This window comes from Rhizobium sp. ARZ01 (assembly GCF_014851675.1).
Taxonomy (GTDB): Bacteria; Pseudomonadota; Alphaproteobacteria; order Rhizobiales; family Rhizobiaceae; genus Mycoplana.
Window position 1 is genome coordinate 167,870 of record NZ_JACVAE010000005.1, and the last position, 56,665, is coordinate 224,534.

At 59.6% G+C, this 56,665-nt stretch carries 51 protein-coding genes and 5 pseudogenes (2 of these 56 cut by a window edge); 34 read left to right on the plus strand and 22 right to left on the minus strand.

From position 1 onward, the window contains the following. Positions 1 to 19 carry the end of a DUF982 domain-containing protein gene (locus IB238_RS23305; protein WP_060585965.1) on the plus strand. It extends 284 nt beyond the left edge of the window, so the window shows 19 of its 303 coding nt (coding positions 285-303); its start codon lies off the left edge, out of view; it ends in the stop codon at positions 17 to 19. Between the two features lie 127 nt (positions 20 to 146). Here IB238_RS23305 and IB238_RS23310 read toward each other — a convergent pair. Together IB238_RS23310 and IB238_RS23315 are read right to left on the minus strand one after the other, a co-directional pair. After that, positions 147 to 347: pseudogene (locus IB238_RS23310) on the minus strand (LysR substrate-binding domain-containing protein); the annotation flags it as partial. Positions 348 to 626: 279 nt separating this feature from the next. Further along, entirely contained in the window at positions 627 to 929 is a 303-nt protein-coding gene (locus IB238_RS23315) for a DUF982 domain-containing protein (protein WP_246723806.1), read from the minus strand. A gap of 254 nt (positions 930 to 1,183) precedes the next feature. On the opposite strand from IB238_RS23315, the pseudogene IB238_RS24790 reads away from it, so the two are divergent. The 5 genes and pseudogenes from IB238_RS24790 to IB238_RS23335 all read left to right on the plus strand — a co-directional run. Next, positions 1,184 to 1,296, plus strand: a pseudogene (locus IB238_RS24790) (response regulator); the annotation flags it as partial. A gap of 32 nt (positions 1,297 to 1,328) precedes the next feature. Further along, a pseudogene (locus IB238_RS24795) lies at positions 1,329 to 1,615 on the plus strand (sensor histidine kinase); the annotation flags it as partial. A gap of 1,091 nt (positions 1,616 to 2,706) precedes the next feature. Further along, the gene (locus IB238_RS23325) at positions 2,707 to 3,084 is read left to right on the plus strand and encodes an Hsp20/alpha crystallin family protein (protein ID WP_246723807.1); all 378 of its coding nucleotides are present in this window, start codon (positions 2,707 to 2,709) and stop codon (positions 3,082 to 3,084) included. 10 nt (positions 3,085 to 3,094) lie between these two features. Then, positions 3,095 to 3,499, plus strand: a complete 405-nt coding sequence (locus IB238_RS23330) for an Hsp20/alpha crystallin family protein (protein ID WP_192252968.1) — start codon at positions 3,095 to 3,097, stop codon at positions 3,497 to 3,499. A 25-nt stretch (positions 3,500 to 3,524) separates the two neighbouring features. Continuing rightward, complete coding sequence (locus IB238_RS23335) at positions 3,525 to 4,025, plus strand: Hsp20/alpha crystallin family protein (RefSeq protein ID WP_192252971.1); 501 nt, start codon at positions 3,525 to 3,527, stop codon at positions 4,023 to 4,025. Between the two features lie 55 nt (positions 4,026 to 4,080). Here IB238_RS23335 and IB238_RS23340 read toward each other — a convergent pair whose 3' ends face one another. The 3 genes and pseudogenes from IB238_RS23340 to IB238_RS24800 form a co-directional block, all read right to left on the minus strand. Then, positions 4,081 to 4,344 (minus strand): hypothetical protein, encoded by a 264-nt coding sequence (locus tag IB238_RS23340; RefSeq protein WP_192252974.1) that lies wholly within the window; start codon positions 4,342 to 4,344, stop codon positions 4,081 to 4,083. Positions 4,345 to 4,578: 234 nt separating this feature from the next. Next, a complete protein-coding gene (locus IB238_RS23345; RefSeq protein WP_192252977.1) occupies positions 4,579 to 4,728 on the minus strand; it encodes a hypothetical protein in 150 nt (49 codons plus the stop codon). Between the two features lie 325 nt (positions 4,729 to 5,053). Then, positions 5,054 to 5,269 (minus strand): annotated as a pseudogene (locus IB238_RS24800) (recombinase family protein); the annotation flags it as partial. A 137-nt stretch (positions 5,270 to 5,406) separates the two neighbouring features. Here IB238_RS24800 and IB238_RS23350 point away from each other — a divergent pair. From IB238_RS23350 to IB238_RS23380, 7 genes are all read left to right on the plus strand, one after another. Then, complete coding sequence (locus tag IB238_RS23350; protein ID WP_192252979.1) at positions 5,407 to 6,069, plus strand: hypothetical protein; 663 nt, start codon at positions 5,407 to 5,409, stop codon at positions 6,067 to 6,069. A gap of 1,090 nt (positions 6,070 to 7,159) precedes the next feature. Continuing rightward, positions 7,160 to 7,951 (plus strand): hypothetical protein, encoded by a 792-nt coding sequence (locus tag IB238_RS23355; RefSeq protein WP_192252982.1) that lies wholly within the window; start codon positions 7,160 to 7,162, stop codon positions 7,949 to 7,951. Between the two features lie 113 nt (positions 7,952 to 8,064). Then, positions 8,065 to 9,327 (plus strand): NHLP bacteriocin system secretion protein, encoded by a 1,263-nt coding sequence (locus tag IB238_RS23360; protein WP_192252985.1) that lies wholly within the window; start codon positions 8,065 to 8,067, stop codon positions 9,325 to 9,327. A 1-nt stretch (position 9,328) separates the two neighbouring features. Continuing rightward, complete coding sequence (locus tag IB238_RS23365) at positions 9,329 to 11,476, plus strand: NHLP family bacteriocin export ABC transporter peptidase/permease/ATPase subunit (RefSeq protein ID WP_192252988.1); 2,148 nt, start codon at positions 9,329 to 9,331, stop codon at positions 11,474 to 11,476. Further along, positions 11,473 to 13,713, plus strand: a complete 2,241-nt coding sequence (locus IB238_RS23370; RefSeq protein WP_192252991.1) for an ATP-binding cassette domain-containing protein — start codon at positions 11,473 to 11,475, stop codon at positions 13,711 to 13,713. The genes IB238_RS23365 and IB238_RS23370 overlap by 4 nt, the downstream gene beginning before the upstream one ends. Before the next feature lie 269 nt (positions 13,714 to 13,982). Then, positions 13,983 to 14,129 carry a hypothetical protein gene (locus IB238_RS23375; protein ID WP_192252994.1) on the plus strand — a complete coding sequence of 49 codons (147 nt, stop codon included), beginning with the start codon at positions 13,983 to 13,985 and terminating at the stop codon, positions 14,127 to 14,129. A gap of 169 nt (positions 14,130 to 14,298) precedes the next feature. Next, complete coding sequence (locus tag IB238_RS23380; RefSeq protein ID WP_192252997.1) at positions 14,299 to 15,150, plus strand: GNAT family N-acetyltransferase; 852 nt, start codon at positions 14,299 to 14,301, stop codon at positions 15,148 to 15,150. Here the strand turns inward: IB238_RS23380 and IB238_RS23385 are convergent. Both IB238_RS23385 and IB238_RS23390 read right to left on the minus strand, forming a co-directional pair. Next, complete coding sequence (locus tag IB238_RS23385; protein ID WP_192253000.1) at positions 15,105 to 16,799, minus strand: ATP-binding cassette domain-containing protein; 1,695 nt, start codon at positions 16,797 to 16,799, stop codon at positions 15,105 to 15,107. The genes IB238_RS23380 and IB238_RS23385 overlap by 46 nt on opposite strands. After that, positions 16,796 to 18,784, minus strand: a complete 1,989-nt coding sequence (locus tag IB238_RS23390) for a cysteine peptidase family C39 domain-containing protein (protein ID WP_192253003.1) — start codon at positions 18,782 to 18,784, stop codon at positions 16,796 to 16,798. Before IB238_RS23390 ends, IB238_RS23385 begins: the two co-directional genes overlap by 4 nt. 101 nt (positions 18,785 to 18,885) lie before the next feature. Between IB238_RS23390 and IB238_RS23395 the strand changes: the two genes are divergently transcribed. Continuing rightward, positions 18,886 to 19,062 carry a hypothetical protein gene (locus tag IB238_RS23395; protein ID WP_192253006.1) on the plus strand — a complete coding sequence of 59 codons (177 nt, stop codon included), beginning with the start codon at positions 18,886 to 18,888 and terminating at the stop codon, positions 19,060 to 19,062. Beyond that, complete coding sequence (locus IB238_RS23400; protein ID WP_348648292.1) at positions 19,059 to 19,328, plus strand: autotransporter domain-containing protein; 270 nt, start codon at positions 19,059 to 19,061, stop codon at positions 19,326 to 19,328. Before IB238_RS23395 ends, IB238_RS23400 begins: the two co-directional genes overlap by 4 nt. Positions 19,329 to 20,433: 1,105 nt before the next feature. Here IB238_RS23400 and IB238_RS23410 read toward each other — a convergent pair. Next, the gene (locus IB238_RS23410) at positions 20,434 to 20,844 is read right to left on the minus strand and encodes a GNAT family N-acetyltransferase (protein ID WP_210333695.1); all 411 of its coding nucleotides are present in this window, start codon (positions 20,842 to 20,844) and stop codon (positions 20,434 to 20,436) included. 253 nt (positions 20,845 to 21,097) lie between these two features. Then, on the minus strand, positions 21,098 to 21,328 hold the full coding sequence (locus IB238_RS23415) for a MucR family transcriptional regulator (protein ID WP_348648293.1): 231 nt from the start codon (positions 21,326 to 21,328) through the stop codon (positions 21,098 to 21,100). 850 nt (positions 21,329 to 22,178) lie between these two features. On the opposite strand from IB238_RS23415, the gene IB238_RS23420 reads away from it, so the two are divergent. Further along, positions 22,179 to 22,874: a hypothetical protein gene (locus tag IB238_RS23420; RefSeq protein WP_192253015.1), complete on the plus strand. Its 696-nt coding sequence runs from the start codon at positions 22,179 to 22,181 to the stop codon at positions 22,872 to 22,874. Positions 22,875 to 23,390: 516 nt separating this feature from the next. On the opposite strand, the gene IB238_RS23425 is transcribed toward IB238_RS23420, so the two are convergent. Next, positions 23,391 to 24,992, minus strand: a complete 1,602-nt coding sequence (locus tag IB238_RS23425; RefSeq protein ID WP_192253018.1) for an ABC-F family ATP-binding cassette domain-containing protein — start codon at positions 24,990 to 24,992, stop codon at positions 23,391 to 23,393. A 425-nt stretch (positions 24,993 to 25,417) separates the two neighbouring features. On the opposite strand from IB238_RS23425, the gene IB238_RS23430 reads away from it, so the two are divergent. After that, complete coding sequence (locus IB238_RS23430; protein WP_192253020.1) at positions 25,418 to 25,663, plus strand: DUF982 domain-containing protein; 246 nt, start codon at positions 25,418 to 25,420, stop codon at positions 25,661 to 25,663. A gap of 44 nt (positions 25,664 to 25,707) precedes the next feature. After that, a complete protein-coding gene (locus tag IB238_RS23435) occupies positions 25,708 to 26,556 on the plus strand; it encodes a PhzF family phenazine biosynthesis protein (protein WP_192253023.1) in 849 nt (282 codons plus the stop codon). A 15-nt stretch (positions 26,557 to 26,571) separates the two neighbouring features. On the opposite strand, the gene IB238_RS23440 is transcribed toward IB238_RS23435, so the two are convergent. Further along, the gene (locus tag IB238_RS23440) at positions 26,572 to 26,934 is read right to left on the minus strand and encodes an isochorismatase family protein (RefSeq protein WP_192253477.1); all 363 of its coding nucleotides are present in this window, start codon (positions 26,932 to 26,934) and stop codon (positions 26,572 to 26,574) included. Positions 26,935 to 26,958: 24 nt separating this feature from the next. On the opposite strand from IB238_RS23440, the gene IB238_RS23445 reads away from it, so the two are divergent. Together IB238_RS23445 and IB238_RS23450 are read left to right on the plus strand one after the other, a co-directional pair. Then, on the plus strand, positions 26,959 to 27,387 hold the full coding sequence (locus IB238_RS23445; protein WP_192253415.1) for an FAD-binding oxidoreductase: 429 nt from the start codon (positions 26,959 to 26,961) through the stop codon (positions 27,385 to 27,387). Between the two features lie 116 nt (positions 27,388 to 27,503). Then, positions 27,504 to 27,918: pseudogene (locus tag IB238_RS23450) on the plus strand (tyrosine-type recombinase/integrase); the annotation flags it as partial. A gap of 429 nt (positions 27,919 to 28,347) precedes the next feature. Here IB238_RS23450 and IB238_RS23455 read toward each other — a convergent pair. Continuing rightward, positions 28,348 to 28,809: a hypothetical protein gene (locus IB238_RS23455; RefSeq protein WP_192253026.1), complete on the minus strand. Its 462-nt coding sequence runs from the start codon at positions 28,807 to 28,809 to the stop codon at positions 28,348 to 28,350. Between the two features lie 98 nt (positions 28,810 to 28,907). Beyond that, entirely contained in the window at positions 28,908 to 29,594 is a 687-nt protein-coding gene (locus tag IB238_RS23460; protein ID WP_192253029.1) for a TetR/AcrR family transcriptional regulator, read from the minus strand. Between the two features lie 179 nt (positions 29,595 to 29,773). Between IB238_RS23460 and IB238_RS23465 the strand changes: the two genes are divergently transcribed. The 6 genes from IB238_RS23465 to IB238_RS23490 all read left to right on the plus strand — a co-directional run bounded on the left by IB238_RS23465 (position 29,774) and on the right by IB238_RS23490 (position 38,739). Continuing rightward, positions 29,774 to 30,838 (plus strand): efflux RND transporter periplasmic adaptor subunit, encoded by a 1,065-nt coding sequence (locus tag IB238_RS23465; RefSeq protein WP_192253418.1) that lies wholly within the window; start codon positions 29,774 to 29,776, stop codon positions 30,836 to 30,838. Between the two features lies 1 nt (position 30,839). Further along, positions 30,840 to 31,937: an efflux RND transporter periplasmic adaptor subunit gene (locus IB238_RS23470; protein WP_192253032.1), complete on the plus strand. Its 1,098-nt coding sequence runs from the start codon at positions 30,840 to 30,842 to the stop codon at positions 31,935 to 31,937. Continuing rightward, entirely contained in the window at positions 31,934 to 34,984 is a 3,051-nt protein-coding gene (locus IB238_RS23475) for an efflux RND transporter permease subunit (protein WP_192253035.1), read from the plus strand. The genes IB238_RS23470 and IB238_RS23475 overlap by 4 nt, the downstream gene beginning before the upstream one ends. 1 nt (position 34,985) lies before the next feature. Further along, a complete protein-coding gene (locus IB238_RS23480; RefSeq protein ID WP_192253038.1) occupies positions 34,986 to 36,272 on the plus strand; it encodes an alpha/beta hydrolase in 1,287 nt (428 codons plus the stop codon). Between the two features lie 62 nt (positions 36,273 to 36,334). After that, positions 36,335 to 36,589, plus strand: coding sequence for a hypothetical protein (locus IB238_RS23485; RefSeq protein WP_192253041.1), 255 nt, complete (start codon positions 36,335 to 36,337; stop codon positions 36,587 to 36,589). A gap of 377 nt (positions 36,590 to 36,966) precedes the next feature. Continuing rightward, positions 36,967 to 38,739: an adenylate/guanylate cyclase domain-containing protein gene (locus tag IB238_RS23490; RefSeq protein WP_192253043.1), complete on the plus strand. Its 1,773-nt coding sequence runs from the start codon at positions 36,967 to 36,969 to the stop codon at positions 38,737 to 38,739. A 402-nt stretch (positions 38,740 to 39,141) separates the two neighbouring features. Here IB238_RS23490 and IB238_RS23495 read toward each other — a convergent pair whose 3' ends face one another. After that, positions 39,142 to 39,381, minus strand: a complete 240-nt coding sequence (locus IB238_RS23495) for a hypothetical protein (RefSeq protein ID WP_192253046.1) — start codon at positions 39,379 to 39,381, stop codon at positions 39,142 to 39,144. A gap of 202 nt (positions 39,382 to 39,583) precedes the next feature. On the opposite strand from IB238_RS23495, the gene IB238_RS23500 reads away from it, so the two are divergent. Continuing rightward, positions 39,584 to 39,910 (plus strand): GYD domain-containing protein, encoded by a 327-nt coding sequence (locus IB238_RS23500; RefSeq protein ID WP_192253049.1) that lies wholly within the window; start codon positions 39,584 to 39,586, stop codon positions 39,908 to 39,910. 240 nt (positions 39,911 to 40,150) lie between these two features. Here IB238_RS23500 and IB238_RS23505 read toward each other — a convergent pair whose 3' ends face one another. The 4 genes from IB238_RS23505 to IB238_RS23520 all read right to left on the minus strand — a co-directional run bounded on the left by IB238_RS23505 (position 40,151) and on the right by IB238_RS23520 (position 42,798). After that, the gene (locus IB238_RS23505) at positions 40,151 to 40,351 is read right to left on the minus strand and encodes a hypothetical protein (protein WP_246723808.1); all 201 of its coding nucleotides are present in this window, start codon (positions 40,349 to 40,351) and stop codon (positions 40,151 to 40,153) included. 314 nt (positions 40,352 to 40,665) lie between these two features. Then, positions 40,666 to 40,860: a hypothetical protein gene (locus IB238_RS23510; protein WP_192253053.1), complete on the minus strand. Its 195-nt coding sequence runs from the start codon at positions 40,858 to 40,860 to the stop codon at positions 40,666 to 40,668. A gap of 491 nt (positions 40,861 to 41,351) precedes the next feature. Continuing rightward, positions 41,352 to 41,843: a DUF892 family protein gene (locus IB238_RS23515; RefSeq protein WP_192253056.1), complete on the minus strand. Its 492-nt coding sequence runs from the start codon at positions 41,841 to 41,843 to the stop codon at positions 41,352 to 41,354. A gap of 22 nt (positions 41,844 to 41,865) precedes the next feature. Next, positions 41,866 to 42,798, minus strand: a complete 933-nt coding sequence (locus tag IB238_RS23520) for a PhnA-like protein (protein ID WP_192253421.1) — start codon at positions 42,796 to 42,798, stop codon at positions 41,866 to 41,868. A gap of 241 nt (positions 42,799 to 43,039) precedes the next feature. On the opposite strand from IB238_RS23520, the gene IB238_RS23525 reads away from it, so the two are divergent. Then, entirely contained in the window at positions 43,040 to 43,345 is a 306-nt protein-coding gene (locus IB238_RS23525; protein WP_192253059.1) for a hypothetical protein, read from the plus strand. A gap of 700 nt (positions 43,346 to 44,045) precedes the next feature. On the opposite strand, the gene IB238_RS23530 is transcribed toward IB238_RS23525, so the two are convergent. The 3 genes from IB238_RS23530 to IB238_RS23540 form a co-directional block, all read right to left on the minus strand. Then, a complete protein-coding gene (locus tag IB238_RS23530; protein ID WP_192253424.1) occupies positions 44,046 to 45,212 on the minus strand; it encodes a PHB depolymerase family esterase in 1,167 nt (388 codons plus the stop codon). A gap of 275 nt (positions 45,213 to 45,487) precedes the next feature. Next, positions 45,488 to 45,856 (minus strand): response regulator, encoded by a 369-nt coding sequence (locus IB238_RS23535; RefSeq protein ID WP_348648294.1) that lies wholly within the window; start codon positions 45,854 to 45,856, stop codon positions 45,488 to 45,490. Next, complete coding sequence (locus IB238_RS23540; RefSeq protein WP_192253062.1) at positions 45,819 to 50,207, minus strand: PAS domain S-box protein; 4,389 nt, start codon at positions 50,205 to 50,207, stop codon at positions 45,819 to 45,821. The genes IB238_RS23535 and IB238_RS23540 overlap by 38 nt, the downstream gene beginning before the upstream one ends. Positions 50,208 to 50,418: 211 nt before the next feature. On the opposite strand from IB238_RS23540, the gene IB238_RS23545 reads away from it, so the two are divergent. The 5 genes from IB238_RS23545 to IB238_RS23565 all read left to right on the plus strand — a co-directional run bounded on the left by IB238_RS23545 (position 50,419) and on the right by IB238_RS23565 (position 53,752). Continuing rightward, positions 50,419 to 50,580: a hypothetical protein gene (locus tag IB238_RS23545; RefSeq protein WP_192253480.1), complete on the plus strand. Its 162-nt coding sequence runs from the start codon at positions 50,419 to 50,421 to the stop codon at positions 50,578 to 50,580. A gap of 210 nt (positions 50,581 to 50,790) precedes the next feature. Continuing rightward, entirely contained in the window at positions 50,791 to 51,114 is a 324-nt protein-coding gene (locus IB238_RS23550) for a PepSY domain-containing protein (RefSeq protein WP_192253065.1), read from the plus strand. Between the two features lie 12 nt (positions 51,115 to 51,126). Beyond that, entirely contained in the window at positions 51,127 to 51,720 is a 594-nt protein-coding gene (locus tag IB238_RS24805; protein ID WP_246723809.1) for a general stress protein, read from the plus strand. Between the two features lie 344 nt (positions 51,721 to 52,064). After that, entirely contained in the window at positions 52,065 to 52,934 is an 870-nt protein-coding gene (locus IB238_RS23560) for a Ku protein (protein ID WP_192253071.1), read from the plus strand. A gap of 5 nt (positions 52,935 to 52,939) precedes the next feature. Next, positions 52,940 to 53,752, plus strand: coding sequence for a Ku protein (locus IB238_RS23565; RefSeq protein WP_192253074.1), 813 nt, complete (start codon positions 52,940 to 52,942; stop codon positions 53,750 to 53,752). A 194-nt stretch (positions 53,753 to 53,946) separates the two neighbouring features. Here IB238_RS23565 and IB238_RS23570 read toward each other — a convergent pair whose 3' ends face one another. Next, positions 53,947 to 56,055 carry a catalase gene (locus tag IB238_RS23570; RefSeq protein ID WP_192253076.1) on the minus strand — a complete coding sequence of 703 codons (2,109 nt, stop codon included), beginning with the start codon at positions 56,053 to 56,055 and terminating at the stop codon, positions 53,947 to 53,949. A 274-nt stretch (positions 56,056 to 56,329) separates the two neighbouring features. Between IB238_RS23570 and IB238_RS23575 the strand changes: the two genes are divergently transcribed. Then, positions 56,330 to 56,665: the 5' portion of a hypothetical protein gene (locus tag IB238_RS23575; protein ID WP_192253079.1), read on the plus strand. It continues 30 nt past the right edge of the window; only the first 336 of its 366 coding nucleotides appear in the window; it begins with the start codon at positions 56,330 to 56,332; its stop codon lies beyond the right edge, outside the window.

A 56,665-nucleotide genomic window follows, 5' to 3' on the forward strand; every position in this document is an offset into this window, starting at 1 on the left:
CGGTCGAGTACACCCGTAAACCGGCTTTCTGGAGTGGGGGGCCGCATTCGCGGCCTCTCTAGCTAGCGCGGTAAGCAGCGCTTGTTGCGTGGTTTTCAAGGTAGGCTGGCGAGCCTGCCTCCGAAGCCGCTTTCCTCCCATGGAAGTCATCGATAGCGCAGAGCTTCAACCAATAGCAGCAGCGCGAAGGCAGGCGATGCCAAGCGGCGGCTCGGATAGTAGAGGTGATATCCAGGAAACGAGGGACACCAGTCCGCTAGTACCTGGATCAACCGTCCTTTCTTCACGAGCGGACCCAGGTGGTCGCACGGCAGGCAGGTAAGGCCGTGCCCGTCGAGGGCGGCGTCGAAACGACGTCATTTTGCGGAAACTGATCTTCAAGAGCCCGATTGTCTCCGTGATGGGGCAGCCAGCCATGAATGACGAGATCTACGTCCCGCACCCTCCGCCGACCCGGTGGCCCAGGGGCCGTAAAGGCGAACATGGGCCTGACATGGTCAACCGAAATGCCCGGACATCGCGTCTGGCGGCTCTATCAGAACGCTTTAAAGGGGGATGGCGAATTGCTCCGGTGCGCGGGAGCGAATGCTCGAAAGGCTGGGGCACTAAGAAGTGCCCCAGCCTTTCTAGGCAAGCGAGCGTTGACCGCCGGTACCTGTCTTCGCCCCGGGCGGTCCATCCGCGCCTGTCGACATGCCCGCGTCTCGGCAGGCGTCAATAAACGCTTCGCGCGCGATGGCGACTGGAGTCACTCGGTTTAGAGCACGGCGGCACGTTTGAACCGCCCGATTGTATTTTCTGCCGCGATAGATGGGCCAATCCCTTTCGAGGAAATCGAGCACGTCGTTGACAGAAGCGAAGACCTGGGGCGCCCCGTCCTTCATGTGAACGGTGACGGGAGTCATCCAAACCAATTCCGGGTTGAGCATGATGTCCTCCTTTCGCATTCAAGCCGGATGAAAAAGAAGTGAAGAAAATATCGGCGCGGACAGAGCGGATTTCAAGACTTCCAAACACCTACCGCACGATCGACGTCGACTGACCATCCGAAAGCAGATCGACGCCTGCCTCAACACACTGGGTTCACGGCGTAGGCGCGGGGTATCCTTTCCACCGCCTTGACAGTCGACGATCTTCGCACAGAAGAACCGGTCGGGAGGAACCCTGACGAAGGAAGCCCACCATGGCCACCACGGACGATCAGCGCGAAATCCAACGTTTCTATGATCTTGGCGCAAACGTCTACATCACCAAGCCCGTCGATACTACGACGGTTTCGCCCATGCGATCCGCTAGCTCGGCTTGTTCTTTTCGGTGATGCAGATTCCAAGGCCGTCTCGCTTGGTGTTGTTGTGACCGAACTTGTGACCAACGCATTCAAGTATGCCTACGAATCGCGAGCCGTTGGCGAAATTGGGTTCGCCTCGTTCGAAGGGAGGACAACGCCGTGCTGGTCGTCGAGGACGACGGGATAGGCTGGAATGGCGGAGGAGATGCGAAGGGGACCGGCCTGGGCAGCAAGATCGTTCGCGCGATGGCGACGAATCTTGGAAGCATCGTGCGCTACGAGCCCTTATCCGCTGGCACGCGCGCAAGCCTTGACTTTTCCCCGTGATTGATCTCGTTCCGGGGTAGGCTCGGCCCCGGCATTCGTCTCGCTGACACGTCTTCACACGGCATGACGGCCATATTTGTTAGAGGCTGGCATCACGACAGGGAACCGGTCTTCAAGTGGACCGTCTGCTCTTCCAAGCCCCTCGCGGCTCCTGTGACTTTCGATGCCGTCATGGATGCGCTTCGCCGGCTCGATGAATTCTGCGCCCCAAGGCCTCGACCGGCCTCTTTCAAACGAGAAGGGTCGATAACGGAGCTGCTGACACAAAACGAGGAGACGAACCTTAGGCCGATTGAATTGCTGGCTGGCTGCGAACGCCAACCTTCCGATGAGGTTTCCCGTCAATCGGGCATCGCTGAGCGGGCGAATTTCGGCACGAATTTTCCGGCTTGGCGCTCCGTCATGACTTCGGCACGCGTCGGCAACCGAGGGTTGGTGTTTGAACGCACCCTTCATTGGTGGGCTACACAGGAGGGGATCATCATACGCCCAGGTCGAGCTTAAATTTCCCTGACGGGAGGCGCCCATGGCCTTCGCCGAGAGGCAAGAGCCCGAACTGCGCATTCACCAGAACTGCCTTGCCCGAGCGCTCGAACACGTCTCCGCGAGCCACGGAGAAGCTGGTCCAGGCACCGGCCAGGAAGCGATCAAAGCGCAAAAAGCCAGGCCGCTCGTTTCAGTGAGATCAGAGGCCGACCGAGCAAAGATTGATCCACTCTCAAGCAACGTCGGCCCTTGAAACGCGCGTTTTGCTCACCTACCTCATTCTTGCCGGATGCCCCTCTCGGATCCTGGCACGGGAACGATGGTCCACTCATGCGTTGGACCGGGTTCGGTTCATATCGCTTCGCAAGGAGGATATGGTCCGGCGTCTGCCCGACCCCCCACCTACTTGCGTAGCGCGCTGTGCGATCGACCGTCTCGGTCTTCTCATCGTCTCGTCCCGACAGCCTCCGATCCATTCGGCCCCCGGCCTGCACGTGCTTGGCACGTCGCAAGCAACATCGCTGATTAGGAAACGAAGGAGGAAGCACATGCTGGTATCGGATTTTGGCCGCATCGGGTTCGACCCGTTTCTGGAAATGCGGCGCATGCAGCAGGAAATGAATCAGCGCTTGTCCGACATGACAGCCAAAGCCGCCCAGGAGTTTCCACCCGTCAACCTCTGGATGGGTGAGGACAGCGTGGCGGTGACTGCTGAATTGCCTGGGATCGCGCCTGACGATGTCGATCTCACGGTTCGCGAGAACACCTTGACATTGACGGGCGAACGCGGATCGCCGGCAGAGGACGAGAAATCCGTTTGGCACCGGCGCGAGCGAGTATACGGAAACTTCTCTCGAACGGTGCAATTGCCTTTCCGCGTCGATCCGGAACAGGTCGAGGCGCGTTTCGCCAACGGGCTACTCGAAGTTGAACTGCACCGGCCTGAGACGGATCGGCCGAAGAAGATCCAGATCAAAGGATAAGGAGGCAAACATGGCTCAGGAACTGAAAACGACCGAGCGCCGGGTCCCAAGCAAGCTTGACGGTGGCGAACCGACCCGTTCGCGCCCGGTGTTTGTCCCGCGCACCGATATCTATGAGACAGAGGACAATGTCGTTGTTCTCGTCGACATGCCCGGCGTCGCCTCGGAGGGTGTCGACATCACCCTCGAGAAGCGGACGCTGGCGATTCGCGGCTACGCGACGGACCAGCAGCATGACAACTATCGCCAAATTTACGCCGAATATGGCGCGGGCAATTATGAGCGCATCTTCACGCTGTCCGAGGATATCGATCGGGACAGTATCGAGGCATCGCAGAAGAACGGCGTCCTGCGGCTGGTCCTCCCGAAGGCCGCGCCGGCCAAGGCGAGAAAGATCCAGTTGAAGATGGCGTAGTTCGTCCGGAGAAAGGAGGTTGACCATGCAGATTAGAGATCTGATCCCCTGGGGCAACAACAAGGGAACCGAAATTGCGAAGTCAGACGATGGAAACCCCGTCTTTTCTTTGCAGCGCGATGTGAACCGTATCTTCGAGGACTTCTGGAAGCGGTTCGATCAACCGTTCGGCGCTTTCGGGCGCTGGGATACCGGTGGGCCGCGAACGGACATCGCCGAAACCGAGAGTGCGCTCGAGGTTTCGGTGGAACTTCCTGGAATCGATCAGAAGGACGTCGATGTCTCCCTGACGGACAGCGCGCTCACGATCAAGGGAGAAAAAAAGAGTGAGCAGGAAGAGAGCAAGAAGGGGTATCACTTGTTGGAACGCTCATACGGGTCGTTCTACCGCTCGATCCCGCTCCCGTCGGGCGTCGATACGGACAAGGCCGCCGCGCAATTCAAGAATGGTGTCCTGACTGTGACGCTCCCAAAAACGGAGGAAGCGCTGTCGCGCGTGAGGAAGATCGAGGTGAAGGCGACCTGACATCGACTTCACGGTCGTGAGATGCGGCGGACGAAATCCGTCGCATCTCTTACGATTACTGGATGCGTCTCGTCCGGGGATACGCCATGAGCGAAGCGCGGGCGCGGGCGAGATCTTCGCGGGCGACGGTCAACATCGCGTCTGCCGTATCCAGAGCCGCGAAAGCAGCCGCAGTCGGATTGGGCCGTTCCGCAGTGATGCGAACCCAGGTGCGATCGATTTCAGCAAGAGCCGCGCGAACATTCGCGATCGCTCGTTCAATGGCATCGTAGAGAGCAATCTCCTCTTCGGAGACTCTTCGCGATTTGTCACCGGTCATCGATCTTTTTCCGGCCACACCGGTCCATTGTGCATGCTCGAATGGCAAAACTACCACCAAGAGCGCTCATTTTAAACAGTCAGCGTGGCAACGATAGGATCGAAAATGGGTGAGAAACGCCGAACCGGTGGGCGCCGATGCACGTGTGCTAGAGGCATCAAGGGTGATAGTCGCGGCCATGGAAACGGCTCATGAACGGTGGTTCACTGCCAATTCTCCCCTCTGCCTTCAACGTCAGTTTTCCTGAACGGACACGCCATTCTGGTCAAGCGGGACGTCAACGCCGGCCGGCTTCGTTTCCTCGCGATAGAGGTAGACGCCGAGGACTATGGCGGCGACAACCAGGCCGCCGATGATCAGGTCGAGGGTGTTGTTTTGCTGCATGAGAGCAATTTTGCCTCTAATAGGTGAAGGGAGGAGCGGTTAGCCGCCTGTGAGAACGGCCGAGTTTCGCAGTTCATAATTGCAGCTAACGGAATAATACTCGAAAAAACCAGCATGCCGCGGGCATGAGACGCCTTAGCGGTAAGCCTACGCTGCGGCGTAAGTTCGGAGGTGCCGTCTCAGGGGATCCGCAAAAATAGCGCGATCGTTCTTCCGGCCCGGATCAGGCGACAGTCCGCTCCGGGTCATGCCCGGCAAATGGAGGCGGCAACATCGTCCGTTTTCCACCCTTCTGCGACGCTGCGCTCGCCGTGCTTGCCGAGGCTCACTCCACTTCTCTTCTGCTCGCTCCACTTGTCTTCTGAATTTCACATAGTTTCTCGGCTTTGAGCGCTTCGTAGAGCGCTGTCTTGCCGATCTTTACGCGAGCGGCAGCTTCGCGAACATTGAGACCGGCCGCCAGATGCTGTTGGGCCTTTGCGAGTTTTTCCGGCGTTACCACCGCTTGTCGGCCGCCGCGCCGGCCCCGCTCCTCTGCGGCTTACGGCACTCGAAGCCATCACGCATGTGGCGATAAGGCGCGGTGTTCGCATCGCTCACCGGGCCCTGGCTGGCGGACTGTCAGAGGTCCAGAAGGTCGAACTGGATAAACTTCTCGACCCGCGTGAGGGGACGGGTGTGACAGTTCTTGCTTGGGCGAGGTCACCAGCATTGTCGCCAGCCGCCGTCAACCTCGACAGGATCGCCGAGCGCATTCGCCTTCTTCGGTCGTTGGCCCTGCCGGTGACGTTGATGGAGCGCATTCCGGTCACGGTCTTCAATGAATTCGCCGCAGAGGGGATGCGGATGAGCGCGCAGCATCTGCGCGACCTCAACACCGAACGCCGGCATGCCGTCCTGGCCGCGACGGTGTTGCACCTTTCCCGCCATCTGACCGACTGCGCCATCGACATGTTCAAAAAACTCATAGGCATCCTGACTCGGCGAGCCGACAACCAGGCAGCCGCTCGCGTCACCCGATCTGTCCGGGAGGTGCAGAAGCCGCTGAAGGACGTCTCGAAAGCTTGCCATGCGATCATCGAGGCCAGGGAGAAAGGCGAAGATATCGCCAAAGCGCTTGAACAGGTCATTCGATGGCCGGTCTTCGCGACCAGTGTCCGGGCGGTCGATACGCTGATCGCGCCGGATGTCATCGACGGTAGAATCGAAATGCTCCAGCGCTATCCGACGATCCGGAAAATGGCGCCGGAATTTCTCTCGACCCTCGTGTTCCGCGGTCACGCTCGCTTTCTGGAGCGTTGGAGCAGTCGCCTGAACGATGCCGTCGATCACGTCACCTAGAAGGTCTTCGGCGCGTACGTTGCCAACACCGCAAAACAACCCGACCAACGCGAGTGCCGTCAAAGCGCTGCAGATGATTCCACTGCGAGACATTGGCCGCTTCCGACGCTGCCATAGCTAGTCCGGTGAAAGATAGGTAGTTTCGACGACATTTGAAGAAGTCGGCACCGGCCATCCATAGGGGTTCTGCCGCACGAAATTCCGGCAAAAGGAAGCCCGCCGGAGTGGGCTAGTTGCCTTGGGAGGAAGCGCGAACGCATTACTCGTCGCGCTTTCATCCACGGTGCTCCTGAAGCGTATACATCCGGTAAAGGGGAAGCCCTCCCTCAGGCCACGACATTATGAGGGGGTGCCGGCGCCCGACGCCGGAGGGTATTCAGCGTCGGGCGACCCGGTGTGGGGCCGGGCATGGGAGCCGGGGAAACCTACCCAAACCGCAAACAGCGAAAATCGTCAGTAAAAGGGTGGGATTTTTATGGTGTTTTTGGTGAGCGCGCAGGGATTCGAAGCCTGGACCTACCGATCGAAAGTCAGTCGCTTGATTGACGGCGGGACGTCCACTTTCTCTAACGCGCAACCGAAAGCAGTCAGTCCGCTGCCGGCCCCAAACCGGCGCAAATCCGTGTTCTCTCGCATGGATGTTCTGGTTTTGGTCTTCGAAAGTCGCATAATGGATCGAGGGGAACTGCCGGTGCAGGCGAGCAACGAAAATAGAAACTGGTAGGGACACAGCTATTCACCGCGGTGGTCTGCGGTTCGAATCCCTTCAACAGCACGACTCTGCGTAGCCGCGGAGCGAAAAATCTCATTCTCCAACTGCGGAGAATAATTAATTAACATATAAACTCTATCGTGGAAACGGCATCATATTTTGATATTATAATCCATTACCTTAGATGTTCCTATGGCTGAGTTGTTAGACAAGGATGCACTGTCCATCGCGTCCAGTTCCGGTTGGATGACCGCGGAAGCAGTTTTCCACCATCCGGATTTCCCCGCCGTCGACAGACAACTTGCCGCCCACCTCATCAAAATTCATCGGGAAACGCCCCGGTTGGCGCGCCTTAAGGCTTCTCACCGAAAGTGGTTCATGACGCAAGCCATGTACGCCCTGTGCATGCGGCGGGCGACAGGCAATGATGCCGTCGGGCTTCATGCGAGCCGCTTTATCGAGGCCGTCACCTCGATCGGAGTTGCGAGCCGGAACACGGCGGATGCCTTTCTCAAGGAGTTGCTCGCCTACAAGTTCCTGCAGGAAATTCCTTCGCGACATGACAGGCGGATACGAAGCCTTGGGACAACACCGGCAAGCGACGCGGCCATGCGGGGCTGGTTCATGGGGCACATGAGTGGGCTGGACCGTATGGATGGCGGCAACCGAGTCGCTGCCTGCGGGGAAAATCCGCTGATCTTCCGCACTGCGCAGCCACGCGCGGCCGCAGCGCTGATCGCCAATCCCATTTGGCGTTATCCGCCTGACAGTATCGGCCATTTCCTTGCTTCGGAATTCGGCGGGATGATTATTCACGAGTTCATGTTCGAGATCGCGGACTTTACGGCCGTAGACGGCAGAGTGGTCGTCGGTCCCGTCAATGTCCATTCGCTTGCGATGCAGTATGGGATTTCCGCCACCAACATCAAACGGATGTTCAAGCGGGCGCAGGAGGAATCGTGCCTCGGCTGGGAAGGGCGCCGCGGGCACAAGGTCCTTTGGCTCTCCCGACACTTCCTCGACGACTATCTGTGGTGGCAGGCGCAAAAGTTCTCGGCCCTCGACGAGGCGTTTTATTTCTCTTTCGCAACGGTGCCGTCTGCAGGTTCGGGCGGGCGATCTCAGGGAGGCTGTGCAAGAGAGCGGAGGCCGCAGCCGACCGGCCCGTAACGGAAGAGAGGATGAATGCTCCCAGATTTGGTCCTTGAATGTGACGGGTGCATCTTCGCCCGCGCACTCGACTGCTTTAATCGCGTGGGGAACATTGTCTCGGAGCAGGGTGGATGAGTGCACTGGATGAGGGGCTTTTCCGCAAGGAAGCGCTGGAGCAGAATTTTTCGCCTGAGCGGTTGGAAGAGGCGGTGCGTATCAACACCGCGGCCAGTCGGGTCGGACTTTTTGCCATGCTTCTGCTTTGCCTCCTGTTCGCAGTGTGGGGCTTTGTCGGGCGTATTCCCGCTCGCGTCGAGGGTCAGGGCATCCTGCTGTTGGCGGGTGGACAGGTCATCGACGCTGCGGCGCTGGTGTCCGGGACGCTTGTGACGACTGTAAGCCGCGTCGGCGAAGCCGTTGCAGCCGACGCGGTGCTCGCTCGTATTGACCAGCCGGATGTGCGCCTGAGTTTTGAGGCAGCGACGCAGCGGGTGGAGCGTTTGCGGGAGAACCTGAAAGCGGTGGAGGAGAATGAGGATCGGGTACTTGCCGCGCGAAAGGCGAACGCTGAAGCTCTCCGTGCCGCCTATCGGGAGAAGATGGCGGATTCTGTCCGGCGGCGCGATACCTACCTCGCCCAACTTGCCCGGCAGGAGAAGCTGGCGAGTGCGGGGGCCGTCACGACCACGAACCTGCAGCAGACCCGCGAAGAGGTGGAAGAAGCCAATCAAGCCTTGTCCTCGACGCGCGCTGCCCTTCTTGAACTCGACGCCACGTTGATCACGGCAGGTGCCGAAAGGTTGCGGCGATTGCAGGATCTGCGGCAGGACTTGTTGCGCGAGACGGCCGACCGCGACCAGCTACGCCAGAAGCTGGATGTTTTCGGTAAGGTGGTCTCTCCCTCCGCAGGCCGGCTGATCGAATGGAAGGCCCCTTCGGGAACGCTGGTGGCGGCCGGGACGCCTGTTGCGAGCGTCGCCACGGGCAAGGGCTCTCTTCAGATGCAACTCTACCTGCCGCCCGCCAGCGGTAAGCGCGTGCGGCAGGGAATGCCGGTCAATATCGAGATCGCCGGTCTGCCACGCGAGCAATGGGGCACGCTTGAGGGCACTGTCGTTTCCGTTTCGGACTTTCCGGCAACCCGCGAGGGCATGTTTGCAACGTTGCGCAACGACGGATTGGTTTCGCGCTTTTCGGCAAAGGGAATGCCCTTCGTTGCGGTTGTCGAACTGACGGCAGATCCAGACACGCCCGGAGGCTACCTCTGGCGCGGCGGCCATGGCCCGGACGAGCCGCCGGGGCAGGGGGCAATCGGCACGGGCAAGGTGACGATCGAGGAACGCGCGCCCATCGATTTTCTCCTGCCGTTCCTGCGCACGTTGACGGGGACCTGATATGGGTCGCTTGCTCCCGGCGTCGAGACGACCGGTCCCGACGATTTTGCAGATCGAGCACGCCGAATGCGGCGTCGCTTGCCTCGCCATGGTGCTGGCCTGGCACGGCCGGCATATAGGCCTCGACGAATTGCGCATTCGGGCGGGCGTTTCACGCGACGGCACCAAGGCCAGCAACCTGTTGCGTGCCGCACGCTGGGCCGGGCTGGAAGCGCGGGGTCTGCGCGCTGAGCCCGAGGAGCTACGCGATATCGAGGGACCAGCCATCCTGCACTGGGAGTTCAATCATTTTGTCGTTCTGGAGCGCATTGCAGGTGGGGTCGCCACGATCGTCGATCCGGCCGAGGGGCGGCGGACGATATCGATGCGGGAACTTGCTGGAAGCTTTACCGGCGTCGCGCTGACATTCCGGAAGGGCGAGCGGTTTTGCCCCGGTGGAAAGAGGATGTCGCCGCTGTCGTCGCTCGGTGAGCGGTTGAGAGGAACGCGACCGGCCCTGTTCTCCATTCTGGCGGCCTCACTTTTTCTCGTCGTGCCGGGCGTCGTGTTGCCGGTTCTTTCCCGAAGCTTCATCGACGACATTCTGATCGGCGCACAAAAGGACTGGTTCTTGCCGTTCTGCCTGCTGCTCTTCAGCGTTATCCTGTTCCAGGCCGCTGTCACTCTGTTCCAGCAATTCCTTCTGATGAAGCTGGAAACGCGGCTCGCCTTCCTGCCGACGACCCGGCAGCTTTGGCACATGCTGCGCTTGCCGATCAGCTTCTACACGCAGCGTCATGCGGGGGAGCTTGCCAGCCGGCTCGACGCCAACGAGCGGCTCGCGAACCTGCTTTCCGGGGAACTGGCGACGCATGTCTTCAACCTCGCAAGCATTGTGGCCTACGCGGCGATCATGCTCGCCCTCGATCCGGTGTTGGCGGCACTGCTCATCGCCATTCAGAGCGTCTATGCGCTGGTGCTGCGTGAAGCCATCCGGCGGCAGGGAATCAATGCCCGTCAGCAGGTGGCAGCAGCCGGTAAGCTGGTGGCGGCCACCATCGGTCCTATTCGCAGCTTGGAAACGGTGAAGGCTTCCGGTCTCGAAAGCGAAGCCTTCCGACGCTGGGCCGGACATCAGGCGCGGCTCCTCGGCCTGCGCAGCGATCAGGGTCATATCGACGCCGTGCTGGCGGCCGTTCCCGCGCTGATGCAGGCGCTGGCCGGTGCTCTTGTCCTCGGCGTGGGCGGACTCCGCGTCATGGACGGGGCAGCGACGCCCGGCACGCTGATTGCGTTCCAGGCCCTGGCCATGAGCTTTTCTGCTCCGATCGCCGGCTTGCTGGCGCTAGCAGGACAGATCCAGCAGGTCCGTGCGGATCTGGAGCGAGCTGACGACGTAATGCGGGCCCCGGCGCTTGCGGTAGCAGCCGACGCGCGCGTTCCGAAGGATTGCGTGATTGAAGCAGAAGACCTGAGCTTCGGCTACAGCCCGCTGGATCCACCACTGATAGAAGGTCTCTCGCTGGTACTGAGGCCGGGGGCGCGGATCGCGATTGTTGGCGGCTCTGGCAGCGGCAAGACCACCGCGGGCCGTCTGCTTGCCGGGCTTCTGGAGCCGTGGGGCGGTTCGCTCACGCTTGGTGGCGTCGATCTCCTGGCCATTCCCGCCGCACGGCGCGCGGCGCTGTGCGGCTATGTTGATCAGGACATCTTCCTGTTTGAAGGAACGGTTCACGACAATCTAACCCTCTGGAACGGCGGGGTATCCGACGGAACGATCACGCAGGCGCTGGCCGATGCGGCGGTGCTGGACGACATCCTTTCGCGCAAAGGGCGGCTGTTTGCGGCGGTCGACGAGAACGGCGGCAACTTCAGCGGCGGGCAACGGCAGCGCCTCGAAATTGCCCGGGCTCTTGCGGGCAATCCGCAGATACTCATCCTCGACGAGGCGACCTCGGCGTTGGATACGGCCACGGAGAAGAAGATCGGCGAGAGCCTGCGCCAGCGGGGATGTTCCTGTATCGTCATCGCCCATCGCATCGCGACTGTTCGTGATTGCGACGAAATCATCGTCATGAAGGCCGGGCGGGTCGTCGAGCGCGGCAACCATGCGGAGCTCCTTGCGCTCGAGGGTGAATATGCCACCCTGTTGCGGGAGAATGCGCCATGACGCTGCGGCCGTCGCCAACCACGCAGCACGAAAATCTTGCCGATGCCGGCCTGAAGCTGGCGCTGTCCGAGCTTTTCGCTGGCGAAGGCAGCGGTAGCGGAGCGGCGAGCACGCCTCTGGTCGCGGCGATAGCTACGGCCATGAAGGCGGCCGGGCATCCGATGTCTGCGGACACGTTGCGGGATCTGGCGGTCCAGGATCCCGCGGGTGATGTGCCGGCTTTGCTGCGGCGGGCGGGCATCGCCTTTCGCCCGGTGGAGCTTGCGGTGGATTGGTGGCGCCATGACGGATTGCCAATGCTGGCCGAACTGGAGGATGGCACGCCGGCCGCGCTGGTTCCCGCCGCGCAGGGTGGCTGGAGAATTGTTGCCGGCGGCACATCCTCTCGGGCGAAGGAGCGCATCGCAGCGCGGGTCCGTTCCGCCGCGATCCAGATCTACCCCGTGCTGCCCGATGCGCCCGCAACGCTTGGCGGCCTTCTGCGCTTCGGTCTTCGCGGCGCGAGCATGGACTTGCTGCGGATGGTGGCGATGGCTGTTCTGGCGAGCCTTGCGGTGTTGGGGCTGCCTGTCGCGGCGACCCTGCTGTTCGAGCACGTGATCCCGTCGGGCGACCGGGCCAATCTCTGGCAGATCCTGATCGGCCTCGTGGCGATCGCATTCGGGCAAACGGCCTTCGATCTGGTTCGAACCTTCGCGGTGGCGCGCATCGAGTCCCGCCTGGACGCGACCCTGCAGGCCGCCGTTTTCCACCGGCTTCTGCGCCTTCCCGTCGGGTTCTTCAAACGGTTCACCACCGGCGACCTCGCCGAGCGCGTGCTGAGCCTGCAGGAGGCGCGGCAGATGGTTACTGCCAGCATGCTTTCCGGCCTATTCGGCGTGCTCGGCATCCTGGTCAGCGCCTTGGTTCTGTTCCTTATCGACTGGCGTCTGGCGCTGATCGGCGTTTCGGCTGCAAGCCTGCTTGCGCTGGTCTCGATGGTACTCTCCTGGCAGCAGCTTCTGGAGGAGCGTCGACAGGTCGCGGCGCGTGGCGTGGTGCAGGGTTTCGTTCTGCAATTGCTGTTCGGCATTGTGCGACTGCGTGGGGCCGATGCCGAAAAACGCGCGCTCACCCAATGGGCATGGAAGAGCGCCCGGCAGCGGCGGGCCTTCATGCGTGCAAGGCTCTACCGGGCGTGGCAGAGCGTGTTGCAGGTTTCGATGCCCTGGCTTTGCTTGCTATTGATCTACGCTGGGGTGATATGGCTGGCCGATGCCGATGAAAAGCAAGCGGTGCTGGACGCGCTTGCGACCCCGGCGGACAGCGACGATGCGGCGACGGCGTTGACAGTCGCGGCCTTCGCGGGCTTCGCGACGGCGTTCGGCCAGTTGACTGCTGCCCTGCGTGCCGCCATCGGCGCTATCTCCGGCCTTATGGCGGTCGCGCCCTTGGTCGAACGCACCCGGCCGGTGCTCGAGGCGAAGCCGGAGGAAGGCATACGTCCCGCCCAGCACAGCCTTGGTCTTGAAGGCGATATCGCCTTCCGCAATGTCAGCTTCCGCTATAATGCGGATGGCCCGCCGATCTTGCAGGACGTGAGCTTCAAAGCGGGCCGCGGGCAGTTCGTGGCGATCGTCGGCTCATCCGGCAGTGGAAAGTCGACGCTGCTGCGGCTGTTGCTTGGTTTCGAGGCGTTGGAAAGCGGCGAAATCCTCTTCGACGGCATTCCCGCCCATGGCTTGGAGCCCGGCTTCATCCGCCGCCAGACGGGCGTAGTACTGCAGAACGGCATGCTGTCGGCAGGTTCGATCTACGACAATATTGTCGGTGCCTCCGGCTGTGGACCGCAAGAGGCTTTGGGCGCTGCCCGACTTGCCGGCTTGGAGGAGGATCTGGCTGCCATGCCGATGGGCCTGCATACCATTCTGGCCGATGGCGGCAGCACGCTTTCCGGCGGTCAGCGCCAGCGTATCCTCATTGCTCGAGCCTTGATAAATAGGCCGAAAATCCTCCTGCTCGACGAAGCAACCAGTGCGCTCGACAATTGCACGCAGGCCAGGCTGGCCGAAACGCTGGCCAGTTTGAACGCGACACGCATTGTCATCGCCCATCGCCTGTCCACCATTCGCCAGGCCGACTGCATCATCGTGCTCGATCGGGGCAGGGTGGTCGAGATCGGGACCTTCAACGAACTCGCCCGCGCCGGTAGCTGCTTCCAGGACCTTGCCGGCGTAGAGGTATTGGCCGCTCCGTGACAGGCCAAATCTGGGAGCTTCAACGAATATTCTTGAACAGGGGCCGGGAGAATTTTACCTCCTCTGTCCAGAGGAAAAGCAGACACCGCAGGTTTTGAACCGCAATTTTACGGCGATCGCTGGCGAGAATGAGTCTCGTTTGATCGACGGAGGGATAACTGCGCGCTTTTTTCTCTGGCATTGGCGCCGAATGAAAAAGGACCGGCCGGTCCCGGAACCGACGGTTCGCAACCAACCGCCCTGCACGATCAGGGCCGAAAGGAACAGACATGAGCGACAAGAAGATCAAGAGCCAGGACGTCAAGACCGTCGTCAACGACGAGCTTCCCGATGCCGCACTCGATATGGTTTCGGGCGGTTATCCGGCGCGTCCGAACATCAAGGAAATCGTCAAGGGTTCGGGCTTCGGCCGTTAAAAAATCATCCGGCCTCTTCTAAAGGCCGGATGGTGAACCTGCGGGTATCCGCGACAAAGGTTGCGGATACCGGTCCAAGAAAATGGGGAAAACGGGAATGCTTGCCCCGAATACTCATTCATTTACCGTCGAGAGACGAAATTCTATCGCCGGCGCTGAGGCGCAGCGAATGACATTCCCGGCCTACCGGTCGTTGCTGGACGGTGCGCCGGGCCACGACATTTTTGTCGCGTCTCAGGGAACGGAACTGTGCGGACTGGCGCTGTGGCGTGAGAGTGAAGAGGGCGGCAGGCGGCTCCTGTCGATCTTTACTGCTTCGGTGTGGCGCAGAAGAGGCGTGGCGCGCGCACTCCTGCGACAGGCGCAGGAAACCTATCGCTTTGCCGGAGCTGGCAAACTGGCGGCTTTCTGGTCGGACAGCCTGCCGGGTGCGGAACCCTTTTCCAGGCTCCTCGCGTCGCTTGGCTGGAGCATACCGGCACTTGATTGCGTCCGCATTTCCGCCAATGCCCAGCAGACGAAAATCTGGTCCGACAGCCGCCGCATGGAGCGCATGACCATCCGTCCGGGCATTGAGTTTCGCGAATTCGGCGCCGTGAGCGCTGCCGAGCGGACCGAGATCGACAGGCTTCTCGAAGCCGAGGGCGTCCCGGCCCGCTGGCGTCCCTTCGACCCGCTCGAAAACGTCAATCAGCAACTCTCGCTGCTCATGTACCGCAACACGCACCTTGACGGCTGGATTGTGGTACAAGACAGCGCGCCGAGCGAGGTTTGGTTCTACAGCCTATACAACAGGGGCCTCTCAGCCAGCGCGGGGGCATTGATGCCCCTTCTTGTGGAGGTTTGCCGCCGGCACCATGCCGCCTTTGGCCCGACTGGGCGCTGGCGCTACAATACAGGGCCGGATCATCCCGGTATGGCTGCCTTCCTGGATCGGTATGCTGAGGAGTTCGCCGATTTTCACGATCGCCACCTCTACTCCACCTTCACTCCCACTGGGGCGCCGAGCGCGACGGTATGATCGGCCAGCGCCAGAACGTCCGGCCGATGTGAAACGATGACGACGGCGACATCTTGGGCGCGCGCATTGGCGAGAATCCGCGCGGCCGTGTCGGTGTCGAGGCAGGATAGCGTTTCGTCCAAGAAAAGGATCCTGGGGCGGGCAGCGAAGCAGCGCGCGATGGCGATGCGAGCGCTGAGTGCGCGCGGCATCGCGCCTTCGATCATCAAGGTAAGATAGCCCATCGGCAGGGCCGAGATCTCCTCATGCACGCAGGCGACCTGTGTCGCTGCCTCGATGGCGTTCGACGACATGTCGGCAAGTCCTGCGCCGATCACAGCGGAAATCGTGCCGGGCTCATCGCGCTCGTCTTGCATGACGCAGGCGGCGGATGCGCGCCAAGCTTTCGCGTGCGTGCCGTCGAGAGGCGTGCCGTTCAGTAGCAGGTGGCCCGCTCGCGGCTGCTCCAGCCCCATCAAAAGGCGCATCAGTGTGGATTTGCCGATCCCCGACGGACCCGTGAGCGCCAGAACCTCTCCAGGCCTCAGCCAAAAGGAGACGGGTTGAAACAGGGGCGCGCCGGTGCCGTGGGCGTGGCCGACGGCTCTTGCCTCCAGGCTGACGAAGGGCGAAGGTTCAGCCGCAGCGCCGGTGCTGGTTTGGCGCGCAAGCGGCGGCTTGACCCTTCGCAAGCGCAGGGCCGCCCTTGCCCCAGATATCGCAGCCTTGCCGAGGGCAAGGGCGAACAGTGCCGCCACAGGGGAGGCGTTCGCCGATGTTGCGGCATAGGCGGCAAGCGGTGTCAGGGTCAGTCCCGCAAGGTCGATGCTGCGGGCAAAATCGTCGAATGCGGATTGCCGGTGCAGGCGGCGTATCCGGTCCGCCAGAAAATTTCGCGCCTCTTGCAGCCGCTCGCTAAGTTGGCCGTATCCGATGGACCATGGGGCATATTTGAGCGAGCCGGTCCGTCGCAACGCCGCTTCCGCCCGCTCATGCATTCGCAGGCCATGCGCCATGCCGAGCCCGTCGCAAATCGCGGCGGCGACAGCGAAAACCGCTGCGGCGAGCAACGGCGCAACCGTGCCGGCCGCCCCGGCTGTGAGGGAAAGCGCAAGGAGTGCGGACAGGCCCGTCGGAAGCCAAGCCTGCAATTCCATCCGTGCACAGAAACGTGCCATTTTTGCGTGAATGGCACGGCTTTCCCGCCTATCCGCATGGGCGCGACGGTCTCCCGGCGAAGAAAGAAGCCTGTCCCATGACCGGTGGCGTACCGCCATGCGGGCATCGCGCAGGCCGCGCAGGGCAGCCGTTTGACCGGCATAGGCGAGAAATAAAAGTCCAACGGCGAAGAGAACGGGTCGAAGCAAGTCGACCCAGTTTGAGGCTTCCGCCTGCCAAAGCCAAAGGGCACCGCCCGGTGCCAGCCAACCGGCCTGCATGAGCATGGCCAGCCACGGCGGGGAAACCCGCAAAGCCTGTCCCCGTTCGGCAAAGGCATAAAGTTTGAGGTCCCCGCTCGCTGTTTCCGCCAGCCGGCGATACGCCGCCGTTCCGGGTCGGACGATACGCTCGTCTTCCTCGGTCTCGCCGGTCAGAACTGGGCCAATGTCCTCGCCGCGCCAATGTCCTGCCAGCGGTCGGATGCGTCGTCGCCAATAGCGCCTGCTCATGGCAAGTCTTCCGCTGAACCAAGCGCCAAACGATGGCTGGCCAGCTCAACTGACAGGTGGCGCAAAGACGAGACCACCAATGTCAGGCCGGATTTGCGCAAGCGCACAAGAATGCGCTCGGCAAGCTCCGCCTCGACCGAATCGAGCATCCTGTCGATGACGAGAAGACGGGGCTGGGCAAGGAGGGCGCGCGCGAGATGCAGCCGTGCCCTCTGGCCGCCGCTGAGCTCCGGCGCACCGGCGGCAAGATAGAGGTCAAGCCCCCCGCGCGGCCCAAGCGCTCCAGCCAGTTCCACCAGGTCGAGTATTTTGTTCTTCTCCGCGTCGCTTCCGGCGGCCAGGAAACGTCGCACGCTGCCCCGCGGCATCGGTTCCTCGCCGTCGAGAAGAACGATTCCCGCTTGCGGCCCGCAACATTGGTGACCGTTCACCAAAACCTGACCTTCGGATGGCGTGAGGAGCCCGGTGCTCAAGCGGCACAGCAGGCTGTGGCCGCTGCCGGAGCGGCCTTCCACCGCAAGCAATCCGCCAGCGGGCAATAGGAAGCTGACAGGCCCAAGTACATTCTCGGACCGCTCGAACGGCCGCCAGCTTACGCCGCGAAATTCGAGGGCGTGGAGCCCGTCCGCCGTCCGCTCAACGGCCGACTCAACAAGCAAACCATCCGCAGGAGTGTCGGAAAGACGAGCGTAGCTGGTCTCGGCCGCGCGCTTGCTTGCCAACCCATCAACGAGGCGGAAGCATAGGAAGACGGCCATGAGCCCGCACCACAGCATGGCCAGAGTCCTGTCGCCGCTCGCGGCGAAGGCTGGCGCAAGACTGGCCGCAATCGTAATCAAAAAAAGAAGTGTACGGCGTTGGTTTTCCTCCACGGCGGCAAAGATGGGCTTTACCGACTGTGTTGTCAGGCCGGAGAGACGGACGAACATCGTCTGCGGGCCGGCCCCAAGGCGCCAACGAGCAACAGGCGCAAACAGCATTGCCGGAAGAAGGCCGGGCTCGGCCTCCAAATCACTTCTCTGGGCGTGTCGTTGTCCCCGCCCGCTGGATGTAGCGATGAACAAGCTGCATGCCACAAGCAGCAGCAGGCTTTGTGCAAGGCCAAAAAGCCCCGCAAGGAACGGCGGAAACGCCAGACAGGCGGCAAGCGCGGGCAGGAATATGACGTTTCGCTGCAGGAGCGGGTCGGTGAGAGGTACAATTGCGGACAACATCGCATCGAGTCGGTACCGCCCTGAAAGAACCATGTCCTGGGCGGGCCAGCGCTTCACTTGTTCTTCGAGGCATGCAGCATGTCTTTCGGCACTGCTGCGGGCGGCAAGGCGGGTTCCCCGCATGACTAGGCCGTCCCCGGCAAGCAAAAGCAGGATTGAAATAAGCGTCAAGCCGATCTGTCCTGTCGTCAGCGCCAGCGGGGTAGCGACTGCGCTAGCCGCAAGGAGCGTTGCAGGAAGACAGGCAGGACCCCAGCGCGCATTTCCCCATTGGATCAGGCGCCTCCGCTCGGCTTCGCTCGGCTCTTTTGATACGATGGTGAGGACGATGCCGGTGAACTGGCGCGAAAATTCACGCATATCCAACTCGACCACTCCTTCGGCGGGATCGTTGAGGCGAACCCTCGCCGGGGAGACGGCCTCGAGCACTGCGAAATGGAGGAAGCGCAGATGCACGATTGCGGGGAGCGGTACAGTGGCCAAGCCGTCGAGGTCGAGCCGCCGGGCTGTCGCGGAGAAGCCTTCCTCTCGTGCCGCATCACGGAGGTGCCGCAACGTCGACCCCGCCAGCGGGGAGCAGATTCGGCGCCGAAGGACATCGAGTGGGATGTCCCGGCCATAGTGCGCCATGAGCATGGCAAGGGCTACGGCACCACATTCCGCCGCCATACCTTGTAGGCGCTGCGGTGTTGCGACGAAACCATCACCGCTCATCTGTGTGAAACGCTTGTAGGACGGCCCCAGATGCCGCCAGATTTGGTTGAATGCCATGCTTGACTCTTTTGGCCGGCGAGCGTAGCGGCGAATTGGAAACTCCCTGCGCATAGACACCGGGGAGCGTTCGCAGATCAACAAACTTTAGGTCCAATATTGTGGGCAATGAAACAAACGGCCAGAGCGGCTCAGTCCGTTACCGCAAGGAGGCACTCGATCGCTTGGCCGAGGGTGAGCAACTGGATGAAATCGTAGCCATGCGCGCCAATGCGCGTACGCCGCTCGTTGCCGGCCTAATATTGATCGCGGCAAGTCTTGTCCTTTTGGCGGCGTGACCCTTCCGGCAATCCTGCCACCCCTTTCGTCCATTTCGTGCTCTCATGCCTTCGGCGACACCACGCCGACGGCCAGCCAGGCGTTCTCGGCCGGTGACGTCTTCACCATTGCCGGCGTACCGATCGCCAAAAACAATGCGGTGATCGAGGCGGGTCTTGACCTCAGCCTGACGCCGGACGCCACCTTCGGCCTGTCCTATACCGGCCAGTTCGCCGCCGACGCTCGCGATAGCGGGTTCAAGGCAAACCTCGCAGTGAGGTTCTGAGCATGGGCTCCGTTCACCCATGACGCTCGGCCGCTACCTCGCCCTCGCCGCGATGATGATCACCGGGGCTGTCCTGCCCGCGGCCCCGGCCTTGGCCGAGGCGGGTGCTGCCCTGCCGGGTGGCGCATCCTCGTTGCGGGAGACCTATTAGGACTGAGGCGTCGCCTGCGCGACGTCAACGACACAAAGCTGTGTGTAGTCTCCCAACAGCAAGCCCGGCAGGATGGCAGCGCGTGCTCGCGCTCGAACTGCAGTCCGCTGCCGGCGATGCCGCAACCGGCACACTTGCCTGCCCTTCGGCCTGCTGCTCGACCAACGCCAGTGAGGGGCGGAATCCTACGCTAAGGTTTTGGCAGTCGGGTCTTCGAGGATTTCGTTGACCAGGCTGCGCAGGCGTGGCGTCGCCGTCACCTATGTTGCGAGACCTGGGCTGAACTGGGTTTGCCCTCCCGGCCTGCGCATGAACAGCACCAAGTGGCGCGAGACTGAGCGCGCCGTTTGCGCGCCGCAGTCGGCTTCCACAAGTGCCAGGCATAGTTCAATCCCCGCCGTAATCCCGGCAGGGTGTAGACTGGATGCTCAGCCACAATGATCGCATCTGGCTCGATTTTGATCTGTGGCCGCAGTTCTTGTAGTAAGCCAACTGAATTCCAATGAGTTGTCGCGCGTTTGCCATCAAGAAAGCCCCCCGCAGCAAGTGCGAAGGCTCCCGTGCATACGCTGGCCAACCGGCGTGTGCTTGAAGAGCGAAGCTTCAGCCATTTGATCAGATTGGTCTCGTAGATAGCTCTTCGTAGCCCATCTTCGCTGCCCCCCGCCACGATGATCGTATCAATCTCTTCGGGAGCGGCTTCAAGCGCAACGGCGTCGCCCAGGCACTCGATGCCTGCCATGCACGACGATAGAAATGAGGCCATCATTATTTGGGTGCGTCCATAGGCGCATATGCACCAGGTGAATAGTGCACAGCATTCGTCGAACAACGTTTCAGCGCTTCTGGTCTGATTGATTAGGTTGTGGAGAGCCTCTAGAGGCCGCAATAAAAGGTTCCGGCGCGATAGCGCCGGGTCTGCTTAGGGGGAGCATTTGCGGGATGGAGGAAACCCTATGAACCCCGGCTAGATTCAAGCACCACATATTCGTGATCCTCTGCGACACCCCTTCCGATGGGTCTAAAGCCATTGTCACGGTAAAATGCCAGAGCAGCCTCATTGAGGGAAACACACTTCAACCGGTAAGGTTTGGTATACCAACCGGGCAGCGCATGAAGGAGCATCCGTCCGATACCTCGGCGTACGAACTGCGGATGAACGTGTAGATGATGGATGAAGTCGTCTGGCTCCCAAACCGAAATGAATCCGATCAGGCGTTGGCCATCGAGAGCCACCAACTGCCATTCGCCGTCGGTCTGGCTGTCATAATCAAAGAGGGTACGCGTCGATGCCAGTTCCCAATTGAACGCCGACTGTCGCGACTGCAGAAACAGTTCGCGAAGGGCTGGCAGATCAAACGGCATGGATAAGCGAATTATCATGAATGTAACTGCCAGGGCTCGATGCGGGAAACAACGCCACCTTAAAATACTGTTTGGTCCTCAACAACTAGCAACTTAGTTGCTAGTAAAGGATTCCGTCAGGCCCTTTTCCGCGGATCATGACGACCACCTCGTCCAGGTGCTACACCAACAGCGGACCGCTGCAACGCAGGTGTGGAACGAGCTCTCGGCCGGCTGCCATTCCTTTGGGCGGCCCGAGCGCTACATCGCTACATCACTTTGCTTTGGCTGTTTTTCTGGCTCTCGTACCCTTTTGCCCAAGGCCCATCTGCTTTGCCAACGACGATCGGGTTTCGGCGTAGTCGGGCGCGACCATCGGATATGCTGAAAGGTCCCAGCGTGCGCGGTAGTCGTCAGGGCTGAAACCGAGATTGTTTTGTAGATGGCGCTTCAGCGATTTGAAGCGCTTGCCGCAGTCCAGGTAAACGAGTTCGCTGGCAGGCACCGACGTCTTGATCGAAACCGCCGGCTTAAACGACCTCGGGAGCCTGTGTCTTGGCGGCATCACCGAGGCCGCGGAAGGCGCCATGCACGTCACTGATCAGCGGGCCAGGTTCCGGAAACCACCTCTGCGGTCAGTCGGGCCAACTCTATGTGGCCCGCTGCAACCTCACAAGCTAGTTCGGACTCACTTGTTCAGACCCACCTAAATTATTCCCGCATCGGAGCCAATCAGCTTGCGGCCGATGTATTTTTCGGCCCCACCCTCTCAGGGTCATTTCAGTTCCGTTTTGAGTGTAACCCACATATTGACCAGTAGGTTTGTAGATCTCCACCCCAGTGGAAATAGCCGGCAGCATCGATGCTCTCGGGCGTTGGGCAATTCCCGGTGTAGACCTGCGATGAAGAATAAGAGCTGTAGGAGGGAGCTAGAGGGAACGATCCAGCCAGATATGAGGGCGTAGTGCCAGCGTCTGCGCCTTGTGCTGGCTGCGAAGTGTTGGCGACGACCGTCGTGGAGTCTGTACCAAAGGCAACCGTACGCCAGCTCCGGTGCGACCGCTCGGTGCACGTGTCACAGTAATTGTGCCATGCCGGCCGTCGTTGCACTTAACCGGAGTCGAAATGGTAGGGCGCGAGTAGCGCGACTTGTAGCTGCGTTTGGACGCATGGTTCCGCGGCGGCCTCTCAGATGAGCTTTGTTCCTCACAAGAAAATCGTCTCGTCGCTTTAACGCATGGGAAATCAGCTGTTGATAGATCGTTTGGCATTCGAAGGAGTTGGATGCCGAAGGATGTAGGGCGGAACTATACTGAACACGCGTCCACGGAGACCGGGAACTGGACTGTAAAATAATGCTTTCCACTACAAAATTAATCGCGCAAGCGGTCGGATCTTTTCTCCATTACGAGTACGCGCTCGGGCGTGGTGGGATGTTCTCCGAACGATATCTGACAACACCTGTTTCGCAAGCGTTGCAATATAAGTACAAATGTGGCGTCACGGCTGAACACAAGCACCCCTCACTGAAAGGTGCTGGAGGGTCGTATCCGCGTGTGGACTTTGCAGCTGTGACGGGGTTTCCAAAGGCTCTGGCGGTCGTGGAAACGAAGTGGACTAATCACGCAAATATTTCGCGACAAGCGATATTGTGGGATCTGCTTCGGCTCGAACTGGTTGCCAGAGCTGACAATGCAGAAGCATTCTTCGTGCTGGCAGGGGAGCGGTCCATGATCACGAAGATTTCGACATATAAGTGGAGTGATGGGCAAAGAGCTGCTTCATTCCTGCCATTCGGCAAAGCCGGGAAAATCCAAGTGAAAGGCGCCGTCCACGTCTTGGGTGAGAGCCTTCAAAGGCGTTTTGATGAATATCCGGAGGTTGAATTCCCTTGCTCGCTTCATCTCAAATCGCCCTATGCCTACCCTCAGCAAGTAAATGAAGACCAGAAGTCAAGCTCGGCGAAGTATCAGGTATTCGTCTGGCAGCTGAATATGGACCTATCGAGCCGCGAGCGCTTTGTACCCTCCGCCAAGGCGTCAGTTCCCTGACAACGACACGTTAGGGCTTATGAAAGGCGCGACAACGCCCTGCTAGAATTTCACAACATCACGCGGTGGAACTGGGCGAGGTCTATTTCCGCATTGGAGCCCGAGTACCGGGGACGTACCTGAAAGTGAACTGTTTTTCGCTACTTCGGCCACGGCCGGTCGGCCGCGGACATTCAGCCGGCGCCCTGTCACCTTGATGAAATGATGCGGCTGGAAAGATTGGGCTGCCGTTGGAGTTTGATGCAGTTCACCCCTGCTAAGGAAGCGAAAAGAATGAAAAACTGAGAGGCTCGTTAACCCTGTGTACCGGCGGAAGGTTCGAATCCGTCAAGAGCAGGGATTTGGTAGTTGGGGCGTGGGCCAGTTGCAGGCAATCGCGACACTGCGCTCAACGGCGTCATTCAGGTCGCCTTTGCGATTTCCTGAAAGTTGACGGTCCGCTGAGGGCCAAGAGCGGTCGTCGCCACTCGCCCGCAAGGCGCTCGACTGCCTCGCCAACTCCTCCCGGCGAATAGCTCACCAGAGACCTACGGCAACAAACCGATCAAGCTCCAGCCGACGCGTCACGCCGATCGCTTTGAGGAACTCCTCATCGTGGCTTACCACCAACAATGCCCCGTCATATGCACGCAATCCCGCCTCGACAGCGGCGATTGAGTCCATGTCCAGATTGTTCGTCGGCTCATCCAAGACAAGAAGCGACGGTGGGTGAGAACAACCAAGAATACAGGCGAGACCGGCTCGCAACATCTGTCCGCCGGAAAGCGTGCCAACCATTTGGTAAGCCGCGTCGGCTCGAAACATGAACCGGGCAAGCGCTGCCCGACATTTGTTCTCATCCGCCTCCGGATCGAGAAGGTGGAAATTGTCTCTGATTGAGAGAGCCGGATTAAGCACGCTCACTCGCTGGTCGAGCATCGCCATTTTGACCGGCACCCGCACAGTGCCTGCGAACGACCGTAATCCACCCGAGATTAGCGACAAAAGTGTCGTCTTCCCCGAGCCATTCGGCCCAGTGACAGCGACCCGTTCCGGCCCGACCATCTCAAAGGAGAGATCGCGAAGAATCGGTCTTTCGGCATGATAGCCGGCAGTAACGCCGTCGACCCGCAGAACGAGCTTTGACGTCGGCAGGCCGGTTGGTGGAAGCGTCACCGAAAGTGGCTGTAGTATCTCGATCCTTTCGCGTGCCGCCAACACATCATCGGCCGCCTTGGTTCGCAGCCTGTCGGCGAGCCGGGTATTCGAACCGCTCGTGTTTTCCGCACGCCGTTTCAGTCCGCCGGCAACGATTCGCGGCATATCGGCCTTCGAGGCTTTCCGCTTGCCGCCAGCGTCCTGGCGCGCCTTGCGTTCGATGGTTGTCTGTGCCGTCCGTTTGACTTCCACCAGACGCTTTTCAGCGTCAGCGAGATCGCGCTCGATGGCGGCGAGGTCCTGCGACTTGCGTTCGCGGTACCGACTCCAGTTGCCGCCGTAGCGGATCGCACCAAGTGGTGTGATCTCAACGATCGCGTCAACAGTCTCAAGTAGCTCTCGGTCATGGCTAACGATGATGGCTCCGCCGCGCCAACCGGCAAGAAGATCGATCACAGCCTGCCTGCCGTCGCGGTCCAAATGGTTGGTGGGTTCGTCCAAAATCAGAAAGTCAGGTTCTGCGAAGATCAACGCCGCGAGTCCAGCGCGTGTGCGCTGACCGCCTGAAAGCGTGGTGAGTGACGTTTCGGCATGCGCTTGGAGTCCAGCGCGGGCCAGCGCCTCGCCGACGCGGGCATCAAGCGTCCAGTCGGCACTGGCGAGTTCGTTGACGGTGGCCTCGCCCGCTTCCGCGCGCGCAAGCAATGCAAGGGACTGTCGTACGCCAAACAGATCGGCGATGGTCTCATCCGGCGCGACATGGACACTCTGGCGCAGTATGGCAAGGTTGCCGGAGACGCCGACCGACCCGGAGAAAGCTACCAGTTCGCCGATAATCAGCCTGAGCAGTGTCGTCTTGCCAACACCGTTACGGCCGACAACGCCAACGCGTTCCACGCCAAAGCTAAGATTCAGATTGGAGAAAAGCGGCCTTCCGTCAGGCGTGGACCACGAAAGATTTGCAAGCGTAATAGCGGACATAGACAGATTCCCGAATAGCAACATGAAGCGGCTTTGCAATCGGGTTGAAGTCCATGAGTCACCATCCTGTTTATGCTGCGGACATCGGTTAACTAAGCGGTAAGTGGCGCGCGTTCAAGGCCCAAAAGCAGCCTGCAGTGCGACGATTGCAGCCGACGAACGCATGGATCGTTCGAAGTCGGACATTGCCAGAGTTTCGCAGTCGAAAATTGTTGCCAGTCTCTTGCCAAAGCAACTGACACGCGGGCCTGTTGCTATTCGCTCCCGCGATGGCACAACCACTAAGCCAAGTCCGGCGTCTCCTTCGCGCCCCCAAGCTGACGTCAGTACCCATCTACTTTGCGCCGAAAACTGACTCCCACACCCTCTCATCATGTGTTGATCGATGCTAACAGTTTTCCAAATCGTATCCTGGAGGCCAATCCGTGAGCAACAACTGGAACAAGGGCGTGACTCTGGCACTGGAAGCGCCAGGAAAATTCACGACCATAAGCAACACTCAAGAAGCCTCATGGGCACTCATTGAAGATTGGCCGATTGACGATGGCGAAGAACTGAACCGGGCCCTTCTTGTCATCGAGGCGGCGATCAAGGGCAAGAAGACGTCCGAGGAGGCAAGATTTGCGTTCATTGCTGCGGCGCACGAAGCCCAGATTGAAATCAAGGACTAACTTATCCGCTGCAGCGCATACAATGAGAGCGTCAGGAGATCATAATGAGACACGGAATCACAAAATTTTCATTCCAGCAGGTCGATGTCTTTTCCTCCAAAGCTTTGCTAGGCAATCCGTTGGCGGTTGTCATTGGAGCAGATTCTCTGACCGCGTCTGAGATGGCTGCCTTCGCGCGCTGGACGAACCTCAGCGAAACGACTTTCCTTCTACAGCCGAGGTTGGCAGATGCCGACTACCGCGTTCGCATCTTTACACCTGTTGCTGAGTTGCCCTTCGCGGGCCACCCCACTTTGGGGAGCTGCCACACATGGCTGTCGTCCGGCGGAAGGCCAAAGAGGCGCGAGATTGTCCAGGAGTGCGAGGCAGGACTGGTTCACATTCGGCGCAACGATGGACGACTTTCCTTTGAAGCCCCCGAACTGCGCCGATCAGGCCCGGTGGAACGCGACACACTGACGCGAGTCCTCAAGGGCCTGCGGTTGACCTCTGATGACATCGTCGACGCCAACTGGGTGGACAATGGCCCTGGCTGGCTCGCTGTCCTACTGCGCTCCAGGGTTGACGTCCTCGCGCTTCGCCCGGATTTCGCCGTCCTGTCCGGACTACGGGTCGGTGTCGTTGCCCCCTGGGATCCAACAAAGGATGGGCGGGAAGCGGATTTCGAGGTGCGTGCCTTTAGCGCGGCCGGTTTTGAAGACCCGGTAACCGGCAGCTTAAATGCAGGCATCGCTCAATGGTTGATTGGCAACGGCAGCGCTCCTTCATCATACATTGCCAGCCAAGGCACCGTCCTTGGACGGGAAGGCCGTGTTTATGTTGAACTGGTTGAAGATCAGATTTGGGTCGGTGGCGACGTTACGACTTGCATCGAGGGCGTCGCAGCCTTTTAAAATGCTCGTTATAGGCTACCTGGCCGCTACGATCGCATCACTCTCGATGATTTCCGCGAAATCGGATTTGAGATAAGCCATTGTTACATCGAAAATCGCGCGCGCGGATAGCTGCTCGTCAGGCATGTCAAAACCCATGACGGCATCACGCACCACAATCATCTTAAAGCCGAGGTCCGATCCAGCCCGAACGGTGGTATTGACACAAAAACCCGCAACCGCGCCCGTCACGACGAGAGTGCCGATGCCGTTGTCGCGGAGATATTTTTCCATCCTGGTGGAAGCAAATGGCGACGAAGTCGTCTTGACGAAAATCGGTTCGTCGTCGAGCGCTTCTGCGCATGGCATCACCTGTTGAGCGGGTGAACCAAGCTGCATCGGGGATGCCAGGTCGGGCTCGCCATGACGAACGTGGACCACTCTTTGGCCAGTTTTGCCGCGCCGAAGAATTATCCCGATGCGTGGGGCACGAGGCGCCGGTGGAGCCCGGAGCAGGAAACGCCGTTCGAGCGATGCCGCATACTGGACCCCACTCCAAATCCGAAGGAACTGGAACGTGTCAAAAGCTTTTTCGCGAAGGCCTTTCCGCAAATCGGCAGACCGCGCATCAAGGCTTCGTGGGCCGGCATGATCGACACCATGCCCGACGCCTTGCCGATCGTCGATAAAGCATCGATCGGCGGCGTGACGATCGCGACTGGCATGAGCGGTCACGGCTTCGGTATCGGCCCCGGCATGGGGCTGGTCATCGCCGATCTTGTGCAGGATCTGAAGCCGAGACATGACCTTGGCAAATTTTCGATCACAAGGTTCAGGGAGCGCGTTACATGAGATGAGCAGCGAGGGCCCGTCGCAATTTTGACGGGGCAAGAGCTCAGATGTCCGTTTTCGTGTTGGGTGTCTTGGCAGCGGACAGTCGGCCATCGGCCCCCTCACTGCGCTCATGTATGAGAGATCGCGCGTTGTTTGATCTCGCAATCGACAGCAAACTGCGTGGCTGCGATCTCGTGCCAGTTCGAAATCACGGCAGACGTGAGGGCAAGTTTGCTTGCATGGCTCGAGCGTCGAGGTGGAACAGTTGACGACTACGCCTTTCCCAGTCGGGTCGACCATACCGATCATCTGAGTACTCGACAGTATGCCCGACTGGTCGATGAATGGGTGACCGCAATTGGTCTACGACGCGAAGACTACGGTACGCACTCGCTTCGGCGCACTAAGGCCGCAATGATCTACAAAGCGACAGGCAATCTTCGTGCGATCCAGCTTCTGTTGGGGCACACCAAGATCGAAAATACGGTCAAGTACCTCGGCGTGGACATTGAGGATGCACTGGAGCTCGCGGAGCACACTGAGATCTGAGCGCTTGCAGCCCCGCTCACAGTGGGGCTGCACGTGTCGACATAGCTTTCTCAATTCCAAAGATTGTGATCGAGCGGCTTTGCGCCTCCATGATGGACATTTCGACAGCCTCTTTCGCGTCCCAAAAGCGGACGGCGCATTGACCCGCCAATCCTCCGGTTTCTATGGATTCGAACTCTTCCAATCCTTGCCTTCGCCCAAGGAGTCGGCACAGAGCGACGGTGCAGGATCGGACCTTTCAGTCCCGAGCGCTATGCTTCTGTCATGTTGCGGACCCGTTTCACGATCTTTCGGAGCGTCGATAATGACCGCGCCGCCACAAGCGCTATCTTTCGGGCGGAGCGAGCTTCTGGGAGAGAGCAGCCAAGGTGGCTCAGTGAGCTGATGAAGGTGAAGGTGCAGGATGTTGAGCGTTCTTCGCCGGCGATCTCAATGGAACTGACGCGCGGAGGAGGCCGCGTACCCTGCCGCAAGTTCCGCCCGGCAAGCCTCGCCGAAATCCTGGAGAAAGTTCATCGCGCCTGAAAGCGCGAGGTCTCGCATTTCAGAGAGGGAGCGATTGGGGGTCAGGTAGGTTTCAACGATCCTTTCCATCGCTAGTTCCGCTGCATCTACGACTGGTCGGGACGAGATCAGACGCATATGGGCGACCAGTGCATAAAGCAGAACGAGATCGGAGACGTCGTCCTTCTGATGGCTTAATGCATCACCATAGAGCCTCGTGGCTTCGGCTATGAAATCCGAAAACAGCTTTTCGCGCTTGGCGACCTCGACCTCGCGATGCTTTTCCCTCACCTGTGACCGATGCGTCATCCAGGCAGTCGCGAACGAGGCGAGACCGCCGACCGCGACACCGGCGAGGCCCATCAGGGCAGAGATGTATGCCTCCATGAGATTTCTCCTCTCGGATCGAACGCGGGCGTGCACCAGGAAGATGACTGCCGCTCGCCGAGGAGCCTCGGTGCCCAGCGGACTCGTCATCGGTACTTCTAACCTGCTAGCGGAGGGCCTACCCAAACGCCTTCCTGCACTGCGGGGATGCTATTCACCAGCCCGTCGAGCATTCCTTGCAGGACGTTCTCGGTCAGCTCCTCCATCTTGTCGCTGGGTCCAACGAGGCGGTCCGCCAGCAACAAAGTCAGACCGTGCATTTGGGACCAAAAAACGAGGATCGCCCCATCGATCGTGCGGGTATTGGCCTCGGTATCTGCAATGGGGCGCCCGAGAGCGCCGTCGGCAATCGCGTCAACTACAAGGGCTTTCATGTTGTAGGCCGCGGTTCTTTCGATAGCCGGACGCCCTTCGTCCTGTCCGGCAAGGTAGCCGCCGAACATCAATCTGTAGAGCGCCGGATTGTTGACGCCGCCGCGAACATAAGCGCGGGCCATAGCCGCCAGCCTCTGGCGAGGACTGTCGAGATCCTTGGTCGCTTCGGCCATGCGCTTCGCCAGCAGTTCGAACCCAACCGCCGAGACGGCGGCCAGTAATTCGCGCTTGTCGGCGAAATGTTTGTACGGGGCGTTGTGACTGACGCCCGCCCGACGGGCGAGCTCACGAAGCGAAAACCCCGTGCTTTGCGATTCGCTGAGGACATCGAGTGCGGCACCTACGATGGCCCTGTGCAGGTCACCATGGTGGTAGGGCCGCTGATCTGCGGTGGAACTGGCTTTGGTCATACGCGTCCATTTAGGCCTTCATGTTGCGCCTGTCAACTTTTCCACCGGCAAGATGTTGACAGCGTCCACTCTTATCTTTAAGTGGGCGCTGTCAACATGGGGCCATGACCCTTACGCATTTCAGACTGCACGCGAATCCCCGCCGCTCTCTGATGGTTGCAATGGCAACGGAGAAAAAAATGCAGCCCCTTCGAATTCTGGGAATTGGTCTCGCTTGCGCATCCCTGGCTGCCTGCGAGGAAAGAGCCGAGTTGGCGCCACTACCGCAACAGGTGCGGGTCGTTTCCGCGATCACGGCCCAGTATCGGCCGGGTGCGGAAGTTACCGGTGAGGTAAAGGCGCGGATCCAGACCGAACTCTCATTTCGCGTCAGTGGCAGAGTGATTGAGAGGCTGATTGACGTGGGTGCACATGTTCGCGCCGGCGAGGTCCTGGCGCGCCTCAACGATACCGAGCAGCAGGCAGATGTCGGCGTTGCAAGAGCTGCATTGGAATCGGCGCAGGCGGTGGTCAAACAGAGGGCGCTGGCATTTGAGCGATCAAAGGCCCTCGTGCAATCGCAGGTCATTTCGCAGGAGACGTTTGATGAGGCTCGAAAAGACCTGACGAGTGCCCAAGCCTCTTTGGAAGCTGCCGGGGCCACGCTGGCTACAGCCGAGGACGCCCTGTCCTATACGGAGTTGAAGGCTGAAGCCGACGGGATCATCACCGCCCGCGGCTTAGAAGTGGGGCAGGTTGTCTCGGCGGCGCAGTCGGTCCTCAAGCTCGCCCATGACGGCCCGAGAGATGTGGTGTTCGATGTCTTCGAAGCGTTTTTTCTGGACGGCCCGCCGTTGTCGGATGTCGCGGTGGCGCCAGTTGGCGATCGGGCACTCGAAGTGCACGCGAATATCCGGGAAGTCTCCCCGGTGATCGACACCAAAGCCGGCACGATCAGGATCAAGGTGGGGCTCCAGGAGAACTCTCACTGGCCTCTTGGCACGCCGGTGGTCGGCAAACTCCGCTCCGCAGCGCGCGACGGAATCGTGCTGCCCTACAATGCGATTGCCTCCGCCAAGGGGGAACCCGCCGTGTGGCTGACCAACAACGAAAACCACACCGTTACCCTCCGCAAAGTTTCGGTCACCCGGTACCGCAAGAGCGATTTCGTCGTGACCGGCGGCATCGCCCCGGACGACCTGATCGTCACGGAGGGTGGAAAGTTCCTCAAGGAAGGCCAGGCAGTAGCTTGGGAAGGCAAGTGAGATGATCCTTAGTCGCCTATACACCACTCTCCCACTCTTTCTGTCGATCTCGCTCCTTGTCGGCTGCGAGCAAAGCTCAATCGCAGGAGAAGAGGCGAGCCCCCGTCCCGTCAAATCCGTGACGGCAAAAGGCGAGCAGGAAGTTGTCGAGAGCTTTCCCGGCGTCGTGCGGGCCCGCATCGAGACCGACCTGGCGTTCCGAACACTTGGACGAATTGTATCCCGCAAGGTCGACGTTGGTGATCTCGTGCGGAAAGGGGATGTCGTGGCGGAAATTGATCCCCTCAGTCTCCGCCTCGCAGTCAGGAGCGCAGATGCCAACTTGCGCGATGCCCAGGGGCAGTTAGAAAACGCCTTATTAACAGAAGGGCGTAAACGAACTCTCGCCCACAAGAGCGCCTCGAGCATTGCCGATCACGAACTTGCCGAACAACAACTGAAGTCGGCTGAGGCCAACGTCGCAAAAGAAACAGCCAGCCTCGCCAAGGCGCAGGAGCAGCTTGGCTACGCGGAGTTGAGGGCGGAATTCGACGGTGTGGTCACAGCCACATACGCAGAAGCCGGCCAGACAGTCTCGACGGGCCAACCGGTCTTGAAACTGGCGCGTCTCGAACAGCGTGATGTGGTCATCGATGTACCCGAAGCGCAATTTCGAGCCGCGCGCCTGAACGACAGATTCAGCATTGCCCTTCAACTCGACCGTACGATGCAGGCTGTTGGCGTCGTGCGCGAGATCGCACCGCAAGCGGATCCCAATACCCGCACCCACAGACTGAAGGTCGCCATAGACCGGGCGCCGGAAGTTTTCCGCCTGGGTGCCGTGGTGACCGCGACACCACTAGTCGAAGGGCGAAAACGAGCTGTCGCCCTGCCCAGTTCTGCCATCAGCGACAGGGATGGCGCCATCCACGTTTGGGTCGTGGATCAATCCGCAGGCACCGTCTCATCACGACCGGTCCAACTCGAAAGCCAGGCGAGTGGTTCCCGCTGGGTGCGGGTTCTGTCCGGGTTGCAGGAAGGCGAAGAAGTCGTCGTCGCCGGCGTCGATGAGCTTTCCGAAGGACAGAAGGTGAAACGCGAACAGGAGCGCCATCCGTGACAAAATTCAATCTTTCAGACTGGGCGCTCGAGCATCGCTCTCTCGTCTGGTATTTCATGATCATCTTCGCAGTCGCGGGCGCCTATGCCTATATGGGCCTTGGCCGTGAAGAAGATCCATCCTTCACAATCAAGACCATGGTCATCCAGGCCCAATGGCCCGGCGCCTCTGCCGAGGAAGTGACGCAGCAGGTTACCGACCGTATCGAGAAAAAGCTGCAGGAACTCAACAATCTCGAACATACTCGCAGCATCACAACCGCAGGTCAGACGATCGTCTTCGTCGATCTTCTGCCGGATACGAATGCGAATGATGTAAAACCCACCTGGTCGCGGGTGCGCAACTTGATTGACGATATCAAGCACGAATTCCCCCAGGGCGTGCTCGGACCGTTGTTCGACGACCAGTTCGGAGATGTCTACGGCAATATCTTTGCCTTCGCGGGTGAAGGACTTAGTCATCGGGAATTGCGCGATTTCGCGGAGGACGCCCGGACGCGGATCCTCAAGATTCCCGACGTGGGCAAGGTCGACATCCTCGGTGCGCAGGACGAGGTCATCTACCTCGAATTCTCAACCCGCAAAATCGCTGCCCTCGGCATCGACCGCGCCGACGTCATTGCCACGCTGCAGGCGCAGAACGCCGTCACTCAGTCAGGCTTCATCCAGACGGGACCGGAACGCATCGCCCTTCGCGTCGGTGGGCGTTTCATTTCCGAATACACCTTGCGCGGGATCAACCTTAGGGTCAACGATCGCTTCTTTCCGCTGACAGACGTCGCCAACATCACCCGCGGCTATGTCGATCCGCCGATTTCGCACTTCCGTTTCAATGGAAAGCCGGCGATCGGGCTCGCGATTGGCATGAAGACCGGCGGCAATCTGCTTGCCTTTGGCGAAGCGCTCGAAAAGACGATGACCAGTATCGTTCAGGATCTTCCGGTCGGCGTTTCGGTCGAACAGGTCTCCGACCAGCCGAAAGTGGTTCACGAGGCAGTGGGGGGCTTCACGAAGGCCCTGTTCGAGGCGGTCGCCATCGTGCTCGCGATCAGTTTCATCAGTCTAGGGTTCAGGGCCGGACTGGTCGTGGCCGTCGCAATCCCGCTGGTTCTCGCTATCACCTTTATGGTGATGTTCTATTCAGGCATTTCACTGCAGCGAATCTCGCTCGGTGCGCTCATCATCGCACTCGGTCTTCTCGTCGACGACGCCATGATCGCGGTCGAAATGATGGTGGCACGGCTGGAAATGGGTGACAGTCTGAGGAAAGCCGCCACCTACGTCTACACGTCCACGGCCTTCCCGATGCTAACCGGCACGCTTGTGACCGTCGCGGGCTTCATACCCGTCGCATTCAACAAAAGCAGCGCCGGCGAGTTCACCTTCACCCTCTTCGTCGTCATCGCCGTATCGCTCGTCGTCTCCTGGATCGTTGCCGTGTTGTTCACGCCGCTCATCGGCGTGACCCTGCTTCCTAAAACCATGAAGAAGCACGCCGAACACAAGGGTCGGTTCGCGTCGGCGTTCTCCCGCATACTGCAATTCTGCCTGCGCTGGCGCTGGATGACGATCATCGCCACGATCGTCCTCTTCACCGGCTCGCTCGCCGGCTTGTCGATGGTGCAGCAGCAGTTCTTTCCGAGTTCCGACCGGCCGGAACTGATCGTTGACTGGAACCTGCCGCAGAACAGCTCGATTGCCGAAACGAGCCGGCAGATGGCTCAGCTCGAGCGTGAGGTGCTGACCGACAACCCTGCGGTCGAGCATTGGTCGACATACGTCGGAAGGGGCGCACCGCGCTTTATCCTTTCCTTCGACGTGCAGCCGGCTGACGTTTCATTTGGCCAGACTGTCATTCTCACCAAGGGACTCGAGGAGCGCGACACTCTGAAACAGGAAGTGGAAGCCTACCTTCAAAAGACTTTTCCTGGAACTGACGCCTATGTGAAGCTTCTGGAAATCGGCCCGCCGGTCGGCAAGCCAATTCAGTATCGCGTGTCCGGCGAGAATCTCCAGACGGTACGCGACCTGGCACAGAAACTGGGGGCTGTCGTCGGCACCCATCCCTCCCTCAAGAACCTCGCCTTCGATTGGAATGAACCGGCGCGCGTCGTGAAGATCGACGTGCTGCAGGACAAGGCACGGCAGCTTGGTGTCTCCTCTCAGGATATCGCAATGGCGCTCAACACCGTCGTTCAAGGGGACGCGGTCACGCAGGTCCGGGACGACATTTATCTGGTCGATGTGGTCGGCCGAGCCGCGGCGAAGGAGCGAGAGTCAATCGACACGCTGCTCGATCTGCAACTGCAGAGCAGCAGCGGCCAGTCGGTCCCGCTGTCATCTGTCGCCACTTTCCGCTACGAGCTCGAACAGCCGACGATCTGGCGCCGGGATAGGGTTCCAACCATCACGGTCAAGGCGGGGATCGCCGATGCGACGCAGCCGGCGACCATTGTGAAGGCGCTCTCTGACAAGATTGCGGCGTTCGAAAGGATGCTGCCGGTCGGTTATTCCGTCGCAGTCGGCGGCGCGGTCGAGGAAAGCACCAAGTCGCAGGGGCCCATTGCGCAAGTGGTGCCGGCCATGCTCCTGATGATGGCAACGCTCCTGATGGTTCAGCTTCAGAGCTTCCACAGGCTGTTCCTGGTCTTCTCGGTTGCCCCGTTGGCGCTGATCGGCGTCGTGGTGGCTCTGCACGCCAGCAATTCCCCGCTTGGCTTCGTCGCACTTCTTGGCGTGCTCGCCCTCGTCGGCATCCTCATCCGCAACTCCGTCATCCTGATCGTGGAGATCGAAGAGTTGCGGGCAGCGGGTAAGTCGCCATGGAATGCGGTCGTGGAGGCGACCGAACACCGCATGAGGCCGATCATGCTGACCGCCGCGGCCGCGACCCTGGCGCTGATCCCGATCTCGCACGAGATCTTCTGGGGACCCATGGCCTACGCCATGATGGGCGGCATTGTCGTGGGAACGGCGCTGACGCTTCTGTTCCTGCCGGCGCTCTACGTCGCCTGGTTCCGGATCCCGCGTGAAGTCGAGCAAGACTGAGATGACGACATCGCTCCCGCACCCTCGGCGCGCTGCCCAGGGTTCCAACGGACATCCTCTCACTGCGACGATCGCCGCCGTTCATTGCGCGTGCAAAACCGTCTCAGTGCTTGTGGCCCTGTCTCTCATTACATCGGGTTGCGCTAACCGGGCGCAGAACGTCCTTCAGCCTCTCGCGGTCGCCCCGACCGGCACTAGCCGGGTCACCATGCTGGTTGCGACGACGCGCAGACCGACGGAATATCCCGGCAGACTCTATTCCGGCGATCGCGGCACGGCGATCTCCCTCAACAGCGTCGATGTGTCTATCCCGCCCGACCGCAACCGCAAGATCGGAGAGGTGCAGTGGCCGTCCCGCATGCCGCCCAACCCGCAAAAGGAGTTTGCGGTCACACAGGTGGCCAAGGTGCAATCCGAAGGCCAGGCCCTGGACTGGTACCGTAAGAACCGAAACACCCGGCATCAGGTCATCATTTTCGTACATGGCTTCAACAACACCTATGCCGACGCCGTCTTCCGCTTCGCGCAAATTGTTCATGACTCAGGAACCGAAGCCGCACCGATCCTCTTTACCTGGCCATCAAGGGGCCGTGTCTTCGACTACCTCTACGACAAGGAGAGCGCCAACTATTCGCGCCGCGCTCTGGAGGATCTAATCCTTCAGGCTGTCAAAAGTCCCGACATCTCCGATGTGACGATCCTCGCTCACTCGATGGGCGGCTGGCTTGCGGCAGAAGCCCTGCGTGGGGTCGCCATGCGCGAGAAATCAATCCCGGTGAAGGTCAAGAACGTCATCCTCGCATCGCCGGACATCGACATCGACGTGTTTCGCCGCCAGTTTACCGAGATGGGGCCAAAGCGGCCGCACTTTGCGATCCTGACATCGACACGCGACAAGGCGCTGGAGGCGTCCGGCTGGTTATCGGGCGGTGTCGACCGCGTCGGTGGATCCGATCTAAGACCCTACGCGCCGCTTCTCGACGATCTCGGGGTGTCCGTCATCGACACGAGCGCGATCGCCACGAACGATCCTCTTGGCCACAACGCCTTTGCCGACAGCCCAGAGATGGTACGCCTGCTCGGGCGGCGGCTGGCCGGGCAGAGTCTGGATGGCGGGAAGGCAAGCGTCGCAGACCAGATCGGGGTGAGTGCGGCTAATTTCGCGGGCTCGGCTGCGCGTCTTGCCGTCGCGGCACCAGTCGCCGTCTTCAGCACGGAGGCGCGAGAGATGCTGAAGGAGGACCCCTCCGACGGCGGGAAGATCAAGGACGGGCGGATTTCGTACTGAAACGTAGCCGTCCAACCGAAGGCACGAATCCTCGGCCGGGAAGGACTTGTTAGGATCGGAACATGGAAATCACCACGATTGTCAGACACCGGCCGCGGGCTGAATACGTCTTCCGGATCGTAGCCGGCACCGTCGCGTGCTGGCTGTACGGGACGTCGAAGACAAAACGTCGCGGACCTCACGCGGATTCTTTAGAAGTCCCCGGCGAGCGTGCACAAAACCTTCCCCTCCAAGGCTGCGATGTGGAATCCATCGCCGAAAATTTTCTCCAGTCTGCGGTTCCCCTAGCGGCGCCGCATGTTCATGTTGTCGATTAATCGCTGACGCAAGGGGCTGAAGGGACATTGAAGACGAGCTCATCCATCGTCTCCTCAGGTTGAAGGAGACGAAATGGTCCGCCCACGCCGGGCGACGTTCAATCGAGGCGTCATGATCAGAGGCTTGCTGCTAGCTCACCGTTCGCACCAGTCCCGCGCAGAGGGTTCGTTCTTCGGCCCAAGGCGGCCAATCCGCTTTGCGCCTTTATGTCGGCCGTAGAGCCGAGGTCGACCGCGGCCCGAAAGCAGACATCGTCGGTGAACACGCTGTAGTTGGTCGCAGACGCACTAGAGAACCTGATCTCAGCCGAGATCGCTCCGGGCAGAAGTTCCCCTGTCTCTTTCTTCCTGCTATCGTGAAGACGAGGTACGGCTCTATGAGCGAGAACCGCAAGCTGGCCGCAATTCTGGCCGCGGACGTAGTCGGATACAGCCGGCTCGCCAGCGAGGATGAAGATCGCACCCTAGCAAGGTTGCGGGCCCTGCGCAGTGACCTGATCGATCCAACCATCGCAGTGCACAACGGCCGTATCATCAAGCGCACCGGAGACGGAGCGCTGGTCGAATTCCGCAGCGTTGTCGATGCCGTGCGATGCGCCATCGAGGTGCAGAACGGCATGGGCGAGCGCAATGCCGGCGTTCAGCAGGATCGGCGCATCGAGTTCCGGATCGGCATCCATCTGGGGGACGTAGTAGAGGAAAGCGATGGCGACCTGATGGGTGACGGCGTCAACATCGCCTCGCGTCTCGAGGGTATCGCAGCCCCCGGCGCTATTTGCCTGTCGGAGGACGCCTATCGCCAGGTCAGGGCGAGGCTCGATCTCTCCGTCAGCGATCTCGGCAACAAGCAGCTCAAGAACATTGCCGAGCCGATCCGCATCTATTCGCTTCAGGTCGGCACCGCCGCAGAGGCAAAGCCAGCAGTGACCGCTGGCACCGTCGCTCGTGCGCCGGCCGCTTTGGCGCCGGACCTTTCGATTGCCGTGCTGCCCTTCGTCAACATGAGCGGCGATGCCGAGCAGGAGTACTTCGCCGACGGAATCTCCGAAGATATCATCACTGCTTTGTCGAAGCTGGCGCAGCTCTTTGTCATCGCTCGCAACTCGTCGTTTACTTTCAAAGGCCGGAACGTGAACGTGCAGGAGGTCGGCAATAGCCTCAACGTGCGCTACGTGCTGGAAGGAAGCGTCCGCAAATCTGGCAACAAGGTGAGGATCACCGCGCAGCTCATCGACGCGACCACTGGCGGGCATCAGTGGGCGGAGCGTTTCGATCGCGACCTCACCGATATCTTCGCGGTGCAGGATGACGTCACGCAGCAGATCGTCGGCGCTCTGGAATTGAAGCTGACGGCCGGGGACAAGCAGCGGCTCGCGAGCGAGCAGACCCAAAATCTGGAAGCCTATGACTGCTTCCTGCGGGGCCGTGAACACATGTGGCGGCTGACGAGAGAGCAGAACAATCAGGGCCAGCAATTGCTGCACCGCGCCATCGATCTGGACCCGAAATTCGCCCCGGCCCACGCGTTCCTCGCCGTCACGCACGCGCTGGGCTACGTCAACCAGTGGAGCCAATCGCCGTCGAAATCGCTGGAACAGGCGATCGAGGCTGCTACGCAGGCGGTGGCGCTCGATGATCAATACCCTTACGCACATTGGGCGCTGGGCGTGGTCAACTTGTACCTGCGACGGCTTGACGTGGCCATCTGCGAGGCTGAACGCGTGATCGCGCTTGCTCCCAATCTTGCGGAGGGCCACGAGAGCCTTGGCAATGCGCTGCACTATGCGGGCAGGTCCGACGAGGCCCTCCTCAGTTTCGAGCGGGCCATGGCCCTGAATCCATATTATCCGGACATTTTCCTGCACTTCCACGCGCAGGCGATGTTCCAGTTGGGCAGGTACGAGGAGGCCGTTGTCCTCCTGAAGCGACGGCTGGTCCGCAATCCAGCCACTGACATCTCACGTGTGTTGCTGGCAGCGAGCTATGGTCACTTGGGTCGCTTCGCGGAGGCGCGCGGGGAGTGGGAGGAAGTGTTCCGGATCAATCCCAATTATTCCCTGGAGCACAGGCGCAAAGTGCTGCCCTACAAGAACCCCGCCGATTTCGAGCGCATTGTGGACGGCCTGCGCAAGGCTGGCCTCACCGAGTGATTGCATTCCATCGCAGACAGTCGTCCACAGATTCCGTGCGGCTCCAAAAAAGCACCGCGAGTGCGAGACTTGCTTATGGCTCATTCGTGCAGGCAGCCGCCATCGGGCAAAGCATAATTCCTGGGCACGGCGCACACCGACCAATCCGGCTCCAGACGAACGTCCGGAGATCGCGCAACTGCGCCGGTTCCAGCTTGAGCAACTTGTCCGCAACGCGCCGCCATGTCGGCCGTACAGACCAGCTTGGCCGCTTTCCGATAGCAGACGTCGCCAGTGTCAGGGCTGGACGGCTTGATTGCGCCACAAGGAGACATTGATCTTTAGCCACCAGATCGCGACGGAAATGTAGCCGGGCGGCCGACCGTTCGAATTTCTCGAATCTGAAAGGCCGGGGGCGGCTCTTCAGATTCCGAGCATTTTCTTCGCTTCGCCGAGTGCTGCCTGCGAGCCTTCGTGATCGCCGGACTGGTGCAACTGTTCGCCTTGCTGGCGTAGCTGTTTGACCTTGGGCATGTCGGCTTCAGACAGGGAGGCGTTCGGGAGGGCTGCGTCAATTGCCGCCATTATGGTGGGGCACTGATTGGCGAAGGCATTCACAGTCGCCAGCGCCAAAAAAAGGGCAATTGAAATCCTGACAATCATGGGGGTCGCTCCTCCAAAGCCGGAGCGCGGATGCCTCTCCGGCAACTAACGGATGATTGCCCAGCCTCGGCCCAGCGCCAATGGCGGGCGACCAAGACAAGTATTGCCGCAAACTAAAGCGCCACGGAGACCGTTTTGCCGATACGATCGTATCCCGATTATGCTGTAAAATGATCTGGTAACGAGTGAAGGAGCATCGGCAATGGCACTCTACCTGACACGCTTCAGCTACACACCGCAAACCTGGGATCGATTGACACGAAATCCCGAAGACCGTCGGGATGCCGCGCGCAGTTACATTGAATCAGTCGGAGGTAAGCTTCACGGCTTTTGGTACGCATTCGGATCGCACGACGGGTATAACCTGTGGGAGGCACCCGACAACGTCTCGATGGCCGCCGTCGCAATCGCGATTGGAGGCGGTGGCGCTGTGTCAAAGTTCGAGACGACGCCACTGCTTACGGTCGAGGAAACACTGGAGGCTATGGAGTTAGCAAGAACAGTTGGTTATCGATCGCCAGGAGCGTAGGTGTCGGTCTGGCACCTATCCAATTTGGCATGCCTAGCGGTGCCTATTACAAACGATGTCCGTGGTGCTATCAGCCGGCAGTGTCGCACTACCTGCGCGCCTTCAGGCCACCGGTTTCCGTCGCCATCGTCGGCGACGATCCGCCCGAAACGTCGCAGAGCCACAGCGTCCGCATAGACTTCAAACCGGGCAGCCTCCGCAACTGCGGGTTCTTGGACTCCTGGCCGACGATTGGGTTCTTCACGACGGCGTCACTGAAGTGATCCACCACCGCCGCGATGGCGAAGACGCCGCCCAGCGCTCGTGCAAGCTTTTTTCGGGCGTCGTTTGGTTGGCCTTGGCTTTGTCCGTCTCCGCCATAACGCCCAAGGAGGCAGCCGCCAGCGTCAACCCCATGACCACAATTCGTCGTGTGAGAGAAGTCGAAACAGCCTGTGTCATGGTCACCCTCCTTGCTCGCAGATGAAGGACAGAACTTCTGTGGGGCGTTAGTGTTACCGAACCAGGCCAACTCGTCCGCCTTACTCGTCCGCCGTGCGCGTCGGGGAAGGCATGATCTGTCCTTCAGTCGGCGGAGGCGCGCTGCCGATGCCGGGCTCGCGCTTGAGGAGGAGGATACTCGCGACTGCCGCGACCAAGACCGCCACAACAAGGAGTAGCATCAAGCGTACAGACATGGTTCTCTTCGAAAGGCGGCCGGGATAGCTTCATCGACAATCGGGAGTCCCATCCCCGGCATGGCTCACCGAAGCCGGTCAGCAGCAGCCCAGAAGCCGTTCCACTTCATCTTCCAACTCGCGGCAAATCGTTGTGAATTCTGCTGTGAACCGGGGGTCGGACGAGTTGGAACGGAGGGCGTGGACGGCGAGATCATAATCTGCAAGAATCTCATCGACATAAGAAGCCCGCGCCGAGCCTAAAGCCGCGCGCAAATGCGGACGCTTGACCATCAGCAATTTCCGCCCGCTATCGCATCTGTGCCGGTCCATCGCGGCACCTCTGGCACCATGATCGCCCGAATTGTGATGTGACGCCAGGAGACTACGGTAGGCTACAGCCGTATTCGTCGCTCTTGGAACGCGGTCTGATCACCACGACCCGACCAACTGCCCGGTATTGAAGACCATGGCGGTGACTGCGGCAACCGCACCGGCGATGACGAAGAAAGAGCACGAAATCGTGGACCATGTTGGAACCTTTGTGATAGCGCCCGGCAACACGAAGCGCTGCCGGGCCACTTGCTATCTCATACGCAAGCAGTTCGCATTTCGGCGAACAGTTTTCCATTTTAGGTCTATCTTATTTACGCTTTGTTACGCCTAGTCGATGAGCCAACTGGTGGAGTCGAGCCGGCTCGAACCGCCCATAGGGGTTCTCCATCCCTGGCAAGTAACTTCATCCGGCGTGAGGTCGAAGCTCACGCCGGAGAGTGCCGCTGTATTCAGGCGGCTTCGGCGTTCACCTCTGCTTCGGCGATTTCGGAGAGCAGTTCATCCGTGGTCTCTTCCTCGTCAAGGGTCTGCGCAAGAAGTTCAGCCACCTCGTCCATACCGAGCCTCTTAGCCCAGCTGACCATCGTTCCATAGCGACTGATCTCATAGTGTTCGACGGCCTGAGCACCCGCGATAAGTCCGGCATCAAGGGCGTCCGTGCCGTCAAATTCCACTATCACTTCCTTGCCTTCTTCGATGATGCCAAGGATCGCGTTGCACGTCTTTTGCTGGGCGGGCTTACCGATCAGTTCGAACACCTCTTCAAGACGTGCCACGTGGGTTTCGGTCTCGCCCTTGTGCGTTTCAAACGCCTGTTTCAGATCGGCAGACTGGGCCGCCTCTGCCATTTTCGGTAGGGCCGTCAGTATTTGCTTTTCTGCGAAATAGATGTCCTTCAGCGTTTCATAGAGGAGATCGTTGAGATTCTTTGCTTCTGCCATGTTCGTGTTCCTTTGAGGTTGATTAGGCATTTCTGCCGCGGGTGTAGTCTTCGGCAACGACGGCAGGCTTCGTGCCAGCCACTCCGCCGAACCAGGCTGCAACGACGCCCAACAGGAGCGCGAGGAAGCCAAGTAGTGCGCCTCGTGAAACGATCGTCGCGGTGGTCTCCGCGGCGTCCAGGGCCCGTTGCTTGGCCGTTTCGACCGAAGCCTTGTAGTTCGCTTCATATTCGTCGACCTTCGCACGCGCCTGATCGACGGGAATGTTCTGAGCCTTTGCGAGGGCATCGGCGGCCCGTGTCTTGGCAGCGTCGATCTGGGCTTGATCGCCCGTGGCAACTGCCCTCATGGCCGAAACTGCGGCTGATTGAAGGGCCTGAGGATCGGTGCCACCGCTCGCGTCGCGGATCTGACGCTCAATATCGCCCATCGGATCCGTTGCCGAGACAACCGCTGGCGCGGCCGCCGTCATCACTGTTGCTGCGGTTTTGCCGACGCCGCCGATGACGCTGGTCAGACCGCTGAATGCGCCTCCGACCAGAGCTCCGACCGAGGTGGTAAGAAGGTAGAGAATCACCAGAGTTGTCACTGCCCAAGTGGTAATCCCGTGGTAGCCGCCCGTAGACTGGCTCGGGCGGCCCGAGAGACGGCTGGCTGCGTAAGCTCCGATAAAGGAGGCGATGATGCCCGCGACAACGAACCACAGGCCACCGATGATGGAAAAGGTGCTTGCCGCTGGGTTGTCTGCAGTGGCTGGATCCAGGACGGCGGCCCCGATGCCCACCCCGAGGAGATTGAGCATGAATTGAGCCGAAAGTGCGAGAACGACGCCGGCACACACCGCTCCCCAGGATATCTTGTTGATGGCCCTCGTTACGAAAGGGTCGACAACGGAGGGCTCGACCGCCCGCGGGACATCGGGTGAAAGTGGAGCCCCCTCCCGTGGATATGACATGGATGGTTGGGTGGACATAAGCATATTCCTTTGGTTCACGCCTGCAGCGATGCAGCGTGCAACGAACAGATTTCGCTCGGTGGTATCGCGTGCCGACCGCCCCGTGCATGTCTTGCAGGGGAGAGACGTTGGAGACACGGAAGTTCCCAAGTGCTGCACGAGAGAACCTCTCTCTCGTCACCAGCCGAAAATCTGATTGTTCGCTGGCACAGCCCTAATAGATGGAGAACCCAATAGTTCCGTGCGGAGCACACCGTTTTTGAATCGGACTGGATGGATCGGCGATTCACAGGAGATTGGCGGGAACCAGTTAGGGTCGGCGTTCGGCAACCGTCGAATAAAAAAAAGCCCGCTGATGGCGGGCTCCTTCTTTGATCATCTCACTGATCTACTTGTCGTTCTTGTGGCTTTGCTCGCCAGCCTTGACGTGCTGTTCATGAGTGCCGCCGCGCGTGCTGCTGGAGGAGCTCTTCGAATCGGCAGCCTTTTTGGTCGACTTATCGCCACCGTTTTTGCTCGGCTGGCCAGATTTGCCGCTTTCGTGTGAGCTACTTTGGTTGGGCATGACATTCTCCCCGGGTATCGAAGCCGGGATCGACTTCACACACTCAACCCATTGGATCAGGTTCGGTTCCAAAATCATTTTCCGAAACCAGCGGTCTATTTTCGAAACCAGCGGTCAATCCTCATGGCCTCCTTCGGGCCTTTGGACCATGATCGCTGCGCTCGCCGTCCTCGGCTATGTCTTATTTAATATACGTAGCTCGATTAAAGGCGCACACTACTTCATCGTCTCAATTTAACGGCACGGGACGACTGGGGGCTTGGCATCTTCCGCCTTTTTACGGAGATTCCGATGCACCACCCTGACGGTCCTCAGGACCATGATGACGCACGATCAACTTCCCCGTACACCCCAGACTTCAAGGGAGCGTTCTCTCGGATGAACTGAGCTGGATTCAGCAGATGTTCGACGCAGCGCGGGAAGCGTGCAGTGTTTCCGGAAATGGCGACAACGCCGAGGCCCTTGGGCGGGCGGTAATCCGTCTTTACAAAAACGGAGTACGAAAACCCGCCGTGGCGGCTAACATGCTTCAAAAGGCTTTCGGCAGAACCTAAGGGCGTTGTGCCGGCGACACAATTTCGTTGTTGCCCGCGACAGGCGGTCTATGCCGTCGCACTCGCAGTGTGGCGGCATTTAACTCGCAATGCATTGATTGCTTGCTGGAAGCGACGACATACGTTGACTACCTCATCAACCCTGCGGCACGCAGAGCGTCCTCGATGATTTTTTGTATATCGGAGGCCTGAGCGTTCATCGTCCTATGTTCACGACCGCCTGGTCGCCCTTCGTCATTGTCATTGGTCAGCGCTCCGGGCACGAGAACCTCGCCCGTGTGGACGTAATCTTCCGACCGCGTGTCTGCTGTATTGTTCCGACGACGATGCCCAACGTCGACAAGGCCCCAGAAGGTTGCGATCCGCAGAGTGGACGATATGCCGGTTTCCAGCATATAGGGGCCGGGCGTGCCGTAGCCCTCCGGGCCGCCGGTTGCCAGAGGCGTGCCATGGCCCATTCCATCGATTGCGTAGGATTCGATGAGTTCCCGTCCGTCCGTGCCATGCCAGACTTTGCGCACATAGCCCTGTTCATGCTCGCTGACGTAGTCTGATGTCTTGACCCCGTGGAGTCCTGCCCATTGGCGGATAATGGTCTCCATATTCGAGATGTCGACGATGCTGTCGGCAGTACCGTGCCAAACGGAAATCTTGGGCCACTTTCCCTGGTGGGGCGACGCACTGCGGACAAGTTTCTGCAGGTCGCTTTCGCTCGGCCCACCATGGCCACGCATGCGATCGAATGCTTCGGGCATGGTCGTCGCGCTGCCGTAGGGCAATCCGGCGATGATGGCACCGCCAGCAAAGACATCAGGATAGCTGGCCAACATCACTGATGACATCGCACCGCCCGCAGAAAGTCCGACTATGAAAATGCGGCTTCGGTCCAATCCGTAAGCCTTCACCATGGTCTCAATCATCTGGCGGATCGAAAGGGCTTCGCCTGCATCGCGTTTCGCATCGCCTGGCACAAACCAGTTGAAGCAGAGGTTGGCATTGTTCGCCCGCTGTTGCTCGGGGAAAAGAAGTGCAAATCCATCTCTCTCAGCCAGAACCGACCATCCGGAGCCGTCATCGTACGCTGCTGCGCTTTGCGTGCAGCCATGCAAGACAACCACGAGCGGCGCGCCCGAGACGAGATTTTCAGGAATGAATGTCCTCGCTTTTAAGGCTCCAGGATTGGACCCGGCTATTTCCATGTCCTTCAGGCGGTCACGAGGGGAACGACGTTTCCCCTGACCATACGCAGCTTTGAGTGCGGCAAGGCGGGCAATGGTGTCCGATAGATTTCTCATTTCAGAGCATCCTTGTGTTGCAATGGCCAACGCGATGCTGACACCTCCCAACGCATGTGCGAGGGAATGGTTGCTGCATTGCACAAAAGGATAGGTAATTGGATAGAGAGGGAATCTCGAAGGCGTCCAAAAATACCGTTACCTGAACTGCAACCGCACCCCGGTTCACGTGACCTTTACCTCCACACATTCCGAGGGTCAGTATTTAGCGGTCCGCATGCGTCAGAGGTTTCTCATGGTGATCGCTCAACGCACTGAAGAAGTGGTTTGAGTGTTCAGATCAACCGCGTACAGGCCTGCACGATGGCCCGCTTCAGATCCTGAGAACAATAGGGCTTTTGCAAGGTGAGCTCATTGCTAAACTCTTCCGAAAGCCCGGGGGAGCCGTACCCACTTGCGAATAGGAAGGGTATATTGCGTCGGCGCAGTATCGTAGCCACAGGAAACGACTTTGTTCCACCGAGGTTGATATCAAGAATCGCGAAATCGATATCAGCATGAGCGGCCAATTGTAATGCCTTATCAAGCCACGCGACACTTGCAACTACTTCATGTTCCATTCCGATCAATAGGTCCTCAAGTTCCATGGCTACGAGGAACTCATCCTCAACGATCAGAATTCGCCTCGTTACCGGCCTGGCCACTACGCCCTCCCATAATTTCTCGGCCAGCGGGCATTGGTGCAATAATGGTGCACTCGAGGCCGGAGGACTTGTACTCAACTCGCACCTCTCCGTTAAGTTCCGACGCGAGTGCACGCTCGATCAGGCGCGAGCCGAACCCCCTGCGCGTCGGCATGGCCACCGGCGGTCCGCCACGCTCATGCCAATGCAGGACAAGACGGCGGTCGGCGTCCTCCTCTTCGATCTGCCACACGACCACGACCTGTCCGCCTTCCGAGGTAAGCGCGCCGTACTTGGCGGCATTCGTGCTGAGTTCGTGCAGAGCCATGGAGAACGCGAGCGCAGCGCTCGGAGCGAGCCTGATGTCGGGGCCTTCGACCCTGAAGCGGTTTTCACCCCCAGCGTGCGGCTTGACAGTATCGATGACGATGTCGGCCAGATTGGCGCTTTGCCAGCTCTCACGTGTCAAGGCATCGTGCGCCTTGGCCAAGTTGATCAGCCGCGAACCGAAAGCATCCCGCGCTTCGTCCAGCGTTGATGCGTGACCAAGTGTCTGGGAGGCGATAGACTGGATGACTGCCATCGTATTCTTGACCCGATGGTTGAGCTCGTCCATCAACGTTTTCCGGTGCTCGTCGGCGCGTCGGCGTTCGGTCATGTCTCTTGCAATCGTGGACGCACCGATGACCCTGCCTGCACTGTTCCTCAGCGGCGAAACGGTCAGCGAAACCCAGACTAGGGTTCCATCCTTCCTCCTGCGAAGCGTTTCGTAATGCTGAATGTGGTCGCCCCGTCCGACACGCTCGAGGATACCCAATTCCTCATCGTGGCGGTCCGGCGGCACCAAGGTCATGATGGATTTGTGGACAATTTCGTTGGCAGCATAGCCGAAAAGACGTTCTGCCCCTGTATTCCAACTCGTCACGGTGCCCATGAGCGATTTGCTTATGATGGCGTCGTCCGATGACTCGACGATCGCGGCCAGGCGTTGCGCCACCGCTTCAGCCTGCTTTCGCTCGGTGATATCCACCAGCATGTTCACTGCCCCGGTTACCTTGCCCGAGGCGTCGCGCAAGGGGGTAGGGTAGGCCAGGAAGGGCACGCGAACGCCGTCGGGACGCTCGGCCACCGCTTCGGTACCCTCTATCGCCCGCTTCTCTTTCAGTGCGATCGCCATCGGGCACTCGTCATGGGGTAAGATCGTGCCGTCGGGGCGATACATGCGCCAGGAGCCACACCATGCATCCGAGCCCAATGCCGGTTTGCGACCCCACAGTTCGGCTGCGGCTGGATTATAGGATGTGATCCGGCCCTCCGCATCTGTGGTGTAGACTGCACCCGGCAGCGCCTCAATGAGTTCCTTGAAGTGCTGTTCGCTGGCGCGGACGGCACTCTCGCCCCTTCTGCGGTCGGTGATGTCCTCGATCGCGAGCAAGATCAACTCGTGTCGGCCGCCTCCCTGGACGAGCTTTCGTGCATTGAGCATCATCAAGCGGTGACCGATGTCACGAAACTCGTGTTCGACTTCGTAGTCGGTGACGTCCTGGCTTTTCGGAAGCACAGCCTCAAGGAGCGTCCGTAGCGCGGGAATGTCCCATTGCCGGTTGCCAAGATCATAAAGCAGGTTGCCTCGCGTTTCCTTCTCGTTGACCTGGAACAACTGATAAAAGGCGGCATTGGCTGACTGAACCCGCAGGTCACCGTCCAGAACAAGCAAGGGCTGCCTGATCGTTTCCACGATGGCCTCGGCATAAACTCTCGCGTCGTTGGCCGCCTGGGCGGCGGTTTGCCGCTCGGTAATGTCGCTAAAGGTGATGACAACGCCAGCGATGTGGTTGTCGCGCGTACGGTAGGGGAGCATCCGCCGCAGGTACCAGCGTCCTGCATCGCTCGTGACCTCGGACTCGATGGTGGTGAGGTTCTTGAGCACAGTCCGGGCGTCGCAGAGCAGGTTCTCGTCCAAGAACTTCCGTGCAAAGTGCGAGATGGGGCGACCAATGTCGGACGACACCAGATCGAACAGTTCCTTCGTGGCGGGTGCGAACCAGTTGATCGTCAGCTTGTCATCCAGAAACAGCGTTGCCGTCTCCGATCCCGCCAGCAGGTTGTTCAGGTCATTGGTGGTGCGCTCGAGCTCGGAGATCTTGTGCTGAAGCTGGCTGTTGACGGTGTTCAGTTCCTCGTTGAATGACTGCAACTCCTCCTTGGAGGTTTCCAGTTCCTCGTTGGTGGATTGTAGCTCCTCGTTCATCGAGATCGCTTCCTCGTTCGAGCCCTTCAAATCCTCGTTCACGGTTTCAAGATGCTCGATGGTGTTGCGCAACTCGGCGCGCATCAAAATCAGCTCGTCCTCGAGTGCTTGCTCGCCGGAAGTCGTTTCCATGATATCGTCGCGAACGTTCGCCTGGTTCGATTTTGCAATTGGCACCCTTGGCACGAAGCTCACCAGAGTGAGCTTGCCGCCTTGTGGTGATGTGGGCAACGGCGTCACCGTTATCTCCACATCCCGTGGCTCTCCGCTCTGAAGTACACGGCCATGGACCGAAATGATCTTGCCGCCTTTCGAGGCTTCGCGTATCGCACCGCGAAGTTTCAGGCCCAATCCATCACGCGCCATTGCCAACAGATCCCTCGTTGGCTCGCCCGATGGCTGCTCCAGGTAATCACGCGTTGATCCGTGGAAGTACACGACGCGGCCCTTGTGGTCGATCAACACAGAAGCAGGTGCACGCTCCAGCAAGGCCCTGCGCGCGATGTCGGCCATAGGCTCGGAGGTCGTTTGCGATGGCGTCGGCCGCGACTCGCCCGCAGAGCCAGGCTCGTCCCGGTCACGTACCTGGCGATAGTCGATGAGATTGTGCCGGGTCGGCCCGGTCCTCCTGTAGATGCGCCATTTCTTCGAGATGGTGTCGAAGAGATCGTCATATCGTCCGATTGTCTCGGCATTGCCCAAGAACAGATGCCCATCGGGGTGCAGGGCGTAGTGCCATTGGGCGATGACGCGTTGTTGGGCCTCTGCTTCCAGATAGATCAGGAAATTGCGGCAGGTAACAAGGTCCAAACGTGAGAACGGCGGATCGCGTAGCAAGTTCTGTGTCGCGAACAGCACCATGTCGCGAAGCTGCTTGCTGACCTGATAGGAGCCGTCAAGCCTTTCGAAGAAGCGCCGGATGCGCTCGGGCGGGAATCCTGCGAGGGCGGCGGCGGGATAGATGCCTTCGCGCGCCTTGCGCAGATTGTCCTCCTGCGCATCTGTGGCGAAGACCTTCAGGTCGAAGCGCTTTCCGGCAGCTTCGGCCTGTTCGGTAATCAGTATGGCGACGGAATAGGCTTCTTCTCCTGTAGCGCAGGCGGGAACCCAGACCCGGATCGATCCGCCGCTCTCGCGCTCTGCAACAAGAGGCCCAATCACCAGTTCGGCGAGCGCCTTCCATGCTTCTAGGTCGCGGAAAAAGCCCGTGACGCTAATCATCAGGTCAGCCGCCAACATCGCAACTTCTTCCGGGTTTTCCCGCAAGTCGTCGAGATAGTTCGCGAGCGTCTCGATATTTCGCAGCCCCATGCGGCGATGGATGCGTCGCCTGAGCGTGTTGCGCTTGTAATTGCCGAAATCGTGTCCGCTGTTAGCGTGCACTTCCTCCAGAACTTGTTCAATTGTTGCCGTTCCCTTCGCAGAGACGGGTTCAACGTCAGTCGAAGTGGTAACGTAGCCATGACGGACATAGGCGATCAAGGTCTCTGGCATTTTGTCGGGAGCAAGCACATGGTCGGCAAGACCCGCGGCAATTGCGCTTCTCGGCATACCATCAAACTTTGCACTATCAGGTGCTTGCACCAGGCTCATGCCACCTTCTGCGCGGATCTCCTTCAGCCCCTCGGTGCCGTCGCTACCTGTTCCGGAAAGCACGATCGCGACAGAACGTTGCCGCTGCCCCGCCGCGATCGAGGCAAACAAAACATCGACGGGATGCCGCTGCCCGCGCGGTTCCATCGGCCGCGACACATCCAATCCTCCTTCGGTCAATTTAAGATCAGTGTCGGGGGCGATGACATAGACTTGGTTAGGCACAAGCGTGATTTCGTCCTCGACCTGCACCACTGGCATCGCGGTGCGTCCGCTGAGGATGCTCGCCATTTCACTCTCACGGTTGGGATCGAGATGTAGAACCACCACGAAGGCGCATCCACTGTCGGGCGGCATGGCATCGAAGAAACTGCCCAGTGCCTCTATGCCGCCTGCCGAGGCTCCGATGCCGACGACGGGAATGTCCGGGGCGGAGGCGGACGTGTTTTCTGTCGCCTCGGAGATTCGCCTTCCCCTGGCTCTCTTGTGCCCCGTATTGTCACTGTTTATCGCTGGCTGTTTCGCCATTGGCATGCCCGTTCAGTGTTCCAAGGTCGCCATCATATCGCGACCTCCGCACTGGTGCGAAACATCAGCGTTGCATAGATGTACCGCTCTCGCAATCAAACCGCTGACCCGATGATGCGGTCGGGATCCGTCCGTAGTGGCCGATGTGAGCGCGGTGTCTCCGTAACGGTCACTGAACGCCCGTGTATAGATCGAGGCGTTGGAGGCAGATATGAAGAATCCGAAATCTCCTGCCGAAAAAGCCAAACAGTCGTCCGACGGTCTGATGAAGAATGCGGCCAGGGAAGAGCGCGAATCGAGTTCTCCACAAAAGAAGGGCGCTTCCCCGATTCGAAGAGCGTTCGAGGAGTTCGGACGGCAAGAGTGCTGGTGAAAAGCAGGAGAGCTAAAGGCGCTACTCTTGTTTCGTGGGAATCGGAACCCGCGCTCCCTTCTATGGTGACAATCGCTGGTGGTCATAGGCGGATTCATCGCCGCTCATCTGCTCAGACGCCATCATCGCTAGGTTACGAAGGTCTGGAACAAAAGGGCGCGGCAACTGTTCACTGGGTCCATGCCAATTTTGGTCCTGAGGAGCAAGTTCATGAAATCCATGTTTATAGGAGCCTTCGTCCTGGCGGCGACGGCAACGGCGGTTGGTGCCCAGACAAGCGCGCCAGCGGCTAAGCCTGGTGATACCCCAGCGATCGCCACGCCTGACCAGCAGAACCCGGCAGCCCCCGTGGCAGGGGAAAACAGCTTTACAGAAGGCCAGGCAAAGGACCGTTTCGCTGAAGCTGGGTACAGCGACATTACCGACCTAAAACTCGATGAGAGTGGAGTGTGGCGGGCGAAGGCAGCGAAGGACGGGAAGGCTGTCGGCCTCTCGCTCGATTACCAGGGCAACATTGTTGCCAGTGCACTCTAAGGGAGAAACAAAATGAGAACCGTAACCGGCCTATTTGACACTTATAACGATGCCCGCCGTGCCGTGGCCGCACTGGAATCGGAGGGGATCCCCTCGAAGGACATAAGCATTGTTTCACATCGATCTGCCTCAGAAGGTGATGAAACGTTCGCGGCAGAAGGCGCAAGTTCGGGAGTTGGACTGGGCGCATTGGCAGGGGGCACAGGTGGCCTGCTCGCAGGTCTGGGGCTTTTGGCAATCCCGGGCGTTGGGCCTGTCGTTGCCGCAGGGTGGTTGGCTGCTACAGCTGCTGGGGCTGCGGCTGGCGCTGTCGCGGGTGGCGCAGCAGGTGGCATTATTGGCGCAATGATAAACGCTGGCGTTTCGGAAGAAGACGCGAACGTGTATGCGGAGGGCGTTCGTCGCGGCGGATCGATGGTTGTTGCAAAGGTCGACGATCCCCTAGTTCCCGTAGCGGAGGACGTACTTCAACGCTCAAACCGAGTGGATGTCGTTGCGCGTCGGACCTCCTACCAGGAGGGCGGATGGAGCCGATTCGATGAGGCTTCCCCTGTTCTGACGCCTGAGCAGATTGACGAAGAGCGCCGGCGCTGGCGCGATCTCTGACGTGCAAACGCGCCCGGGGAAATCCGGGCGCGAAACACTGACTTCTCTACGAGAATCGCAGCCATTCGAGCTTCAATCCGGAGCTTTCCTATTGAATTATGTTCGACGCCGTAACTTTTTCACTCGAGCGGCGTTCTTCAACTTCGAAAGAGGAAACGTCATATGCTGGAGCGTGGCAATCTTCCGGCCACCAGCTGCCAGTGCGTCCGGGGCCCGATGGCGACAACCGGCGGCCAATTTCCGGCTAACGCCTATAGACGACCCGTATTTAGCCACAATTTGATTCGCGAATCGCAGAAACCAAATTGCTTTTGCACCGTTTCTGGACGGTGGAGGTATCGAGTATGGTGGCGCGGGCATTGTGGAAGGGTTTTTTGACGTTCGGCGAGATCACGTGCCCCGTCATCTTGTACACCGCCGTGTCTTCCTCGGAGCGGGTGAGGTTCAACATCATCAACCGCAAGACCGGCAACAAGGTTCGTCGAGAATATGTCGACAGCGGAAGCGGTGAACCGGTCGAACGTGACGACCAAGTGAAGGGGTATGAGGTCGAGAAGGACCAGCACATCATCATCGAACCGGATGAGATCGCTGCGATCGTTCCTGAGAGCGACAAGACAATGCGGGTCTCGGACTATATCCCAAGTTCTGAAATCGACACGGTCTTCCTCGACAAGCCGTACTATCTGATACCCGACAAGGTCGGTGAAGAGGCCTTCGTGCTACTGCGTGACGCTCTGGTGCGTTCTAACGTTGCGGCGATTGCCCATGCGGTGCTTTTCCGTCGATTGCGGACGCTCTTGATCCGCCCGCACGGTAATGGCCTGATCGCCTCAACCATGAACTTCGACTATGAGGTCAGGTCCGCTGAAGAGGCGTTCGAGGCGGCACCCAAGGTTCACATCGAAGGGGAAATGCTCGATCTCGCGAAACACATCATTGCGACCAAGAAGGGTAGCTTCGATCCCAAGGAATTCGACGATCGGTACGACACGGCCCTGATGGAACTGGTGCAGGCCAAGGCCGAAGGCAAAACGATCAAACCGGTGAAAGAGCCGAAGGTCGACAGCACGAGCAGTCTACTGGAGGCTTTGCGTGAGAGTGCAGGCGTTGCGGGAAAAACGCGAGCCAGAACCGCCGCCAAGTCGAGAGCGGCAGGATCTGCCAAGGCTGGAAAGAAGTCAGCTTCCGGCGAACGTAGAAAGGCTGGGTGAGCACCATGGCAGTCCGTCCCTACTGGAAAGGCTATCTGAAGCTGTCCCTCGTCACGTGTCCCGTTGCCATGTCGCCGGCGACGAGCGAGTCCGAAAAGGTCCGGTTTCATACGATCAACAGAGCCACCCATAACCGCGTCGTGTCCCACTACGTGGACAGCGTCACGGGCAAGGAAGTCGCCGACAAGGACGAGGTCAAAGGCTTTGAACGGGGAGGCGAGTATGTTCTCCTCGAAGAGGACGAACTTCAGGCGGTCAACCTGGAGAGCGTGCGAACGATCGAAATCAACAGCTTCGTTCCGCGCGAGTCGATCGACTGGATCTGGCTCGACAAGGCGCACTACCTGGTCCCCAATGACAAGGTCGGTGAAGATGCGTTCGCGGTCATCCGGGACGCTATGGCTGCTGAGGATGTCGTCGGGATATCTCGACTGGTGATCGGACGCAGGGAGCATGCGATCATGCTCGAACCCCGAGGCAACGGCATCGTCGTATGGACACTGCACTACGGCGATGAGGTCCGCGACGAGGATGAGTATTTCGACCGCATCAGTGCCGATACGGACCCCAAACTCCTCGAGATCGCCCAGGAGGTGATCCAGGGGCAGACGAAGCACTGGTCCCCATCCTTCGTGAAAGACCCGATGCAGGAGAGCCTGCTTAAGATCATAGCGGCCAAAAAAAAGGGCTTGAAAAAGTTCGCCAAACCCGTTGAAGTTCCGGCGGCCGCCAAGAGCAATGTGGTCGACTTGATGGCAGCGCTGAAAAAAAGCCTGGAAGGCAGCTCGAAGAAGTCATCATCTAAGGCGAAACGTTAGGTTTTAAGGCGAAACGTTAGGTTTGCAAACCAGCAGGCAAGTAGCCTGGAGACGGGGAGAGTTACGCAACCGGGTTTGTCGTGCAAAGGCTCCAGGACTTCACCGTCTGCCAGTTTGCGCGCAAGACGATCGCGCCTTCGGTGCCGCTTCCCAGCGCGAATTTTGAGGCTCCGACGCCGCTCTTCGCTCGATTATTACAGCTTCGTCGCTGGCTCCCTGGCCCAGATCCGAAGCTTACCAAGTTCGCCTACAAAAATTCCAACGGTTTCATTGCCGTCAAGCTCGACCACTCCTTCGTCCAGCTCGTCGACGCCTGCTTTCTCGAACAGTGGCTCAGCTACGGTGACATATCCGATATATTTGCAGTGGGTGAAAGCGTCGGCAATGAAGTCTCGCACCGCGGCTTCCTTCAACAAATCAGTGGCGAAATCTGCACCAGGCAATACAGCGACCGCATCGTAGAGAACTGACGGCCCCCCATCGATCATCTGCTGGGCTGCCAGTAGCGACCCGTCGGAGAGTATGACGCCGCCGACCTTTGGAGCGATGTATTCGACAACACCCTTCTCGCCTTGGATCGCTGTGGCCAGGGTCCGGACCAAGGTCGCATCGCTTCCATCGGTCACCAGCACCCCTAACTTTCTACCTTCGAAACGCTTCGGCCCGTTTTCGATGATGCTGAGCGCCGGCGACGGCTCAAGATCCTGCCTCGGCTGGATGGCCGCATCCGCAGGTTGAGGCATTTCACTGATACCCAAGGCGGTCGCTACCTTACCCGCAAGTGTTTCGTCGATGTTCAGCAGATGTGACACCATTCGTTCGCGGATTGCCAGCGTCTCGACCTTGCTGAGTTCGAAGGTCAGAGCCATGGCGATGTGGCGCTGCTCGGGAACGGTCTGGCTGAGGAAGAACTGTCGTGCCTGGCTGTAGTGATCGGCAAAGCTCTCAGGGCGTAGGCGCACCTTTTGTCCGACTTCCTCGGACGGAAAATGACGGTATCCCGACACCGGAGACTCGCGTGGTCCTTCGCCCCAGGAGTTCGGCTGATAATTGACCCGACCGACCGGATTTCTCATGGCCATGTGCCCATCTTGTTGAAAGTGCTGGAAGGGGCACTTCGGTGCGTTGATGGGCAGGTGAGTGAAATTAGTACTTCCCAAGCGCTTCAATTGCGTGTCGAGGTAAGAGAAATTTCGTCCCTGGAGGAGCGGATCGTTGCTGAAGCCGATACCGGGAGGGACGTTCTGAGTCATGAATGCCACCTGTTCCGTTTCGGCGAAGAAGTTTTCTGGCATGCGGTCCAGAACAAGCCGCCCGAGGGGCTGAACGGGGAGGACCTCTTCGGGAATGATTTTGGTCGGATCGAGTATGTCGAAATCGAAGCTGTCAGCGAACTCCTCGTCAAACAACTGCACGCAAAGTTCCCACTCCGGGAAATTGCCCGACTGGATCGCCTGCCACAGATCGCGTCGATGGAAGTCCGGATCCGCGCCGTTGATTTTGACTGCCTCGTTCCACAGGACGGATTGAAGCCCCAGCTTTGGCTTCCAATGAAACTTTACGAAGGTCGATTCTTCTTTTGCGTTGATGAAGCGGAACGTATGAACGCCGAAGCCTTCCATGAAACGGAACGAACGCGGAATCGCCCGATCCGACATCACCCACATTATCATGTGCATGCTTTCGGGCGTCAGGCTGATGAAGTCCCAGAAGTTGGCGTGGGCCGACTGCGCTTGTGGAAACGCCCGGTCCGGCTCCGGCTTTACCGCGTGGATAATGTCCGGAAACTTGATGGCGTCCTGGATGAAGAAGACTGGAATGTTGTTTCCGACGAGGTCCCAGTTCCCCTCCTTGGTGTAGAGCTTAACTGCGAAACCGCGGACATCTCGGGCAAGATCGAACGATCCTTTGCTTCCAGCAACGGTGGAAAATCGAACAAAGGCCGGAGTTTTCTCGCCAGCCCGCTGAAGAAAGTCTGCCTTCGTATAGTGTGCGAGCGATTCATACGTTTCGAAGAAGCCGTGTGCGCCATACCCGCGGGCATGCACCACTCGCTCCGGAATGCGCTCGTGGTCGAAATGAAAGAGCTTTTCGCGAAAATGGAAATCGTCAATCAGCGCGGGCCCCCGCGCACCGACGCGCAATGAATTCTGGTCGTCGTCAATCGGCGCACCCTGGGCCGTCGTAAGGACTTCATGTCCGTCCTCGGCCACTTGGTGAAGCTCGCCACCTTCACCGCGATGAAGCTTCTGGTCGTGGATTGTTGCGATATCGCTCGTGGGCAGGGAAGGTTTGCGCGCCATGTCCCATCTCCTTCTTTGGGGGATAAGGACTAAGTTCTGGCGCGCGAAGAAGTTCCACTTGGACCGCATTGTCCGGCGAGCACAGCTCCGCTTCCGCCAACATCATTTGTCGCTCAGTGAAGCGGCAAACGTGAACCGTTTCCGAAGAGTCGGAACCTCGGCGGATGAACCCCGTTCTGACGAAATGCGGAACTAGCGAAAAACGTCGTGCATGCGGCGTTGAACAGGGGTCCAAGCCCGACGGCGTCACTTCGGAGGTTCTAGGGAGGTGCGTATGGCGAAGAAAACGAACATACCGAAAAAGATCGCAGGGTTAAAAGTGCCCAAGAGCATCCGGAAGTCGCCGTTACTAACTGGTCTGATAAGAAGCAAAGTAGGCCGTGAACTGCTCGCCAAAGCGTTGACCGCGGGCGCGGCCGCTGCAGCTGCCGTTCTCATCGAAGAGCGAAAACCGGTGGCCGATGCCGCGAAGAAAGGCGCTTCAAAGGGCGGAAAGGCGGTTCGGCTTGCTGGCCATGCCTTGGAGAGCGGGGCGGGCGCAGCAGTGGAGGTTATACGCGATGCTGCGAGTTCCGCCCTTCCCAAACGGATTCGAAAGGCCGCTAAAAAG

What these genes read in the sequence shown, in the direction of transcription:
- IB238_RS23315 (WP_246723806.1), bottom strand. Translation starts at nt 929, where the DNA reads ATGCTCAACCCGGAATTGGTTTGGATGACTCCCGTCACCGTTCACATG.
- IB238_RS23325 (WP_246723807.1), top strand. Translation starts at nt 2,707, where the DNA reads ATGCAGCAGGAAATGAATCAGCGCTTGTCCGACATGACAGCCAAAGCC.
- IB238_RS23330 (WP_192252968.1), top strand. Translation starts at nt 3,095, where the DNA reads ATGGCTCAGGAACTGAAAACGACCGAGCGCCGGGTCCCAAGCAAGCTT.
- IB238_RS23335 (WP_192252971.1), top strand. Translation starts at nt 3,525, where the DNA reads ATGCAGATTAGAGATCTGATCCCCTGGGGCAACAACAAGGGAACCGAA.
- IB238_RS23340 (WP_192252974.1), bottom strand. Translation starts at nt 4,344, where the DNA reads ATGACCGGTGACAAATCGCGAAGAGTCTCCGAAGAGGAGATTGCTCTC.
- IB238_RS23345 (WP_192252977.1), bottom strand. Translation starts at nt 4,728, where the DNA reads ATGCAGCAAAACAACACCCTCGACCTGATCATCGGCGGCCTGGTTGTC.
- IB238_RS23355 (WP_192252982.1), top strand. Translation starts at nt 7,160, where the DNA reads ATGACGCAAGCCATGTACGCCCTGTGCATGCGGCGGGCGACAGGCAAT.
- IB238_RS23360 (WP_192252985.1), top strand. Translation starts at nt 8,065, where the DNA reads ATGAGTGCACTGGATGAGGGGCTTTTCCGCAAGGAAGCGCTGGAGCAG.
- IB238_RS23365 (WP_192252988.1), top strand. Translation starts at nt 9,329, where the DNA reads ATGGGTCGCTTGCTCCCGGCGTCGAGACGACCGGTCCCGACGATTTTG.
- IB238_RS23370 (WP_192252991.1), top strand. Translation starts at nt 11,473, where the DNA reads ATGACGCTGCGGCCGTCGCCAACCACGCAGCACGAAAATCTTGCCGAT.
- IB238_RS23375 (WP_192252994.1), top strand. Translation starts at nt 13,983, where the DNA reads ATGAGCGACAAGAAGATCAAGAGCCAGGACGTCAAGACCGTCGTCAAC.
- IB238_RS23380 (WP_192252997.1), top strand. Translation starts at nt 14,299, where the DNA reads ATGACATTCCCGGCCTACCGGTCGTTGCTGGACGGTGCGCCGGGCCAC.
- IB238_RS23385 (WP_192253000.1), bottom strand. Translation starts at nt 16,799, where the DNA reads ATGAGCAGGCGCTATTGGCGACGACGCATCCGACCGCTGGCAGGACAT.
- IB238_RS23390 (WP_192253003.1), bottom strand. Translation starts at nt 18,784, where the DNA reads ATGGCATTCAACCAAATCTGGCGGCATCTGGGGCCGTCCTACAAGCGT.
- IB238_RS23410 (WP_210333695.1), bottom strand. Translation starts at nt 20,844, where the DNA reads ATGCCGTTTGATCTGCCAGCCCTTCGCGAACTGTTTCTGCAGTCGCGA.
- IB238_RS23420 (WP_192253015.1), top strand. Translation starts at nt 22,179, where the DNA reads ATGCTTTCCACTACAAAATTAATCGCGCAAGCGGTCGGATCTTTTCTC.
- IB238_RS23425 (WP_192253018.1), bottom strand. Translation starts at nt 24,992, where the DNA reads ATGTCCGCTATTACGCTTGCAAATCTTTCGTGGTCCACGCCTGACGGA.
- IB238_RS23435 (WP_192253023.1), top strand. Translation starts at nt 25,708, where the DNA reads ATGAGACACGGAATCACAAAATTTTCATTCCAGCAGGTCGATGTCTTT.
- IB238_RS23440 (WP_192253477.1), bottom strand. Translation starts at nt 26,934, where the DNA reads ATGCAGCTTGGTTCACCCGCTCAACAGGTGATGCCATGCGCAGAAGCG.
- IB238_RS23445 (WP_192253415.1), top strand. Translation starts at nt 26,959, where the DNA reads ATGACGAACGTGGACCACTCTTTGGCCAGTTTTGCCGCGCCGAAGAAT.
- IB238_RS23455 (WP_192253026.1), bottom strand. Translation starts at nt 28,809, where the DNA reads ATGGAGGCATACATCTCTGCCCTGATGGGCCTCGCCGGTGTCGCGGTC.
- IB238_RS23460 (WP_192253029.1), bottom strand. Translation starts at nt 29,594, where the DNA reads ATGACCAAAGCCAGTTCCACCGCAGATCAGCGGCCCTACCACCATGGT.
- IB238_RS23465 (WP_192253418.1), top strand. Translation starts at nt 29,774, where the DNA reads ATGCAGCCCCTTCGAATTCTGGGAATTGGTCTCGCTTGCGCATCCCTG.
- IB238_RS23470 (WP_192253032.1), top strand. Translation starts at nt 30,840, where the DNA reads ATGATCCTTAGTCGCCTATACACCACTCTCCCACTCTTTCTGTCGATC.
- IB238_RS23480 (WP_192253038.1), top strand. Translation starts at nt 34,986, where the DNA reads ATGACGACATCGCTCCCGCACCCTCGGCGCGCTGCCCAGGGTTCCAAC.
- IB238_RS23485 (WP_192253041.1), top strand. Translation starts at nt 36,335, where the DNA reads ATGGAAATCACCACGATTGTCAGACACCGGCCGCGGGCTGAATACGTC.
- IB238_RS23490 (WP_192253043.1), top strand. Translation starts at nt 36,967, where the DNA reads ATGAGCGAGAACCGCAAGCTGGCCGCAATTCTGGCCGCGGACGTAGTC.
- IB238_RS23495 (WP_192253046.1), bottom strand. Translation starts at nt 39,381, where the DNA reads ATGATTGTCAGGATTTCAATTGCCCTTTTTTTGGCGCTGGCGACTGTG.
- IB238_RS23500 (WP_192253049.1), top strand. Translation starts at nt 39,584, where the DNA reads ATGGCACTCTACCTGACACGCTTCAGCTACACACCGCAAACCTGGGAT.
- IB238_RS23505 (WP_246723808.1), bottom strand. Translation starts at nt 40,351, where the DNA reads ATGACACAGGCTGTTTCGACTTCTCTCACACGACGAATTGTGGTCATG.
- IB238_RS23510 (WP_192253053.1), bottom strand. Translation starts at nt 40,860, where the DNA reads ATGGTCAAGCGTCCGCATTTGCGCGCGGCTTTAGGCTCGGCGCGGGCT.
- IB238_RS23515 (WP_192253056.1), bottom strand. Translation starts at nt 41,843, where the DNA reads ATGGCAGAAGCAAAGAATCTCAACGATCTCCTCTATGAAACGCTGAAG.
- IB238_RS23520 (WP_192253421.1), bottom strand. Translation starts at nt 42,798, where the DNA reads ATGTCATATCCACGGGAGGGGGCTCCACTTTCACCCGATGTCCCGCGG.
- IB238_RS23530 (WP_192253424.1), bottom strand. Translation starts at nt 45,212, where the DNA reads ATGAGAAATCTATCGGACACCATTGCCCGCCTTGCCGCACTCAAAGCT.
- IB238_RS23540 (WP_192253062.1), bottom strand. Translation starts at nt 50,207, where the DNA reads ATGGCGAAACAGCCAGCGATAAACAGTGACAATACGGGGCACAAGAGA.
- IB238_RS23545 (WP_192253480.1), top strand. Translation starts at nt 50,419, where the DNA reads ATGAAGAATCCGAAATCTCCTGCCGAAAAAGCCAAACAGTCGTCCGAC.
- IB238_RS23550 (WP_192253065.1), top strand. Translation starts at nt 50,791, where the DNA reads ATGAAATCCATGTTTATAGGAGCCTTCGTCCTGGCGGCGACGGCAACG.
- IB238_RS24805 (WP_246723809.1), top strand. Translation starts at nt 51,127, where the DNA reads ATGAGAACCGTAACCGGCCTATTTGACACTTATAACGATGCCCGCCGT.
- IB238_RS23560 (WP_192253071.1), top strand. Translation starts at nt 52,065, where the DNA reads ATGGTGGCGCGGGCATTGTGGAAGGGTTTTTTGACGTTCGGCGAGATC.
- IB238_RS23565 (WP_192253074.1), top strand. Translation starts at nt 52,940, where the DNA reads ATGGCAGTCCGTCCCTACTGGAAAGGCTATCTGAAGCTGTCCCTCGTC.
- IB238_RS23570 (WP_192253076.1), bottom strand. Translation starts at nt 56,055, where the DNA reads ATGGCGCGCAAACCTTCCCTGCCCACGAGCGATATCGCAACAATCCAC.